The organism is Streptomyces sp. NPDC052036 (assembly GCF_040680495.1).
Classification (GTDB): Bacteria; Actinomycetota; Actinomycetes; order Streptomycetales; family Streptomycetaceae; genus Streptomyces.
The window spans coordinates 1-57,671 of sequence record NZ_JBFAWW010000004.1 but is presented as its reverse complement, the minus strand read 5'-3'; the positions used below and the strand labels follow the sequence as shown (position 1 = coordinate 57,671).

General features: G+C 71.1%; 52 protein-coding genes (1 of these 52 running past the window's edge). 13 read left to right on the top strand and 39 right to left on the bottom strand.

The annotated features are described in order from the left end of the window. The 3 genes from AB0L95_RS08540 to hisI all read right to left on the bottom strand — a co-directional run. Nucleotides 1–575: the 5' portion of a TIGR02234 family membrane protein gene (locus AB0L95_RS08540; protein WP_365158918.1), read on the bottom strand. Its footprint begins 64 nt before the window's first position; the window shows 575 of its 639 coding nt (coding positions 1–575); the start codon lies at nt 573–575; its stop codon lies beyond the left edge, outside the window. Nucleotides 576–738: 163 nt separating this feature from the next. Then, nucleotides 739–2,241: an anthranilate synthase component I gene (locus AB0L95_RS08535; RefSeq protein WP_365158915.1), complete on the bottom strand. Its 1,503-nt coding sequence runs from the start codon at nt 2,239–2,241 to the stop codon at nt 739–741. 11 nt (nt 2,242–2,252) lie between these two features. Continuing rightward, nucleotides 2,253–2,657, bottom strand: a complete 405-nt coding sequence (gene hisI, locus AB0L95_RS08530; protein WP_365158913.1) for a phosphoribosyl-AMP cyclohydrolase — start codon at nt 2,655–2,657, stop codon at nt 2,253–2,255. A gap of 82 nt (nt 2,658–2,739) precedes the next feature. Between hisI and AB0L95_RS08525 the strand changes: the two genes are divergently transcribed. Continuing rightward, complete coding sequence (locus AB0L95_RS08525; RefSeq protein ID WP_365158910.1) at nt 2,740–3,375, top strand: TIGR03085 family metal-binding protein; 636 nt, start codon at nt 2,740–2,742, stop codon at nt 3,373–3,375. 9 nt (nt 3,376–3,384) lie between these two features. On the opposite strand, the gene AB0L95_RS08520 is transcribed toward AB0L95_RS08525, so the two are convergent. From AB0L95_RS08520 to hisD, 10 genes are all read right to left on the bottom strand, one after another. Continuing rightward, a complete protein-coding gene (locus tag AB0L95_RS08520) occupies nt 3,385–4,635 on the bottom strand; it encodes an MFS transporter (protein ID WP_365158907.1) in 1,251 nt (416 codons plus the stop codon). Between the two features lie 12 nt (nt 4,636–4,647). Further along, the gene (locus AB0L95_RS08515; RefSeq protein ID WP_365158904.1) at nt 4,648–5,238 is read right to left on the bottom strand and encodes a helix-turn-helix domain-containing protein; all 591 of its coding nucleotides are present in this window, start codon (nt 5,236–5,238) and stop codon (nt 4,648–4,650) included. Nucleotides 5,239–5,360: 122 nt separating this feature from the next. Further along, nucleotides 5,361–6,116 (bottom strand): imidazole glycerol phosphate synthase subunit HisF, encoded by a 756-nt coding sequence (gene hisF, locus AB0L95_RS08510; protein ID WP_311690945.1) that lies wholly within the window; start codon nt 6,114–6,116, stop codon nt 5,361–5,363. A 45-nt stretch (nt 6,117–6,161) separates the two neighbouring features. Next, a complete protein-coding gene (locus AB0L95_RS08505) occupies nt 6,162–6,554 on the bottom strand; it encodes a RidA family protein (RefSeq protein ID WP_365158901.1) in 393 nt (130 codons plus the stop codon). A gap of 16 nt (nt 6,555–6,570) precedes the next feature. Further along, nucleotides 6,571–7,293 (bottom strand): bifunctional 1-(5-phosphoribosyl)-5-((5-phosphoribosylamino)methylideneamino)imidazole-4-carboxamide isomerase/phosphoribosylanthranilate isomerase PriA, encoded by a 723-nt coding sequence (gene priA, locus AB0L95_RS08500; protein ID WP_365158898.1) that lies wholly within the window; start codon nt 7,291–7,293, stop codon nt 6,571–6,573. Nucleotides 7,294–7,296: 3 nt separating this feature from the next. Then, nucleotides 7,297–7,938 (bottom strand): imidazole glycerol phosphate synthase subunit HisH, encoded by a 642-nt coding sequence (gene hisH / locus AB0L95_RS08495; protein ID WP_365158896.1) that lies wholly within the window; start codon nt 7,936–7,938, stop codon nt 7,297–7,299. Continuing rightward, nucleotides 7,935–8,099 (bottom strand): hypothetical protein, encoded by a 165-nt coding sequence (locus tag AB0L95_RS08490; protein WP_365158893.1) that lies wholly within the window; start codon nt 8,097–8,099, stop codon nt 7,935–7,937. The genes hisH and AB0L95_RS08490 overlap by 4 nt, the downstream gene beginning before the upstream one ends. Nucleotides 8,100–8,102: 3 nt before the next feature. Then, nucleotides 8,103–8,696 (bottom strand): imidazoleglycerol-phosphate dehydratase HisB, encoded by a 594-nt coding sequence (gene hisB / locus AB0L95_RS08485; protein WP_355903856.1) that lies wholly within the window; start codon nt 8,694–8,696, stop codon nt 8,103–8,105. Continuing rightward, complete coding sequence (locus tag AB0L95_RS08480; protein WP_365158890.1) at nt 8,693–9,802, bottom strand: histidinol-phosphate transaminase; 1,110 nt, start codon at nt 9,800–9,802, stop codon at nt 8,693–8,695. Before AB0L95_RS08480 ends, hisB begins: the two co-directional genes overlap by 4 nt. Beyond that, the gene (gene hisD, locus AB0L95_RS08475; RefSeq protein ID WP_365158887.1) at nt 9,799–11,124 is read right to left on the bottom strand and encodes a histidinol dehydrogenase; all 1,326 of its coding nucleotides are present in this window, start codon (nt 11,122–11,124) and stop codon (nt 9,799–9,801) included. The genes AB0L95_RS08480 and hisD overlap by 4 nt, the downstream gene beginning before the upstream one ends. Before the next feature lie 614 nt (nt 11,125–11,738). On the opposite strand from hisD, the gene AB0L95_RS08470 reads away from it, so the two are divergent. The 4 genes from AB0L95_RS08470 (at nt 11,739) to ybaK (ending at nt 15,894) form a co-directional block, all read left to right on the top strand. Continuing rightward, nucleotides 11,739–13,319 carry an oxidoreductase gene (locus tag AB0L95_RS08470; RefSeq protein ID WP_365158884.1) on the top strand — a complete coding sequence of 527 codons (1,581 nt, stop codon included), beginning with the start codon at nt 11,739–11,741 and terminating at the stop codon, nt 13,317–13,319. A gap of 183 nt (nt 13,320–13,502) precedes the next feature. Beyond that, entirely contained in the window at nt 13,503–14,540 is a 1,038-nt protein-coding gene (locus AB0L95_RS08465; RefSeq protein ID WP_365158882.1) for a hypothetical protein, read from the top strand. Nucleotides 14,541–14,551: 11 nt separating this feature from the next. After that, on the top strand, nt 14,552–15,292 hold the full coding sequence (locus AB0L95_RS08460; RefSeq protein WP_365158879.1) for an LON peptidase substrate-binding domain-containing protein: 741 nt from the start codon (nt 14,552–14,554) through the stop codon (nt 15,290–15,292). Between the two features lie 89 nt (nt 15,293–15,381). Further along, on the top strand, nt 15,382–15,894 hold the full coding sequence (gene ybaK, locus AB0L95_RS08455) for a Cys-tRNA(Pro) deacylase (protein ID WP_365159615.1): 513 nt from the start codon (nt 15,382–15,384) through the stop codon (nt 15,892–15,894). A gap of 217 nt (nt 15,895–16,111) precedes the next feature. Here ybaK and AB0L95_RS08450 read toward each other — a convergent pair whose 3' ends face one another. The 4 genes from AB0L95_RS08450 to AB0L95_RS08435 all read right to left on the bottom strand — a co-directional run bounded on the left by AB0L95_RS08450 (nt 16,112) and on the right by AB0L95_RS08435 (nt 20,043). Beyond that, nucleotides 16,112–16,801 (bottom strand): AAA family ATPase, encoded by a 690-nt coding sequence (locus tag AB0L95_RS08450; RefSeq protein ID WP_365158877.1) that lies wholly within the window; start codon nt 16,799–16,801, stop codon nt 16,112–16,114. A gap of 34 nt (nt 16,802–16,835) precedes the next feature. Next, nucleotides 16,836–17,654, bottom strand: a complete 819-nt coding sequence (locus tag AB0L95_RS08445; protein ID WP_365158874.1) for an ABC transporter permease — start codon at nt 17,652–17,654, stop codon at nt 16,836–16,838. Between the two features lie 91 nt (nt 17,655–17,745). Next, the gene (locus AB0L95_RS08440) at nt 17,746–18,717 is read right to left on the bottom strand and encodes an ABC transporter ATP-binding protein (RefSeq protein WP_365159613.1); all 972 of its coding nucleotides are present in this window, start codon (nt 18,715–18,717) and stop codon (nt 17,746–17,748) included. Between the two features lie 111 nt (nt 18,718–18,828). Further along, on the bottom strand, nt 18,829–20,043 hold the full coding sequence (locus tag AB0L95_RS08435; protein WP_365158871.1) for an NYN domain-containing protein: 1,215 nt from the start codon (nt 20,041–20,043) through the stop codon (nt 18,829–18,831). Nucleotides 20,044–20,268: 225 nt separating this feature from the next. Here AB0L95_RS08435 and AB0L95_RS08430 point away from each other — a divergent pair, with 225 nt between their 5' ends. Then, nucleotides 20,269–20,451 (top strand): hypothetical protein, encoded by a 183-nt coding sequence (locus AB0L95_RS08430; RefSeq protein WP_365158868.1) that lies wholly within the window; start codon nt 20,269–20,271, stop codon nt 20,449–20,451. Between the two features lie 124 nt (nt 20,452–20,575). Here AB0L95_RS08430 and dnaE read toward each other — a convergent pair whose 3' ends face one another. After that, entirely contained in the window at nt 20,576–24,115 is a 3,540-nt protein-coding gene (gene dnaE, locus AB0L95_RS08425; protein ID WP_365158865.1) for a DNA polymerase III subunit alpha, read from the bottom strand. A 367-nt stretch (nt 24,116–24,482) separates the two neighbouring features. Here dnaE and AB0L95_RS08420 point away from each other — a divergent pair, with 367 nt between their 5' ends. The 4 genes from AB0L95_RS08420 to AB0L95_RS08405 all read left to right on the top strand — a co-directional run bounded on the left by AB0L95_RS08420 (nt 24,483) and on the right by AB0L95_RS08405 (nt 29,224). Then, nucleotides 24,483–25,808 (top strand): DUF2252 domain-containing protein, encoded by a 1,326-nt coding sequence (locus AB0L95_RS08420; RefSeq protein WP_365158863.1) that lies wholly within the window; start codon nt 24,483–24,485, stop codon nt 25,806–25,808. Nucleotides 25,809–25,876: 68 nt separating this feature from the next. After that, nucleotides 25,877–26,569: a hypothetical protein gene (locus AB0L95_RS08415; RefSeq protein WP_365158860.1), complete on the top strand. Its 693-nt coding sequence runs from the start codon at nt 25,877–25,879 to the stop codon at nt 26,567–26,569. A gap of 91 nt (nt 26,570–26,660) precedes the next feature. Further along, nucleotides 26,661–27,470 carry a thioredoxin domain-containing protein gene (locus AB0L95_RS08410; RefSeq protein WP_365158857.1) on the top strand — a complete coding sequence of 270 codons (810 nt, stop codon included), beginning with the start codon at nt 26,661–26,663 and terminating at the stop codon, nt 27,468–27,470. A gap of 92 nt (nt 27,471–27,562) precedes the next feature. Then, nucleotides 27,563–29,224, top strand: coding sequence for an alkaline phosphatase D family protein (locus AB0L95_RS08405; protein WP_365158854.1), 1,662 nt, complete (start codon nt 27,563–27,565; stop codon nt 29,222–29,224). Between the two features lie 17 nt (nt 29,225–29,241). Here the strand turns inward: AB0L95_RS08405 and AB0L95_RS08400 are convergent, their stop codons facing one another. Next, nucleotides 29,242–29,811, bottom strand: coding sequence for a dienelactone hydrolase family protein (locus AB0L95_RS08400; protein ID WP_365158851.1), 570 nt, complete (start codon nt 29,809–29,811; stop codon nt 29,242–29,244). 104 nt (nt 29,812–29,915) lie between these two features. On the opposite strand from AB0L95_RS08400, the gene AB0L95_RS08395 reads away from it, so the two are divergent. Then, a complete protein-coding gene (locus AB0L95_RS08395) occupies nt 29,916–31,058 on the top strand; it encodes a mechanosensitive ion channel domain-containing protein (RefSeq protein WP_365158848.1) in 1,143 nt (380 codons plus the stop codon). 12 nt (nt 31,059–31,070) lie between these two features. Here AB0L95_RS08395 and AB0L95_RS08390 read toward each other — a convergent pair whose 3' ends face one another. The 6 genes from AB0L95_RS08390 to AB0L95_RS08365 form a co-directional block, all read right to left on the bottom strand. Beyond that, a complete protein-coding gene (locus AB0L95_RS08390) occupies nt 31,071–31,811 on the bottom strand; it encodes an SDR family oxidoreductase (RefSeq protein ID WP_365158845.1) in 741 nt (246 codons plus the stop codon). Between the two features lie 36 nt (nt 31,812–31,847). Continuing rightward, nucleotides 31,848–33,434 (bottom strand): Na+/H+ antiporter, encoded by a 1,587-nt coding sequence (locus AB0L95_RS08385; RefSeq protein ID WP_365159610.1) that lies wholly within the window; start codon nt 33,432–33,434, stop codon nt 31,848–31,850. 86 nt (nt 33,435–33,520) lie between these two features. Further along, on the bottom strand, nt 33,521–33,988 hold the full coding sequence (locus AB0L95_RS08380) for a GNAT family N-acetyltransferase (RefSeq protein WP_365158842.1): 468 nt from the start codon (nt 33,986–33,988) through the stop codon (nt 33,521–33,523). Beyond that, nucleotides 33,985–34,929 (bottom strand): RluA family pseudouridine synthase, encoded by a 945-nt coding sequence (locus AB0L95_RS08375; protein WP_365158839.1) that lies wholly within the window; start codon nt 34,927–34,929, stop codon nt 33,985–33,987. Before AB0L95_RS08375 ends, AB0L95_RS08380 begins: the two co-directional genes overlap by 4 nt. Nucleotides 34,930–34,981: 52 nt before the next feature. Then, a complete protein-coding gene (gene lspA, locus AB0L95_RS08370) occupies nt 34,982–35,602 on the bottom strand; it encodes a signal peptidase II (RefSeq protein WP_365158836.1) in 621 nt (206 codons plus the stop codon). Between the two features lie 80 nt (nt 35,603–35,682). Next, nucleotides 35,683–36,930 carry a TraR/DksA family transcriptional regulator gene (locus AB0L95_RS08365; RefSeq protein WP_365158833.1) on the bottom strand — a complete coding sequence of 416 codons (1,248 nt, stop codon included), beginning with the start codon at nt 36,928–36,930 and terminating at the stop codon, nt 35,683–35,685. Between the two features lie 184 nt (nt 36,931–37,114). Here AB0L95_RS08365 and AB0L95_RS08360 point away from each other — a divergent pair, with 184 nt between their 5' ends. Both AB0L95_RS08360 and ileS read left to right on the top strand, forming a co-directional pair. Further along, entirely contained in the window at nt 37,115–37,432 is a 318-nt protein-coding gene (locus tag AB0L95_RS08360; RefSeq protein WP_365158830.1) for a hypothetical protein, read from the top strand. Between the two features lie 523 nt (nt 37,433–37,955). Then, nucleotides 37,956–41,093 carry an isoleucine--tRNA ligase gene (gene ileS / locus AB0L95_RS08355; RefSeq protein WP_365158828.1) on the top strand — a complete coding sequence of 1,046 codons (3,138 nt, stop codon included), beginning with the start codon at nt 37,956–37,958 and terminating at the stop codon, nt 41,091–41,093. 204 nt (nt 41,094–41,297) lie between these two features. On the opposite strand, the gene AB0L95_RS08350 is transcribed toward ileS, so the two are convergent. The 14 genes from AB0L95_RS08350 to AB0L95_RS08285 form a co-directional block, all read right to left on the bottom strand. Beyond that, nucleotides 41,298–42,554, bottom strand: a complete 1,257-nt coding sequence (locus AB0L95_RS08350; protein ID WP_365158825.1) for a DivIVA domain-containing protein — start codon at nt 42,552–42,554, stop codon at nt 41,298–41,300. Nucleotides 42,555–42,606: 52 nt separating this feature from the next. Further along, nucleotides 42,607–42,897: a YggT family protein gene (locus tag AB0L95_RS08345; protein WP_234515022.1), complete on the bottom strand. Its 291-nt coding sequence runs from the start codon at nt 42,895–42,897 to the stop codon at nt 42,607–42,609. 49 nt (nt 42,898–42,946) lie between these two features. Then, nucleotides 42,947–43,588: a cell division protein SepF gene (gene sepF, locus AB0L95_RS08340; RefSeq protein WP_365158822.1), complete on the bottom strand. Its 642-nt coding sequence runs from the start codon at nt 43,586–43,588 to the stop codon at nt 42,947–42,949. Between the two features lie 129 nt (nt 43,589–43,717). Then, nucleotides 43,718–44,437: a YggS family pyridoxal phosphate-dependent enzyme gene (locus AB0L95_RS08335; RefSeq protein ID WP_365158819.1), complete on the bottom strand. Its 720-nt coding sequence runs from the start codon at nt 44,435–44,437 to the stop codon at nt 43,718–43,720. Between the two features lie 6 nt (nt 44,438–44,443). After that, nucleotides 44,444–45,172 carry a peptidoglycan editing factor PgeF gene (gene pgeF / locus AB0L95_RS08330; RefSeq protein ID WP_365158816.1) on the bottom strand — a complete coding sequence of 243 codons (729 nt, stop codon included), beginning with the start codon at nt 45,170–45,172 and terminating at the stop codon, nt 44,444–44,446. After that, on the bottom strand, nt 45,169–46,362 hold the full coding sequence (ftsZ, locus tag AB0L95_RS08325) for a cell division protein FtsZ (protein ID WP_365158813.1): 1,194 nt from the start codon (nt 46,360–46,362) through the stop codon (nt 45,169–45,171). Before ftsZ ends, pgeF begins: the two co-directional genes overlap by 4 nt. A 279-nt stretch (nt 46,363–46,641) precedes the next feature. After that, a complete protein-coding gene (locus tag AB0L95_RS08320) occupies nt 46,642–47,427 on the bottom strand; it encodes an FtsQ-type POTRA domain-containing protein (RefSeq protein ID WP_365158810.1) in 786 nt (261 codons plus the stop codon). A gap of 107 nt (nt 47,428–47,534) precedes the next feature. Beyond that, nucleotides 47,535–48,632 carry an undecaprenyldiphospho-muramoylpentapeptide beta-N-acetylglucosaminyltransferase gene (gene murG / locus AB0L95_RS08315; RefSeq protein ID WP_365158807.1) on the bottom strand — a complete coding sequence of 366 codons (1,098 nt, stop codon included), beginning with the start codon at nt 48,630–48,632 and terminating at the stop codon, nt 47,535–47,537. A 6-nt stretch (nt 48,633–48,638) separates the two neighbouring features. Continuing rightward, entirely contained in the window at nt 48,639–49,997 is a 1,359-nt protein-coding gene (gene ftsW / locus AB0L95_RS08310) for a putative lipid II flippase FtsW (protein ID WP_365158804.1), read from the bottom strand. 144 nt (nt 49,998–50,141) lie between these two features. After that, complete coding sequence (gene murD, locus AB0L95_RS08305; protein WP_365158802.1) at nt 50,142–51,581, bottom strand: UDP-N-acetylmuramoyl-L-alanine--D-glutamate ligase; 1,440 nt, start codon at nt 51,579–51,581, stop codon at nt 50,142–50,144. After that, nucleotides 51,563–52,636, bottom strand: a complete 1,074-nt coding sequence (mraY, locus tag AB0L95_RS08300) for a phospho-N-acetylmuramoyl-pentapeptide-transferase (protein WP_311690864.1) — start codon at nt 52,634–52,636, stop codon at nt 51,563–51,565. Before mraY ends, murD begins: the two co-directional genes overlap by 19 nt. After that, complete coding sequence (gene murF, locus AB0L95_RS08295; protein WP_365158799.1) at nt 52,633–54,048, bottom strand: UDP-N-acetylmuramoyl-tripeptide--D-alanyl-D-alanine ligase; 1,416 nt, start codon at nt 54,046–54,048, stop codon at nt 52,633–52,635. Before murF ends, mraY begins: the two co-directional genes overlap by 4 nt. Nucleotides 54,049–54,052: 4 nt before the next feature. Beyond that, nucleotides 54,053–55,582 carry a UDP-N-acetylmuramoyl-L-alanyl-D-glutamate--2,6-diaminopimelate ligase gene (locus tag AB0L95_RS08290; protein WP_365158797.1) on the bottom strand — a complete coding sequence of 510 codons (1,530 nt, stop codon included), beginning with the start codon at nt 55,580–55,582 and terminating at the stop codon, nt 54,053–54,055. A 204-nt stretch (nt 55,583–55,786) separates the two neighbouring features. Continuing rightward, nucleotides 55,787–57,671 (bottom strand): penicillin-binding protein 2 (locus tag AB0L95_RS08285; RefSeq protein ID WP_365158794.1); only part of this gene is annotated, 1,885 nt, incomplete at its 5' end.

The window sequence follows — 57,671 nt, the reverse complement described above, 5'->3', positions numbered from 1 at the left end:
TCCAGGGGCTTCGCCTGGCGGGGCCGGGGCGTGCCGTCGCGCTCGTAGCGGCCGGACATGGCGGGCCACAAGCGGCCGTAGCGCAGGGCGAGCAGTCCGGCCAGGAGCAGGAGCGCGCCGCCGGCCGCGGCCACGTACGGCCATGCCGTATGGGAGAGCGCGAAGGCGGTCGCGGAGGTGTCGCCGGCCGCCTGGGCCGCCTTCTCGTCCAGCGCGGAGCTGTCCGTGGCGCCGAGGAGCGCCGCCGCGACGACGCCGGCGCCGGAGAGCGCGAGCAGTCCGGCGACGAGGAAACGTCCGGCTCTGCGGACGGCGAAGACGGCGACGAGCGCGGCGAGGCCCACTATGGCGAGCGCGGCGGGCACGCCCGTGACGTCGCTGCCCTTGGCGGTCAGCGGGAAGTCTCCGCCGGCCACCGTCACGGTCCCCGCCGACCAGCCCTGTCTGGAGGCGAGCAGCGCCACCGCCGCGCCGAGGGCCCCGGACAGCAGGGCGAGGGCGAGGCTGCGGCGGCCGGACCGGACGGGTGCGGCGGCCTCGGTTCGGGGGTGAGGTACGGCAGTCACGTACTCCACTATCGCCTGAACCTCGGGCGAACCGTCACCCGGGCCCCTTTATCGGATGATCGACACGCCCGGAACCGGCGGGCGGCTCCGCCGCCCAGCCCGCCGGGAACAGGCTCGGAGACCCGCCCGGAACGGGTTCCCGGCCCCGCCTCCCGGGTTCGCCCGGCCCCGCTCATCGCCCCAGCCGATTGGCGGTATGGACCGCCCGCAGTACCGCCGCCGCCTTGTTGCGGCACTCGTCGTCCTCGGCGACCGGGTCGGAGTCGGCCACGATGCCCGCGCCCGCCTGGACGTACGCCGTGCCGTCCCGCAGCAGTGCCGTGCGGATGGCGATGGCCGTGTCGGAGTCGCCCGCGAAGTCCAGGTAGCCGACGCAGCCGCCGTACAACCCCCGCCGCGACGGCTCCAGTTCGTCGATGATCTGCATCGCGCGGGGCTTGGGCGCGCCGGACAGCGTGCCCGCCGGGAAACAGGCGGTCAGGACGTCGAAGGCCGTGCGCCCCTGCGCGACCCGGCCCGTCACGGTCGAGACGATGTGCATCACGTGCGAGTACCGCTCGACGGACATGAAGTCGACGACCTCGACCGAGCCGGGCTCGCAGACCCGCCCCAGGTCGTTGCGGCCCAGGTCGACGAGCATCAGGTGCTCGGCCCGCTCCTTGGGGTCGGCCAGCAGTTCCTCGGCGAGGGCCTGGTCCTCCTGCGGGGTCGCGCCCCGGTGCCGGGTGCCCGCGATGGGGTGCACCATGGCCCGGCCGTCCTCCACCTTCACCAGCGCTTCCGGGCTGGACCCGACGACGTCGAAGGCATCTCCGTCCCCGTAGGGGAACCGGAACAGGTACATGTACGGGGACGGGTTGGTGGCCCGCAGCACCCGGTAGACGTCCAACGCGCTTGCCGTGCACGCGGTTTCGAAGCGCTGCGACGGCACGACCTGGAAGGCCTCACCCGCGCGGATGCGCTCCTTGATGTCCTCGACGGCCGCCCGGAAGTCCGCGCCGCCCCATCGGGCGGTGTACTCGGGCAGTTCGGAGGGCGGGAGGGCGGCGGCCGGCTGCGGGACCGCGCGGGAGAGGTCGGCCTCCATCGCGTCGAGGCGGGCCACGGCGTCCGCGTAGGCCTCGTCGACGCCGGTGTCGAGGTCGTTGTGGTTGATCGCGTTGGCGATCAGCAGAACGGAGCCCTCCCAGTGGTCCATCACCGCGAGGTCGCTGCTGAGGAGCATGGTCAGCTCGGGCAGCCGCAGCTCGTCCCGCTCGCCCGGGCCGATCTTCTCCAGCCGGCGCACGATGTCGTAGCCCAGATAGCCGACCATGCCTCCGGTGAACGGCGGCAGACCCTCCTGGTGAGGCGTGTGCAGGGCCTCGATGGTGGCCCGGAGGGCGGCCAGCGGGTCGCCGTCGACCGGGACGCCGACCGGCGGGGTGCCGAGCCAGTGGACCTCGCCGTCCCGCTCGGTCAGGGTGGCGGCACTGCGGACGCCGACGAAGGAGTAGCGAGACCACTTGTACGCGGCGCGGCCGTTCTCCGCCGACTCCAGCAGGAAGGTGCCGGGGCGCTCCCCGGCGAGTTTGCGGTACAGCGCGACGGGGGTGTCGCCGTCGGCGAGGAGCTTGCGGGTGACCGGGATGACGCGGCGGTCGGTGGCCAGCTTGCGGAACGTCTCGAGGTCCATGGCGGCCGACCCTACTGATCCAGGGCCGACGCGGCGCCGGTCACGGCGTCCCCGAGCAGCACATCGGCGTCGAAGCACGTACGGTCCCCGGTGTGGCAGGCGGCGCCCACCTGGTCGACCTTGACGAGCAGGGTGTCCGCGTCGCAGTCCAGGGCGACCGACCTGACGTGCTGGACATGGCCCGAGGTGTCGCCCTTGACCCAGTACTCCTGGCGGCTGCGCGACCAGTAGGTGCAGCGGCCGGTGGTCAGCGTGCGGTGCAGCGCCTCGTCGTCCATCCAGCCGAGCATCAGCACCTCGCCGGTGTCGTACTGCTGGGCGATCGCGGGGAGCAGCCCGTCGGCGCTGCGCTTGAGGCGCGCGGCGATCTTCGGGTCCAGGCCGCTGGGCCTGGCGGGGTCAGACGTACTGGTCATGACGACCATTGTGCCGCGCCCCACCGTCATCACCGGTCACCGTCCGCTGGGCGGACCGTGCTCCCGGCCGTACGCTGACTGCATGTCGACCCATGCGAAGCGTGAACGCCTTCTTCTCGCCGATCTGTTGGAGGCCACGGGTCCGGACGCGCCCACGCTGTGCGAGGGCTGGAACACCCGGGACCTGGCCGCGCACGTCGTGGTCCGCGAACGCCGCCCCGACGCGGCCGGCGGCGTGCTGGTCAAGCAGCTCGCGCCGCGGCTGGAGAGGGTGATGGAGGAGTACACCGCGAAGCCCTACGAGGAGCTGATCCAGCTGATCCGCACCGGGCCGCCGCGTTTCTCGCCCTTCCAGCTCAAGCAGCTCGACGAGGCGGCGAACACGGTCGAGTTCTACGTCCATACGGAGGACGTCCGCCGCGCCCAGCCCGACTGGACCCCGCGCGAGCTCGACCCCGTCTTCCAGGACGCCCTGTGGGCGCGCCTGGAGCGCACGGCGCGGCTGACCGGCCGCAAGGCGCCGACGGGGCTGGTGCTGCGCCGTCCGGACGGGCAGACGGCGGTCGCGCACCGGGGCACGCCGGTCGTGACGGTGACCGGCCGGCCCTCGGAACTGCTGATGTTCGCGCTCGGGCGGCAACAGGTGGCGGACGTGGAGCTGACGGGCGACAAGGAGGCGGTCGCGAAGGTGCAGGACGCCAAGGAGCTCGGCATCTGAGGGGGGCGCTCAGCGGGGGAGCTCGGCGCGGCGCAGATCGCGGGCGCCGAGGGCGACGACCCCGCTGAGCCCGCAGACCGCCGCGCTCACGACGAACACCGGGCCGGTGCCCCAGAGGCCGATCGCGGCGGCGGACAGCGGCATGCTGAGCGGGGCGAAGCCGAGGCTGACCAGGCTGGAGACGGCGGTGACACGCCCCAGGTAGGCGGGGTCGGACTGGGTCTGCAGCAGCGCGCCGCACATCACGCCGCTCAGGCCGGTGAGCAGACCGATGAGGACGGCCACTCCGGCGGCGGCGGCGACCGTCGGGACGTAGGCGAGGGCCCCGATCGCGACGGAGCCCGCGATGATCGCGAACGCGATCATCCGCCCGGCGTGCGGCAGCCGTCCGCGCATCGTGAGCAGCAGCGAGACGGCCCCCGCCCCGGTCCCGAAGCCGGCCAGCACCCAGCCCATCCCCGCGGCTCCCCAGCCGCGCTCGTCGGCCAGCAGGGTCAGGCCCAGGTTGAGCGGGCCGACGAAGCCGAGGTCGCCCAGGGCTATGGTCAGCACCAGCGGGGCGAGGACGCGGTGGCGGCGGATGTAGCGCAGGCCCGCCACCAGGTCGCTCCAGGCGGTCGTGGCGGGTGTGCCGGGGGCGTCGTCCGGGGGCAGCTCCCGTATCCGTACGAGGACGAGCAGCGGTACCGACACGGCGATCAGCAGCCCGGCGAGCCCGAACGCCGCCGCCGCGCCGCCGAGCGCCACACCGAGGCCGCCGAGCGGCGCGCCCACGACGCTCGCGAACCGGATCGCGAGGGCCCGCATGCCCTGCACCCGTGCGAGCTGGTCCCGGCTCGTCACCCGGGCCGGCAGGGCACCCACCGCGGGCATGAACACGGCGTCCACGGTGCCGAAGACCAGGGAGACCAGGAACAACGGCCACAGCCCCGGCCGGGTCGCGCACAGCAGTCCCGCCACTCCCAGGACGGCGACGCAGCGCACGGCGTCGCTGCCGATGACGACCTTCCGCGGCCCGAACCGGTCGGCCACCACTCCCCCGCCCAGCATCAGCAGGGCCCTGGGCAGGGCGCTGGCCGCCGTCACCATTCCGGCCTGCGCGGGCGACCCGGCCTGCACCGCGGCCCAGGAGAGCGCGAGGTAGTAGACGTTGTCGCCGACCATCGACGAGGTGTAGGCGGCGAGCCAGCGCAGGACGTTGCCGTCGCGGTGGGCGGGGCGTTCGGCGACGGGAGCCGGACGCAGGGCGGTGGAGGTCACGCGGAGGTCCTCTCAGACGCGGAAGGGGAAGGCGTACGTGTGCACGGCGACGTTCTCGCGGCCCTGGGTGTCGCCCGCCGCTTCGGCGGCCCGGCCGCGCTCCTCGTACCTGCGGACCAGGGCGAGCATGTCCACGGCCAGCTCGGCCAGTTCGCCGGCGGTGAGCCGCAGCACCGACTCGGCGGATTCGGCGGCGGAGGTCCACTCGGGGCTCCAGTGCGCCCGCTCGTCCAGATAGCGCCGGTACATCTCGTTCCGCTGCTCGAGGAAGAGACGGCTGGCCGCCGTGTGCGCCGCCGCCTTCTCCGGGGCGTCCCGGAAGTCCTCGTCGCGGATGCGCACGCCGTCGGACGCCGGCTGCCACCAGCGCTCCCGGCTGTCCGTACTGCGGGGCTCGGCCTCCTCGATCAGCCCGTACTCGGCGAGTTTGCGCAGGTGGTAGCTGACCAGTGAGACGGCCTCGTCGACCTGCTCGGCCAGCTGCGAGGCGGTTGCGGCCCGCGCGATGGTCAGCCCCCGGTACACCTTGATCCGCAGCGGGTGGGCCAGCGCCTTGAGCGTGCCCAGATCACTGATGCGGCGGTCCCGCTCTCTGTCGGTCATGCCCTCACCGTAGATACGAAAGAAAAATTGCACAACAGATTTTGCGCAACTTCTCTTTCGTATCTGCCCGAAAAGAAACCCCGGCCTCCGCGAGGCGACCGGGGCTCAGGCCGAAGACGGTGTCACCGGACCGGGTGTCCGGCCTCCCGCAGCGTCGCCTTCACCTCGCCGATGCGCAGGTCCCCGAAGTGGAACACGGAGGCCGCGAGCACCGCGTCCGCGCCCGCCGCGACGGCCGGCGGGAAGTGGGCCGCCCGGCCTGCGCCGCCCGACGCGATCACGGGCACCGTCACATGCTTGCGCACGGCCGCGATCATCTCCAGGTCGTAGCCGTCCTTGGTGCCGTCCGCGTCCATCGAGTTGAGCAGGATCTCGCCCGCGCCCAGCTCGGCGGCCCGGTGCGCCCACTCGATCGCGTCGATGCCGGTGCCCTGGCGGCCGCCGTGGGTGGTCACCTCGAACGCGCCGGTCTCGGTGCGGCGCGCGTCGACCGACAGCACCAGCACCTGCCGTCCGAACCGCTCGGCGATCTCCCGGATCAGGTCCGGGCGGGCGATCGCGGCCGTGTTCACGCCCACCTTGTCGGCGCCCGCCCGCAGCAGCTTGTCCACGTCCTCAGCCGTGCGGACCCCGCCGCCGACCGTCAGCGGGATGAAGACCTGCTCGGCGGTGCGGCGCACCACGTCGTACGTCGTCTCACGGTTGCCGGAGGACGCGGTGATGTCCAGGAACGTCAACTCGTCGGCGCCCTCGGCGTCGTACACCTTGGCCATCTCGACGGGGTCGCCCGCGTCGCGCAGGTTCTGGAAGTTGACACCCTTGACGACCCGGCCGTTGTCCACGTCCAGGCAGGGGATGACTCGGACCGCCAGGGTCATGAATCCACGGCTCCTCTTGCTGCTTCCAGCCTCGGAAGGCTGCCTCTAGCCTCGGAAGGCTTCCAGTTCCACTTCGACCAGGATGCGCGGGTCGACGAACCCCTCCACGACCAGCAGGGTCGCGGCCGGGCGGACGGAGTCGAAGATCTCCTTGTGGGCCCGGCCCACCTCGTCGACGTCCCGCAGATGGGTCAGATACATCCGGGTCCGGAGCACCGACTCGGGACCGAGCCCGAACTCCGCGATCGCTTCCAGCGCGCCGGCGAACGCCACCTTCGCCTGCTCGTACGGGTCGCCCTCCCCGTACAGCACCGTTCCCCGGAAGGAGGTGGTGCCGGCCACCAGCACACGGTCGCCCACCGCGACGGCGCGTGCGAAGCCGAAACTCTCTTCCCAGGGACTTCCGCTCTGCACCCGCCGCACGGATTCCGACGTCATGACAACCTGTCCTTTTTCACGACGTAGCCTCCAAGGCCTCTTCGAGCGTGAACGCCTTCGCGTACAGGGCCTTCCCGACGATCGCCCCTTCGACACCGAGGGGGACGAGGTCGGCGATCGCCCGCAGGTCGTCCAGCGACGAGACACCGCCGGAGGCCACGACCGGGCGGTCGGTGGCGGCGCAGACGTTCTTCAGCAGCTGGAGGTTGGGGCCCTGGAGGGTGCCGTCCTTGGCGATGTCGGTGACGACGTAGCGCGCGCAGCCCTCCTTGTTCAGCCGCTCCAGCGTCTCGTAGAGGTCGCCGCCGTCACGGGTCCAGCCGCGGCCGCGCAGGGTCGTGCCGCGTACGTCCAGACCGACCGCGATCTTGTCGCCGTGGTCCGCGATCACCCGGGCGACCCACTCCGGGGCCTCCAGGGCGGCCGTGCCGAGGTTCACCCGAGTGCAGCCGGTGGCCAGGGCGGCGGCCAGCGTGTCGTCGTCGCGGATACCGCCGGACAGCTCCACCTTGATGTCCATGGCCTGGGCGACCTCGGCGATCAGCGCGCGGTTGTCGCCGGTGCCGAACGCGGCGTCCAGGTCGACCAGATGCAGCCACTCGGCGCCCGCCCGCTGCCAGGCGAGGGCAGCCTCCAGCGGGGAGCCGTAGGAGGTCTCCGTGCCGGACTCGCCGTGGACGAGACGCACGGCCTGGCCGTCGCGGACGTCGACGGCGGGGAGGAGTTCGAGCTTGGGCATGGTCTACAGGGTTCCGATCCAGTTGATGAGCAGCTGCGCTCCGGCGTCGCCGGACTTCTCGGGGTGGAACTGGGTGGCCCACAGGGCCCCGTTCTCCACGGCCGCCACGAACGGCTTGCCGTGCGTCGACCAGCTCACCTTGGGGGCGAGCAGTGTCGGGTTGTGCGTCTCCAGCTGCCAGTCGTGGACGGCGTAGGAGTGCACGAAGTAGTACCGCGTGTCCGCGTCCAGCCCGGCGAACAGCTCGGAGTCGGCGGGTGCGTCGACCGTGTTCCAGCCCATGTGGGGCACGACGTCGGCCTGGAGCGGCCCGACCGTGCCGGACCACTCGTCGAGGCCCTCGGCCTCCACACCGTGCTCGATGCCGCGGGTGAACAGGACCTGCATGCCGACGCAGATGCCCATCACGGGGCGTCCGCCGGACAGCCGGCGGCCGATGATCCAGTCGCCGCGCGCCCCGCGCAGACCCTGCATACAGGCGGCGAAGGCGCCGACGCCCGGCACCAGCAGGCCGTCGGCGTTCATGGCCCGGTCGTAGTCGCGGGTGATCTCGACGTCCGCGCCCACGCGCGCGAGGGCGCGCTCGGCGGAACGGACGTTGCCGAAGCCGTAGTCGAAGACGACTACCTTCTTCGGGTCGCTCAACTCCACACCCCCAGTCGCATGACGCCGGCCACCAGGCACATGCCGGCGCCGATCGAGAGCAGCACGATGAGGCTCCTCGGCATCTGCTGCTTGGCGAAGGAGATGATCCCGCCGACGAGGAAGAGCCCGACGACGATGAGGACGGTCGAGGTGCTGTTCATGGCTTACAGCGCACCCTTCGTGGACGGGAGGATGCCGGCCGCGCGCGGGTCGCGCTCGCTGGCGTAACGCAGAGCCCGGGCCAGTGCCTTGAACTGGCACTCCACGATGTGGTGGGCGTTGCGCCCGTAGGGCACGTGCACATGCAGCGCGATCTGGGCCTGGGCGACGAAGGACTCCAGGATGTGCCGGGTCATCGTGGTGTCGTACTCGCCGATCATGGGCGCCATGTTCTCGGGCTCGGTGTGCACGAGGTACGGGCGCCCGGACAGGTCGACGGTGACCTGGGCGAGGGACTCGTCCAGCGGGACCGTGCAGTTGCCGAAGCGGTAGATCCCGACCTTGTCGCCGAGCGCCTGCTTGAAGGCGGCGCCGAGGGCGAGGGCGGTGTCCTCGATGGTGTGGTGCGAGTCGATGTGCAGATCGCCCTCGGTCTTCACGGTCAGGTCGAACAGACCGTGCCGGCCGAGCTGGTCGAGCATGTGGTCGTAGAAGCCGACCCCGGTCGAGATGTCGGTCCGGCCGGTGCCGTCGAGATCGATCTCGACGACCACCGAGGTCTCCTTGGTGGTGCGCTCCACGCGCCCAACGCGGTTCATGCGCTCTGCTCCTTCTTCAGTTCACGTACCGCGTCGAGGAACGCGTCGTTCTCTTCGGGGGTTCCGGCGGTGACCCGCAGCCATCCCGGCACGCCGTTGTCGCGGACCAGGACGCCCCGTTCGAGGATCTCCCGCCAGGCGGCGTGGGCGTCCTCGAACCGCCCGAACTGCACGAAGTTCGCGTCGGACGCGGTGACCTCGAAGCCGATCGCGCGCAGCTCGGCAACCAGCCGGTCCCGCTCCGACTTCAGCTGCTCGACGTACTTCAGCAGCGTGTCCGTGTGCTCCAGAGCGGCCAGGGCGGTCGCCTGGGTGATCGCGGAGAGGTGGTACGGCAGCCGGACGAGCTGGACGGCGTCCACGACCGCCGGGTGCGCGGCGAGATAACCGAGGCGGAGGCCGGCGGCCCCGAACGCCTTCGACATCGTCCGTGAGACGACGAGATTCGGCCGACCTTCGAGGAGGGGCAGCAGCGAGTCGCCGTGGCTGAACTCGATGTACGCCTCGTCCACGACGACCATGGACGGCCGCGCGGCCTGCGCCGCCTCGTACAGGGCGAGGACGGTCCGCGCCGGGACCGCGTTGCCCGTGGGGTTGTTCGGGGTCGTGATGAAGACGACGTCGGGCCGGTGCTCGGCGATCACCTTCCCGGCGGCACCGGCGTCGATCGTGAAGTCCTCGTTGCGCGGTCCCGAGATCCAGCCGGTGCCCGTGCCGCGCGAGATGAGCGCATGCATCGAGTACGACGGCTCGAAGCCCATCGCCGTGCGGCCGGGCCCGCCGAAGGTCTGCAGCAGCTGCTGGATGACCTCGTTGGAGCCGTTGGCCGCCCACACGTTCTCGACGCCGACCCGGTGGCCGCCGCTCTTCGTCAGATACTCGGCGAGCCTGGTGCGCAGCTCGACCGCGTCACGGTCCGGGTAGCGGTTCAGGCCGCGGGCGGCCTCGCGCACCCGCTCGGCGATCCGTTCGACCAGCGGCTCGGGCAGCGGATAGGGGTTCTCATTGGTGTTCAGGCGTACGGGGACGTCCAGTTGGGGCGCGCCGTAGGGGGACTTGCCGCGCAGCTCGTCCCGTACGGGAAGATCGTCGATTTCGAAGCTCACTTGCTCGTCGGTACCTTCCAGCCGAACCTGGCCTTGATCGCCGCACCGTGCGCGGGCAGGTCCTCCGCCTCCGCCAGCGTCACCACGTGGTGCGCGACCTCGGCCAGCGCGTCCTCGGTGTAGTCGACGACATGGATGCCGCGCAGGAAGGACTGGACGGACAGGCCCGAGGAGTGGCAGGCGCAGCCGCCGGTCGGGAGCACATGGTTGGAGCCGGCCGCGTAGTCGCCCAGGGACACCGGGGCCCAGGGGCCGACGAAGATAGCGCCCGCGTTGCGCACGCGGTCGGCGACCGCGGCGGCGTTCGCCGTCTGGATCTCCAGGTGCTCGGCGCCGTACGCGTCGACCACCCGCAGGCCCTCCTCGACGCCGTCGACCAGCACGATCGCGGACTGCTTGCCCGCGAGCGCCGGGCGGATCCGGTCCTCCACGTGCCGGGAGGCCTCCACCTGCGGCTTGAGTTCCTGCTCCACCGCGTCGGCCAGCTCCGCCGAGTCGGTGACCAGTACGGCTGCGGCCAGCGGGTCGTGCTCGGCCTGGCTGATCAGGTCGGAGGCCACATGCACCGGGTCGGCGGTCCCGTCCGCGAGGATCGCGATCTCGGTGGGGCCGGCCTCGGTGTCGATGCCGATCTTGCCCGTGAAGTAGCGCTTGGCGGCGGCGACCCAGATGTTGCCGGGGCCGGTGACCATGGTGGCGGGCGGGCAGGACTCGGTGCCGTACGCGAACATCGCGACGGCGGTCGCGCCGCCCGCCGCGTATACCTCGTCGACGCCCAGCAGGGCGCACGCGGCGAGGATCGTCGGGTGCGGCAGCCCGTCGAACTCGGCCTGCGCGGGGGACGCGAGCGCGATCGACTCGACGCCGGCCTCCTGGGCGGGCACCACGTTCATGATCACGGACGAGGGGTAGACGGAGCGTCCGCCGGGCGCGTACAGCCCGACGCGCTCGACCGGCACCCATTTCTCGGTCACCGAGCCGCCGGGCACCACCTGGGTGGTGTGCGTGGTGCGGCGCTGTGCGCGGTGGACGAGCCGGGCGCGGCGGATGGACTCCTCCAGGGCCGCGCGCACGGCCGGGTCGAGCTGCTCCAGGGCGTCCTTGAGGGCCTCGGCCGGCACCCGCACCGACGCCAGCCGCACCCCGTCGAACTTCTCGGCGAAGTCGATCAGCGCCGCGTCGCCACGATGATGCACGGCTTCGCAGATCGGACGCACCTTCTCCAGGGCGGCCTGAACGTCGAAGTCGGCTCGGGGCAGCAGGTCACGCAGGGCGGGACCCTCGGGGAGGGCATCGCCGCGCAGATCGATTCGGGAGATCACAGGGCCAATTCTCTCAGACGGCGCCGAGACGGCGGACGGCCGTATCAGTGGCTGATACGGAGCGTGGGCGGGCGAACGGGATCCGTGGCGAGGGTCGGGAGCGGGACCGGTTCCGCGCGGCGGAGGGGTGAGGGACCGCGGCCGGCCTGGGCCGGACGACGGCGGCCGGACCGGAGGCGGGGACCGGGCGCACCCGGGGGCCGGGCGGCGCGGGCCGCGGCCGAGCCCGTGGGGCGTCGGCGTGTCGGTGTCGCGACGCGGAGTGCGACGGCGTGTCGAGCGCCGTTGCGCGCCGCCGGTCCGCCCGTCGAGCGCCCGCCGGGCCCACGGTTTCCGGCGCGCGCCCGTCCGCCCCTTCGTGCGCCGCCCGTCCGTCCTGTCGTGCGCCGTCCGTCCGCTCGGCCCTCCCGGCTCTACCCCGGGGCGGTGGTCACCGGGCGGGTGATGGCCGGATCGAGTGGTTTGGAAGCCACCGAGGGCCGCCAGGGGTGGCCGGATCCGATGGCTGAGACGGGATCCGGAAGATCACCGTCACCCATGGCGTTCGGTCCGTCACACAACGGGCATGAACGGTCGTACGAAACTCGCGAGTAGCCGGGGAGGAAGGAAGCGCCGTGACCGAGGGTGCCGGCTTCCGCGCCGGGGACCTGCCGGACGATCTGACCGCCACCGAGGCGGGCATGTGGCAGGCCTTCCGCAACGGCAGCGCGTACGACCTGCGCAGCGGGGACGCCGACGTGGACGATCCGCACGGCGACCGTCCCTGGGGGCCCGAGCGCAGCGTCCGCGCGCGCATCGTGGCCTGGCTGCTGCTGGGCGGCCCGCCCGCGCTGGCGGGGCGCGTGTCCTCGCTCAAGCTGACCGGCGTGCGGATCACGGACACGCTGGATCTGGCGGGCGGCACGATCGTCCCCTTCGTGGAGCTGAAGGGCTGCCGGTTCGAGAACGAGGTCCTCCTGCCGGAGGCCCGCTTCACCACCCTGCGGCTGGTGAACTGCTCGGCGCCGCGCCTGGAGGCGGCTCGGGTGCACACGGAGGGTGATCTGCATCTGCCGCGCTGCCGCTTCGAGGGCGGCGTACGGCTCACCGACGCGCACATCGGCACCGATCTGCTGCTCAACCAGGCCGTCGTCCACCGGGACCGGCGGGGCCGCTCGATCACCGCGGACGGGCTGAGCGTCGGGCAGGACCTCCAGGCCGAGATGCTGGAGTCGTACGGCGAGCTGAGCCTGCGCAGCGCCACCGTCGGCGTCTCGCTGAGCCTGCGCGGCGCCCGGCTGGCCAACCCGTACTCCCGGCTGGCACTGAACGCCCCGCAGCTGACGGTCGAGCGGACGCTGTACCTGACCCCCGCGGGCGTCGGCAATCCACTGCTGACCAGCGGCACCACCCCCGCTCGCGGCACCCGGGTGCAGCCTTTCGAGTGCCGGGGCGGCATCCGGCTGGACGACGGGCGGTTCGGGGACGCGGTCGACCTGGACCGGGCCCGGTTCGTCCTCGACGACGGCCAGGAGCTGTCCCTGCTCCGGGTCCAGACGCCCGAGCTGCGCTTCCTGGGCGAGCTGCCGGGGCGCGGCAAGGTGGTCCTGTCGGGCGCGCGGATCGTGAACCTGGTCGACCGGTCGACCAGCTGGCCGGGCACCGGCGATCTGCACATGGGCGGCTTCGCCTACGAGAACCTCGTCCCGCAGGACGCCTTCCCGCTCGCCCGGCGCCTGGAGTGGGTGGCGGCGGCGACCGCCGAGTACAACCCCGAGCCCTACGAGCGGCTCGCGACGGTGCTGCGCAACTCCGGGGAGGACGAGGACGCGCGCGAGGTGCTCCTGGCGAAGCAGCGGCGGCGGCGCGAGACACTGCCGCCCGCGGCGAAGCTGTGGGGGTACGTACAGGACTGGACGGTCGCCTACGGCTACCGGCCGGGCCGAGCGGCGGTGTGGATGGCGGTGCTGTGGGCGGCGGCCTCAGTCGCCTTCTCGCACGCGAGCCATCCGCCGGTCAACAAGGACGGGCACCCGGCATGGAACCCCTCCCTGTTCGCCCTGGACCTGCTGCTGCCGGTCATCGACCTCGGCCAGGCGGGCCAGTGGCAGCTGAGCGGGGGATGGCAGTGGGCGTCGGCGGTGGTCATCCTGCTCGGCTGGATCCTGGCGACGACGGTCGCGGCGGGCGCGACCAGGCTGCTGCGGCGCGGCTGAGGCCGGCGCGCGGCACCACGGCGGACTCATGAAACCGCAGGACTTCGGCACAGCCGGCGCATAGCGACCCAACAGCCACGAACACGACCTTTACCGACTCTTGACTGTTGAGAGTACAACTAAATGTCGGTTACGGAAACGTGCTGGCGTGCCCCGACCTGCGCCTTTTCAATGGTCGACACCATGGCACTGCTGCGCGCGCTCCTCCGTACGACACGGATGGCAGGTAACTCCCCCCACCCCGCCGACGGGCTGCCCGCGGACGACGACGTCCTGCTCGACGCGCCCGACCCGCGACTGGCCCCCGCGCTGGTGGCCGCGGGACTCGGCGACCACGGTCCGGCGGCCGAACTGCTCGCGGCGACCCGGAAGGCCGGTGAGTGGGAGGACCGCGACCGGTATGTGACGCGGCTCGCCGCCTTCGCGCGCTCCCGGGACGAGTGGTTCACACGCTGGTGCGCCACCGCCCCCAACGATCCGGACGCGCTGCTGGTCAAGGCGGAGCTGGCGGTGGCCCGCGGCTGGGAGTCACCGGCCCGTGCCGAACTCCTGCGCGAGGTCGGCCCATTGGTCGCGGCGGCGACCGAGGGCGATCCCCGGGACCCGGTGCCGTGGCGGGTGGCGCTCGACCACGCACGCGGCGTCGACGCCGACCACATCGCGTTCGAGCGGCTGTGGGGGGAGGCGGTGCGCCGCTCCCCCCACCACTACGGCTGCCATGCCGCGGCCCTCGCGTATCTCTCGGCCGTCTGGCACGGCTCGCACGGCGAGTGCTTCGACTTCGCCGAGACCGCCGCGCACGACACGCCGCCCGGCTCCCTGATGCAGGCCCTGCCCCTGCGGGCCGCCTTCGCGTATCTGACGGACGGCGGCGGCGCGACGGTGTCCCGCGACCGGCTGCACGCCGCGACGGACCGCTCGATCGCGCTGTCGGCACGGTACGCGCCCGCCGATCCCCGGCTCGCGGAGGTCCGCAATCTCCTCGCGTACGTCCTGGTCACGCTGGAGCGCAGGCCGGACGCGCTGACCCAGCTGCGCCTGATCGGCCCGTACGCCACCTCCTTCCCCTGGGACCGGTTCTCGGACGATCCGCTGGGCCGTTTCCTGGACCTGCGCAGGGGCGTGTGCCGGGAACCGGCGGCGCTGCGAGCCGTCCCGTCGGCGGGCCCGGTTCTCCCACGGAGTGAACGCGCCGGACACGCACCCGCCCGCGACCATTAGGCTTTCCGGTCGTGACCACCGTCCGACTCCCACTCTTCCCGCTGAACTCGGTGCTGTTCCCGGGGCTCGTGCTCCCGCTGAACGTCTTCGAGGAGCGCTATCGCGCCCTGATGCGCGATCTGCTGAAGACCCCCGAGGACGAACCGCGCCGCTTCGCCGTCGTCGCCATCCGTGACGGCCACGAGGTGGCGCCGAGCGCGTCGGGCATGCCCGATCCCACCGCCCTGCCCGAGCGCGGACCGGCGGCAGGCTTCGGCTCCGAACCGGCCAAGGCGTTCCACGGGGTGGGCTGCATCGCGGACGCGGCGACGATCCGGGAGCGGGCCGACGGCACGTTCGAGGTGCTCGCGACGGGCACGACACGGGTCCGGCTGCTCTCGGTGGACGCGTCGGGTCCCTATCTGACGGCCGAGCTGGAGGAGTTGCCGGAGGAGCCGGGCGACGAGGCCGGTGCCCTTGCCGAGGGCGTGCTGCGGGCGTTCCGCCAGTACCAGAAGCGGCTCGCGGGCGCGCGGGAGAGGTCCCTGTCCACCGGCGCGGAACTGCCGGACGAACCGGCGGTGGTGTCCTACCTGGTGGCGGCCGCGGTGATGCTGGACACGCCGACGAAGCAGCGGCTGCTGCAGGCCCCGGACACCGCCTCGCGCCTGCGGGACGAGCTGAAACTCCTTCGCGCGGAGACCGCGCTCATCCGTAACCTGCCGTCCTTGCCGGCGTCGGACCTGACGCAGGCCCCGACGAGTCTGAACTGACGTACGACTTTCGAGGAACAGGCCAGATGGCGAAGAAGGCGAAGAAGCAGGAATCAGGGGCGCGCGATGGGGGCGCCCCCGGACGGAGTCTGGGGGCGCATTCGAGTGGAGCCGGTGGTGGGCGACGGGCGGGCGGAACTCCGGCGACGGTTGCGCTGACGGCCGCCGGCGTGGACTTCACGGTCCACTCCTACGACCATGACCCCTCCCACCCCTCCTACGGCGAGGAGGCCGCCGAGGCGACGGGGGTCTCCCCCAACCGGGTCTTCAAGACGCTGGTGGCCGACGTGGACGGCGCACTGGTGGTCGGGGTGGTCCCGGTGGCGGGCTCGCTGGACCTTAAGGCGCTGGCGGCGGCCGTGGGCGGCAAGCGGGCGGCGATGGCGGACCCGGCACTGGCGGAGCGCACCACGGGATATGTGCGCGGCGGCATCTCCCCGCTGGGCCAGCGCAAGAAGCTGCGCACGGTCCTGGACGCGTCGGCGTCGTCGCACGCCACGATCTGCGTGTCGGCGGGCCGCCGGGGACTGGAGGTCGAGGTGTCCCCCGAGGACCTGGCGGCCCTCACGGACGCGACCCTGGCCCCCATCGGCCGCGCCTGACGACTCGACGAACGGCCCGTCGTGAGCTAGTACGGAAATATGTCGAAGAGGACACGCAAGCGCAAATGGCGCACGAAGAAGGGCCACTCGAATCACGGCCACCGTCCGGCGTGACCACGCCACCGACCCGGCGCCGGGCCGCCTCACGGGACTGACCCGGCGCCCCACCAGTGGGGACTTCCCTCGCGCGGGCCGCCCGAGCGCCCGTGTGGGCAGCCTATGACGCCGGCGGGGCGGCCGGTTCGTAGGGCGTCGCGTAGGGGTCCGGGTCCCGGGGGCCGAACAGCGCCGTCAGACCGAGATGCACCACCAGCGCCGCCACCGACCAGGCCAGCAGCGCCCCCTTCGCGCCCAGCTTCAGTGGCGCGGAGAACGTCACACCCTTGCCCACGGCCTTGGCTTGCGCGAGCACGTTCTGCGGGGGCCCCAGCCAGATGCCCACCCGCCAGGCGAGCAGGGAGCCGAGCAGCCCGCCGAGGGCGAGCGCCGCGACCAGCGGCACCCCGCCCCGCTTGCGCAGCAGGAAGACGACGAGCGCGCTGATCGCCCCGAACCCGAGCGCGAGCAGCGTGAATGTCCCGTCCACCCCGATGGCCTGCTCCCCCTCGGTGTCCTTCAGATAGACGACCCAGGTGTTGTCGACGATGTCCCCCACCAGCGGCACATGCGGCGAGAGCCATGACCACAGCGCCCCCAGCAGCACCCCGGCGAGGGCGACGACCACCGTGATCACGGCGCCCTCCCGCAGTTCGGTCTTCATACCGGGTCCGTCCGCGCCGTACGCGGCCGTGGCACCATGCGGAGCGGGGCCCGCCCCGGGAGGGACGGACACGGCTTGCCACCCGTCGTGCGAAGCGTGCGGGGGCTGTTCATGCGGCGGCGGAGGCGGAGTCAACGGAGCGGTCACCTTCACATCCTGCCAGTCGTGTCTGTCAGCCGCGTCACCGGACGGCCGCCCGGCGGTACGCCCAGGTCGCCAGGGCCAGCGAGGCCGCTCCGACAGCGGCGCACACGGCCAGCTCACCCAGGACGAACGGCCAGTCCGGGTGCCCCCCGAAGGTCCGCGCAAACGCCTCGACCCCATAGGTGGACGGCAGCAGATCCCGTAGGACCTGGATGGCCTCCGGCATCCGATGGGCCGGCAGCACTCCCAGCAGCAGCGCCGCCGACATTCCCAACTGTCCGAGCAGGGTCGCCAGTTCGGGACGCGGCGCGAGCAGCCCGAGCGCGGCGCCGAGGCCGGACAGCGCGGCTCCGGAGAGCGGGATCACCGCGGCCAGCACCCACAGATGGGCGAGCGGCAGCCCGAACAGCACACATCCGAAGACGGCGGTCACCACGGTCCCGGGCACGGTGAAGGACGCATAGGCGCCCGCAGCCCCCAGGACCACCGCGGCGGCCGGCACCGGCAGCGTCGCGTAGTGGTCGAGGCCGCCGCTGGCCCGCAGCTGCCCGAAGTACTGCGCGAGCAGATTGAGACCGACGTACGCGACCACCAGCACCGACGACCCGGCGACCACGGAGCGGGCGTCGCCCCCGTTGTCCACGACCCCGCGCATCATGATCATGATGCCGATCGACTGGAAGGTCGCCACGAACAGCAGCGGGATCCGCGCGACCCGCGCCCGGGAGAGCTGCGCCCGGTACACGGCGGCGAGCGACGGCCACAACCGTGCCCGCGGCCCCAGGCCGGCCGCGGGTCGGCCGCCGTCCTCCGCCACCCGGGCGCCGGGCAGAACCTCGGCGGGTACGACACTCACGTCGCGCTGCTCCTCTTCGTTCCTGCCGCCGTCCCGTCCCCCGCGGACACGGCGCCCCTTCCGGTGCATACGGCTCCGGCGCCCCGGACGCTCATGCCTTCACCAGACCCTGGGTGCTGCCGCCGAGCGCCAGATAGACGTCCTCCAGGCTGGGCGTGGCCAGGGTGAAGTCGTCGAGCGCGACGAAGGCGGCACCGCCGGTGACCGTGGCGACGGCCGCACGTGCCTCCTCCGGGGCCATACGCAGCGACCAGCGGCGTCCGGACTCCACCGCGCGGGCGCGCAGCGCCGCGACCTCCGGGACCTCCAGCGGCGCCCGCTCGCGCCAAACGAGCTCGACCCGGACCTCGCCCGCGACCCGCTCCTTGAGCCCGGCCGGGGTGTCACAGGCGATGACCCGCCCCCGGTCGAGGACGGCGACCCGGTCGAGGACGGTCTCGGCCTCGATGACGTTGTGGGTGACCAGCACCACGGTCGTGCCGCGCTCGGCCCTGCGCCGGTCCACGGCCGCCCACACGGCGCGCCGCGCGACGGGGTCCATCCCGGTGGTCGGCTCGTCGAGCACGAGCAGCGGCCGCTGTCCCATCAGGGCGGCGGCCAGGCAGGCGAGCCGGCGCTGACCGCCGGAGAGCTTCTTCAGCGGGCGTCCGGCGATCGGGGTGAGCCCGAGCTCGTCGAGCACCGCGTCCCGCTCCGCGCGGGCCTTGCGCAGTTCGAGACCGCGCAGCCGCCCGGTCGTCTCGGCGGCGAGGGAGACGGTCAGCTCGTCGAGGGCGGTGGACTCCTGCCCGAGGTAGGCGAGGATCCGCGCGGCCCGCTCGGGGTGGCGCACGATGTCATGGCCGAGGATCTCGACGCTGCCTCGATCGGGCCGCAGCAGCCCGGTCAGCTGGCGTACGAGGGTGGACTTGCCGGCGCCGTTCGGTCCGAGCAACCCGAAGACCTCCCCGCGCCGGACGTCCAGCCGTACGCCGTCGGTGGCCCGCACCTCGGGCGTCCCGGGCGCGCCGCGCCGGCCTCGTACCGCCGGATAGGTCTTGGTCAGCCCGCGCACGGCGCACACGACATCGTCATCCTGCCGTGGTGCCTGTGCGGTGCGCGTGTTCACAAAGGACGAGGGTAAGGGGTGGCGGACGCCGGGCGGGCCCCGGGGCCCGCCCGAGCCGTCCGTGCGCTACTCGCCGCCGGACGCGTGTTCCGTCGTGGTGCGCTGGTCGATCTCCCGCCAGAATCCCGCCCGGATCGCGTACCGGTCGTTCTCGTCGATCTGGTCGTCCTTGTGGGCGAGCAGGCCGAAGCGGGCCGCGTAACGCAGCAGTTCCCCGTCGATGCGGTGCGGCACCCGCGGATACATGCCGGAGAGCCTGTGCAGACAGGAGCTGTCGGCAAGCCGTTCGGTCCACCGCCGGGCGAACACCTGTCCTACCTCGTAGGGATCGCCGCCGACCGTGGTGATGTCCTCCTCCCGGTCGGCCCACCGCTGCTCCGCGGTCGTCAGCTGGGCCAGCGTGGGCAGGGCGGCGGCCTCCGACGACTCCGCCGCGACCGGCCGGTCCACCCACCCCTTGTCGGAGGACCAGCGCAGCGTCGCCCCGGCGGGCTGCTGCGCGGTCTGCGGGCCGGGCGCCCGCAGCGCGGCCAGGTCCTTCGGCGTCGGCACCCCCTTGGCCGCCGGTACGCGCTCCTGGGTGCCGTTGCGCGACGCGGTCGCCGCGGTGTGCTCCGGCTCCGGGGCGGGCCGGTCCGTCGTGCTCCTGAGCCCCGACTCGGGCAGGGGCGCGGAAAGGATCGCGGCGATCTCCGGACGGGGGTCCGGCTGGGACGCACACACCCCGCCCGGTTCCCTGGCGCGTACGGCCTGGGTGATCCAGGCGCGGTCGAGCACCCGCCGCTCGTCGGCCTCGGCGACCAGGTCCTCGGACTGGTTGTAGTCGCCGTCCGCGGCCTGCACGGCCCACAGGTGCACGGCGACCCCGTGCTCCTTGGCGGCCATCATGCCCGGCAGCAGATCCCCGTCACCGGTGACGAGCACGACGTCCGAGCAGGCGCGGTTGCGGGCCAGCTCGGTCAGCTCGGCGTGCATCGCGGCGTCGACGCCCTTCTGCGCCCAGCGCCCGTCGCTGCGGGTCAGTGCGCCCAGCCGCACGGTCACCCGGGGCATCACGCGCAGCCTGCGGTGTTCGGGCTGTGGGACCCGGTCGGGGGCGCCGTCGAACCAGTAGATGCGCAGCAGGGGCCGTTCGGTGTCGGACTCGGCACGCTCGCGCAGCCCCTGGATGAGGGCGGCGTGGTCGACCGTGATCCGGGACCTCGACGGCTCCCCGGCGAGCAGGCTCGCGGCAGCCCCGAGCAGATACCCGGCGTCCACCAGGACAATGCAGCGGTCCACGCGATCCACCCTCTTTCCGGGAGGTTTGCTTCGGGCTTCCTTCGAGTCTGCCCGACCACGGGGAGGTTAACGGCCCGAACTCGATCTTCGGCGTGGCGGATCGGGACGACTCCGCACGAACAGGCGTTGTCACACACGGTAATTATCCGACATGCGACTGTTGTCAGGCTATGTGAATCTGGTCCCGGCTCTGGCCCTCAGATCCCCCACAGGAGGCAGATCACCATGGCCAAGAACAAGAACCGCAAGCAGGCGGGCCCGCAGAACCGCTCCTCCCAGGCCGAGCAGCCCCAGGAGAAGGGGCAGAGGTCCTCCGCCACGGAGCCCCACGAGTCCCCGATACCGCAGGTGCAGGGCAGCCCTGCGGATGTTGCCCGTAAGAAGCAGAAGAGCTTCGGCCACAACTGAAGCCCGCGCCAGGGCACCTGAAGCCCCGCGTGGCCAGGGAGCCTGGATATGCACAGAGGGGCGCACCCTTTGATGGGTGCGCCCCTCGTGTACGCCGTCGTTGCGAACGGGCCGTCGTGAGCGGTCAGCCCGCCAGACAGGAGGGTCCGAGCAGGACCTTCAGATCGCCGTAGAGCGCGGGATCCGGCTTGACGCGGTGGCGGTCCAGCCTGAGGACGGTCGTCTTGCTCGGCCCCTGAAGCTTGATCCGCACCTCGCTGTCGCCCTTGTGGTGGCTGAGGATCTCACCGAGGCGGCTCACCATCGGCGGGGTGACCTTCATCGCGGGGATGGTGAGCACCACGGGCGCGTTGGTGCCGGCGTTCGACAGGTCCGGGACCATGAGTTCCATCGCGACCAGCCGCGGTACGTCCTCACGCTTGTCGAGGCGGCCCTTGACGAACACCACGGCGTCCTCGACGAGTTGGGTCGACACCAGCTGGTAGGTCGCCGGGAAGAACATGCACTCGATGGAGCCGGCGAGGTCCTCGACCGTGGCGATCGCCCATGCGTTGCCCTGCTTGGTCATCTTGCGCTGCAGACCCGAGATGATGCCGCCGATGGTGACGACCGCGCCGTCCGCGTGCTCGCCTCCGGTGAGTTGCGAGATGCCCGCGTCGGCCTTGTCGGACAGCACGTGCTCCAGGCCGAAGAGCGGGTGATCGGAGACGTAGAGACCGAGCATCTCCCGCTCCTGGGCGAGCAGATAGGTCTTGTCCCACTCCTCGTCGGTGAAGGTGACGTCCAGACCGAAGCCGGGCTCCTCGCTCTGCTCCTCCCCCATACCGCCGAAGAGGTCGAACTGGCCCTCGGCCTCCTTGCGCTTGACCGCGACCACGTTGTCGATCATCGGCTCGTACTGCGCGGTGAGGCCCTTGCGGGTGTGCCCCATCGTGTCGAAGGCGCCCGCCTTGATCAGCGACTCCGTGGTGCGCTTGTTGCAGACGACCGCCTCGACCTTGTCGAGGTAGTCCGGGAAGGACGCGTACTTCCCCTTGGCCTTGCGGCACTTGATGATCGACTCCACGACGTTCGTACCGACGTTGCGCACGGCGGAGAGGCCGAAGAGGATCACGTCGTCACCCTGGGCGGCGAAGTTCGCCTCCGACTCGTTGACGTTCGGCGGGAGCACCTTGATGCCCATGCGGCGGCACTCGTTCAGATAGACGGCCGACTTGTCCTTGTCGTCCTTGACCGAGGTGAGGAGCGCGGCCATGTACTCGGCGGGGTGGTTCGCCTTCAGATAGGCGGTCCAGTACGACACCAGGCCGTACGCCGCGGAGTGGGCCTTGTTGAAGGCGTAGCCGGCGAACGGGACCAGCACGTCCCACAGGGCCTGGATGGCCTCGTCGCTGTAACCGTTCTTGCGGGCGCCCGTCTGGAAGATGGTGAAGTTCTTCGCCAGCTCGTCGGGCTTCTTCTTGCCCATCACACGGCGAAGGATGTCGGCCTCGCCGAGCGAGTACCCGGCGATGATCTGGGCGGCCTTCTGCACCTGCTCCTGGTAGACGATCAGGCCGTAGGTGACCGCGAGGACCTCCTCGAGGGGCTCCTCCAGCTCCTTGTGGATCGGCGTGATCTCCTGCTGCTTGTTCTTGCGCAGCGCGTAGTTCGTGTGGGAGTTCATGCCCATCGGGCCCGGGCGGTACAGGGCCGAGACGGCGGAGATGTCTTCGAAGTTGTCCGGCTTCATCAGGCGCAGCAGGGAGCGCATGGGGCCGCCGTCGAACTGGAAGACACCGAGCGTGTCGCCGCGCTGGAGCAGGTCGAAGGTCGTGGGGTCGTCCAGCGGGAGACCCAGCAGGTCGATGTCGATGCCCTTGTTGGACTTCACCATCTTGACGGCGTCGTCCATGATCGTCAGGTTGCGCAGACCGAGGAAGTCCATCTTCAGCAGGCCGAGCGACTCACAGCTCGGGTAGTCCCACTGGGTGATGGTCACGCCGTCGGTGTGCCGGACCCAGACGGGCACGTGCTCGGTGATGGTCTCGCTGGACATGATCACGCCGGCCGCGTGCACACCCATCTGGCGCACCAGCCCCTCGACACCCTTGGCGGTGTCGATGACCTTCTTCACGTCCGGCTCGTTCTCGTACATCCCGCGCACCTCGCCCGCCTCCGAGTAGCGGGGGTGGTTCGGGTCGGTGATGCCGGACAGCGGGATGCCCTTGCCGAGGACGTCGGCGGGCATGGCCTTGGTGATGCGGTCGCCCATCGCGTACGGGTAGCCCAGCACGCGCGCGGAGTCCTTGATCGCGTTCTTGGCCTTGATGGTGCCGTACGTGCCGATCATGGCGACCTTGTCGGCGCCGTACTTCTCCGTCACATAGCGGATCACCTCGACGCGCCGGCGCTCGTCGAAGTCGATGTCGACGTCGGGCATGGAGATGCGTTCGGGGTTGAGGAACCGCTCGAAGATCAGACCGTGCGGGATGGGGTCGAGGTCGGTGATGCCCATGGCGTAAGCGACGATCGAGCCCGCCGCGGAGCCTCGGCCGGGGCCGACCGCGATGCCGTTGTTCTTGGCCCACATGATGAAGTCGGCGACCACGAGGAAGTAGCCGGGGAAGCCCATCGAGATGATGACGTCCATCTCGTAGTCGGCCTGCTTCTGGCGGTCCTCGGGGACGCCGCCCGGGAAGCGGCGCTCCATGCCGCGGCGGACCTCCTCCTTGAACCAGGTCACCTCGGTGTAGCCCTCGGGGATGTCGAACTTGGGCATGAGGTCGCGCTTCTCGAACATGCCGCTGGTGTCCACCATCTCGGCGACGAGGAGCGTGTTGGCGCAGCCCTCCTGCCAGGCGTCCGAGGAGTCGATGGCGTACATCTCGTCCGTGGACTTCAGGTAGTAGCCGGTGCCGTCGAACTTGAAGCGGTCCGGGTCGGAGAGGTTCTTGCCGGTCTGGATGCACAGCAGGGCGTCGTGGGCGCCCGCCTCGTGCGCGTAGGTGTAGTGCGAGTCGTTGGTGACCAGCGGCGGGATGCCGAGCTTCTTGCCGATCTCCAGCAGGCCGTCGCGGACCCGGCGCTCGATCTCGATGCCGTGGTCCATCAGCTCCAGGAAGTACTTGTCCTTGCCGAAGATGTCCTGGTACTCGGCGGCGGCCTTCAGGGCCTCGTCGAAGTGACCGAGGCGCAGCCGGGTCTGCACCTCGCCGGAGGGGCAGCCGGTGGAGGCCACGATCCCCTCGGACCACTGCGCGATGGTCTCCTTGTCCATCCGGGGCCACTTCTGCAGCCAGCCCTCGGCGTACGCGTCCGAGGACAGCCGGAAGAGGTTGTGCAGGCCCGTCCTGTTCACCGCCCACATCGTCTTGTGGGTGTAACCACCGGAACCGGAGATGTCGTCCCGCTTCTGGTGCGGCTGGCCCCAGAGGATCTTGCGCTTGTTGCGCCGGGACTCGGGGGCGACATATGCCTCGATGCCGATGATCGGGGTGATTCCGGCCTTCGTCGCAGTATGGAAGAAGTCGTACGCCCCGTGGAGGTTGCCGTGGTCGGACATGGCGATGTGCGTCATGCCCATCTCGTTGCACGCGTTGAACATGTCCTTCAGCCGCGCGGCACCGTCCAGCAGCGAGTACTGGGTGTGGACGTGCAGGTGCGTGAACGGCGGCTTGGACACGGTTTCGGCCTCCAATTGAGGGCGGGGATCGGGTGGCGGGCGGGCCCCCGGTGACGGATGTCCGACCGGCTGCGGACAGTCTGGGGGGACAGCGTTGAAGTCTATGCCTCGGGACTGACACCCGACGGGCTTCCCCACGTACCTTCATCCGGAGGGACCGGAGAACCCGAGGAACCTCAGGAATCCGAGGGACGCAGAACGCGGCGGACCGCGCATCCGTATCTTCGTGCGATGGACACGGGCCCTTCCGTCCGTGCCCTCGTGCGGGGGACACGGGCACTTTCCGCGTACCGTCGTCCGTTGGAAGGGAACGGACGATCCGGTCCCCCACACGTCACGCACCACCTGCACCTGGAGGCATCCCGCGATGTCGGTCACGCAGCTCAGCGCTGAGCAACGCGGCGAGGAGATCCTCGCCGTCTTCGACACCGCCTTCGGCGAGCTGCTCGCCGCCGACCCGGCCGCGTTCCGCGTGAAGTTCCGCAAGATGGCGGCTTCCGCCTTCGCGTTCTACCGGGGCACGGCGTGCCTCTTCTACCACGACCTGGACGCCGAGAAGCGCGGCGGCCCGTACCTGGACGACCGCACCTCGCGCGTGTGGATCCACGGCGATCTGCACGCCGAGAACTTCGGCACCTACATGGACTCCACGGGCCGCCTGATCTTCAACGTGAACGACTTCGACGAGGCGTACGTCGGCCCCTTCACCTGGGACCTGAAGCGCTTCGCCGCCTCCGTGGCGCTGATCGGGTACGCGAAGGCGCTCAGCGACGAGCAGATCACCGAGCTGGTCAGGGTCTACGCGGCGGCCTACCGCGAGCGCGTCCACGCCCTGGCGACCGGGGCCAAGAGCGACGAGGTCCCGCCCTTCACCCTGGACACCGCCCAGGGTCCGCTGCTGGACGCGCTGCGTGACGCCCGCTCGCTGACCCGCTTCGGGCTGCTGGACTCGATGACCGAGATCCGCGACTTCGAGCGCCGCTTCGCGCCCGGCGGCGGCTCCATCGAGCTGGACGCGGCCACGCGCTACAAGGTGCTGGCGGCCTTCGACGGCTATCTGGAGACCCTCCCGGAGTCGTCCCTGGCCCGCCCGGACTCCTACCGCGTGAAGGACGTGGTGGGCCGCCGCGGCATCGGCATCGGCTCCGCGGGCCTGCCGTCGTACAACATCCTCCTCGAGGGCAACAGCGACGCCCTGGAGAACGACGTGGTGATCTACATCAAGCAGGCCCAGACCCCGGCCGTCTCCCGTCACATCACCGACCCGGCGATCCGCGGCTACTTCCAGCACGAGGGCCACCGCACGGTGATCTCCCAGCGTGCCCTGCAGGCGCACGCGGACCCCTGGCTGGGCTGGACGGAGCTGGACGGCGCGGGCCAGCTGGTCGCCGAGGTGTCGCCGTACGCCGTGGACCTGGACTGGGGCGACATCGACGACCCGGAGGAGATCGCCGCGGTCGTCGCCGACCTCGGCCGTGCCACGGCCACGATGCACGCGGCGGCGGACGACCAGTCCGGCGAGTCCCTCGTGCCCTTCTCGACGGAGCGGGCCATCGACGCGGCGATCGCCGCCGACGAGCCTGGCTTCCCGGAGCTGCTGGTGGACTTCGCCCACACGTACGGCGCACGCGCGCGTGCCGACCACCAGGTCTTCGTGGACCTGTTCCGCAACGGCCGGATTCCAGGTCTGTGACGGAAGGACCGGGCACAGCAAACCTTTAGTGCTCCCTTACCGGAGCACATGACACACTCTCCTCTGCTATGGACATATCCGGGACCCGCCTCAGAGCCGTACGCGCGGCGCTGTTCACGGCACTTGTCGTGACGCTCAGCACCGCGTCGCACGTGCTGCTGTCCGAGGTCCCCCTGCCGATGGGGACGGTGGCCGTGACAGCCGCCGCCGTCTTCGTCGTCGCGTACGCGCTGGCCGGCTGCGAGCGCGGCTTCGGGAAGATCGCCGCCCTGCTGGTGCCGTTGGAGCTGACCGCCGACACGGTGTTCACCACCGGCCAGCACGCCTGCTACGGCAGGGCGGGCGGCCCGGTCACCGGCCCGCTGCACTCGGTCGGCCTGGACGTGCTGTGCAACGGCGGCAGCGTGGGCACCCCGCTCATGCGGGCCGCGGGCACCGGTACGGGTACCGACCGGATCACCGCGCTCCTCGCGCACGCCGACCCCGCGACCGCCTGGCTGCTGCTCGCCGCCCATGTGAGCGTGGGGCTCCTCGCCGCCGCCTGGCTGCGCCGCGGCGAGCGGGCACTGGTGCAGCTGCTCGGCGCGATCGCGGTGAACACCTTCCGGCCGCTGCTGATCGCGACGGCCGCGGTGCGGGTTCAGCTCACCCCGGCCCGCCGGGCGCAGCGCCCCGCACCCCGGATCGCCGCCCTGCGCACCCTCCTCTTCGTGCACTCCCTGGGACGGCGTGGACCGCCGTGCTCGGTCGCCCTGATCTGAGCGACATCCCGAGATCTGAGCGACATCCCGAGCACGACCACCCCCCACCCGTATCCCGCGCACGAGCGTGCGCGTCCCACAGGAGAACACCATGAGCAAGCGGAACAGCCAGACCGAGAAGACGGCGGCCCGTGAGCGGCTGCGCGTCGAGCGCGAGCGGCAGGCCAAGCGTGACAAGGCGAAGCGGCAGATCATCGTGGCCGCCTCGGTCGTGGCCGTGCTGGCCGCGGCGGGCGGCATAGGTTACGCCGTCGTCCAGGGCAACAAGCCCACCCACTGGGAGGCCGCGAAGAGCGCCAAGGTCGTCGCCCCGGCCAACACGACGGGCACGAACGGCACCACGGTCGTCATCGGCAAGGACACCGCCCCGAAGACCCTCAAGGTCTACGAGGACCCGCGCTGCCCCGTGTGCGCCCAGTTCGAGCAGACCGTCGGCACGACCGTGAAGCAGGACATCGACAGCGGCAAGTTCAAGTTCCAGTACGTCGGCGCCACGTTCATCGACGGCCATGACAACGGCGAGGGCTCGAAGAACGCGCTGAGCGCCCTGGGCGCCGCGCTGAACGTCAGCCCCGAGGCGTTCCTGGAGTACAAGTCCGCGCTGTACTCGACGAAGTGGCACCCGGACGAGACGACCGACAAGTTCAAGGACGACAGCTACCTCATCAAGGTCGCCGACACGGTCCCCGCGCTGAAGAACAACACGAAGTTCCAGGACGCGGTCAAGAAGGGCACCTACGACGCCTGGGCGATGGCCATGTCGAAGACCTTCGACGACAACAAGGACGGCGTGACCGGCACCCCGGGCTTCGTCATGGACGGCAAGCAGCTCAACGGCGGCACCCCGCTCCTGACGGTGGCCGACTTCAACAGGGTGGTGGACGCGGCCCTCAAGGGCTGACGCCAAGGGGGAATCCAGCCCTCAAGTGAAGAGCGGGCGAACTTTCGGAGTTCGCCCGCTCTTGCGCGTACCGATCAGTAACCTGATCGGCCGTGACCAGTCGATACAGAGCATCCGAGAGCTCCGGCTCCTTCTCCCCGCGCCGCCGTACGGTCGTCAAGGCCGCCGCCGCGACGGCCGTGATCGGCGTCCCGCTCGCCGCCGCCCTCCCGGCCCGGGCCGCCTCCGACGCCCCCGCGTTCCTGCACGGCGTGGCCTCCGGCGACCCGCTGCCCGACGGCGTTCTGCTGTGGACCCGCGTGACCCCCACCCCTCAGGCGATACCCGGCTCCGGGGTCGGCCCGGACACTCGGGTGGAGTGGGTCATCGCCAAGGACAAGGCGCTCACGAACATCGTCGCCAAGGGGTCCGTCACCGCGACCGCCGCCGCCGACCACACCGTCAAGGCGGACGTGCGCGGTCTGCAGCCCGCCACCGACTACTGGTTCCGTTTCTCGGCCGGCGGCACCGACTCCCCCGTGGCCCGTACCCGCACCGCGCCGGCGGCGAACGCGGACGTGTCCGGCCTGCGCTTCGGCGTCGTCACCTGCGCCAACTGGGAGGCCGGATACTTCGCCGCCTACCGCCACCTCGCGGCCCGCAACGACCTGGACGCCTGGCTGCACCTCGGCGACTACATCTACGAGTACAAGTCCGGCGAGTACGCGGCCCGGGGCACGGTCGTCCGCCCGCACGCGCCGGCGAACGAGATCATCACGCTCGCCGACTACCGGATCCGGCACGCCAAGTACAAGACCGACCCCGACCTGCAGGCCCTGCATCTGAAGGCGCCGGTCGTCGCGATCTGGGACGACCACGAGTTCGCCGACAACGCCTGGTCGGGCGGCGCGGTCAACCACACGGAGGGCGCCGAGGGCACCTGGACCGCCCGCAAGGCGGCCGCCCGGCAGGCGTACTTCGAGTGGATGCCGGTGCGCCAGGCGATCGAGGGCACCACCTACCGGCGGCTGCGCTTCGGCAAGCTCGCCGACCTGTCCCTGCTGGACCTGCGCTCCTTCCGCTCCCAGCAGGCGTCCACGGGCAGCGGCTCGGTGGACGACCCGAACCGCACGATCACCGGCCGCGCCCAGCTCGACTGGCTGAAGGCGGGGCTGAAGGCCTCCGACACCAAGTGGCGGCTGGTCGGCAACTCGGTGATGATCGCGCCGTTCGTCATCGGCTCGCTCACCGCCGACCTGCTCAAGCCGCTCGCCAAGCTGCTCGACCTGCCGCAGGACGGGATCGGCGTCAACACCGACCAGTGGGACGGCTACACCCACGACCGCCGGGAACTCCTCGACCATCTGCGCTCGAACGCCATCGGCAACACCGTCTTCCTGACCGGTGACATCCACATGTCGTGGGCCAACGACGTGCCCGTGGACGCGGGCACCTACCCGCTGTCGCCGTCGGCCGCCACCGAGTTCGTCATCACCTCGGTGACCTCGGACAACCTCGACGACATCGTGAAGGTCCCCGAGGGCCTGGTCTCCGTGGTCGCCGCGCCGCTCATCGAGGCCGCCAACCGGCATGTCCACTGGGTGGACACCGACCGGCACGGCTTCGGCGTGCTGGACATCACCGCCGCCCGCGCCCAGATGGACTACTACGTCCTGTCCGACCGCACGGACGCGAACGCCACCGCCAAGTGGGAACGCTCGTACCGCACTCTCAGTGGCACGCAGAAGATCGAGCGGACCTACGACCCGGTCTGACCCCGGGGACCGGACGACTACAGGCTGTCGAGGAAGCCGAGCGCCACCCGCCAGGTGGCCTCGGCGGCCTCCTCGTCGTAGTCCGGCAGCTCGGGGTCGGTGTAGAGGTGGCCGGCGCCCGCGTAGCGGTAGATCTCGACGTCCGCGCCCGCTCTGCCCATCTGCAGATACCAGGCGCTGAGCCAGTCGTCCGTCTCGAACGGGTCCGGCTCGGCCACATGCAGCTGGACCGGCAGCTCGTCCGCCGAGGCGCTCGGCGCGATGTCCGACGTGCCGTGCAGCAGCAGAAGGCCGCGCGCGTTCTTGTCGCCGAGCGCCAGGGTCTGCGCGATGGACGCGCCGAGCGAGAAGCCCGCGTACACCACGCCCCGCTCCGAGTACGGCGCCGCGGCCAGGACGGCCCGCTTCAGCAGCTCTTCCTTGCCGATCTCGTCCTTGAAGGCCATGCCCTCCTCGACCGTCTCGAAGGTGCGGCCCTCGAACAGATCGGGGGTCCACACCTCGTGCCCGGCGGCCCGGAGCCGGTCGGCGGCGGCCCGGACCGCGGGCCGCGGTCCGTACGTCGAGTGGAAGAGGATGATGTTCATGAGCCCATGGTGCCAGCAGGGACGGACAACGCTGTGAACAGCGGGTTCGCAGGGAGATCCGGGACACAGGTTCATGACGCCGTCTGCCGGTTACGTTCGAAGGCATGGAGAACGTACTGCGCCCGGTGATCGTCGTCGGTGGCTCGGTCGTGCTCACGGTGCTTGTCGGGTGGGCCACGGACCTCCTGCTGCGCAAGGCGAACGCCGGACGCCCCGAGACGCCCCTGTGGGGCCTGCTCCGCCGCGCCCGCATCCCCTACCAGCTCGTCCTGTGCGCGGCCCTGCTGAGAGGCTCCTACGACCAGGCGAAGCTGCTGGAGGCCCATCGGGTCGCCGTCGGACGGACGCTGACGCTCATCCTCATCGGTTCCGCCGCCTGGCTGGTGATCCGTATCGCGGGCGCGGTCGTCGAGACGTCGTACTCCCGCTACGCCCGCGCCCACCGCGACCCGGCCCGGGTCCGGCGCGTGCGCACCCAGGTGTCGCTGATCATGCGGGTGGTGGCGGCGGTCGTCGGGGTGGTGGCCGCCAGCGCGATGCTGCTGACGTTCCCGGCGATGCGGACGGCCGGCACCTCGCTGCTGGCCTCGGCCGGCATCCTCGGCATCGTCGCCGGTGTCGCCGCGCAGTCCACGCTCGCCAACCTCTTCGCGGGGCTCCAGATTGCGTTCGGCGACATGGTCCGGATCGGCGACACGGTCGTGGTGAACAGCGAGTGGGGCACCGTCGAGGACATCACCCTGACGTTTCTGACGGTACGGACGTGGGACGAGCGCCGGATCACCATGCCGGTGTCGTACTTCACCTCGCAGCCGTTCGAGAACTGGTCCCGCGGCGGCGCCCAGATGACCGGGATCGTCTACTTCCACGTCGACCACTCCGCGCCCGTGGAGGCGATGCGCGACAGGCTCCGCGACATCCTGCGCGAGTGCCCGGCCTGGGACGGCCGTGCCTTCGGCCTCCAGGTCACCGACAGCACGCCCAACACCATGCAGGTGCGGGCGCTGATGACCGCGAAGGACTCGGACGACATCTGGACGGTGCGGGTCGCCGTGCGCGAGCGGATGATCCGCTGGCTGAACGAGGAGCATCCCTACGCGCTGCCCCGGGTCAACACGGCGAGCGCGGTGCCCCCGCCGAGCAGGAACGGCCACCCGGGGACCGAGGGCATGGCCACGGGGGCGCAGGGGTCGCCCGACGGCCGGTTCCACAAGGCCTACGGGTCCTCCCGGACCGGCCGGGGCTGAGTCCCGGGCCCTTCAGTGGCCCCGCTCGGCGCCGCCGTTGACCTGGATCACCTGCGCGGTGATGTGCCGGGCGCCGGGGGACGCCAGCCAATGCAGGGTCTGGGCGATGTCCCCCGGCGTCCCGGCGCGGCCGGTCGAGGTCTCGGCCACGAGCCGGTCCCGGCGCGCCGGCTCCATCGCGTCGCCGAAGAACCCGGTGTCCTCGACATAGCCGGGTGCGACCACGTTCACCGTGATGCCGCGCGGCCCCAACTGCCGGGCCAGATCGAAGGCGTACGGGTGCAGCGCGGCCTTGGACGCGGCGTACGCCCCGCTGCCGGAGCCCCGGTAGGCCGCGATGGAGCTGAGGAACAGCACGCGGCCGCCGGGCGAGGCGAGCCGGTCCCCGAGCGCCTCCGTGAGCAGCGCCGCGGTGAGCACGTTCAGCCGGAAGTTGACGGTCCAGGTGTGCGCGACCGCTCCGAGCGGGTCATGGACCTCCGCCTCGGGCTCCAGGTGCCCGGCACCGCCCGCGCTGTTGACGAGGACGTCCACGGTGCCCAACTCGTCCGCCACGTACCGGGCGACCCCGCGCACGGCGTGCGGATCGCTCAGATCGGCCGCGTAGGTGAGCGCCCCGGGCACGTCCGCCTGCTCCAGCACCTCCGCGCGCCGCCCGATGAGCAGCACCCGGTCCCCGTCCGCGGCGAAGGCCCGCGCCGCAGCGAGTCCGATTCCCGTGCCGCCGCCGCTGATCACCACATTGCGTGCCATGATCCGATCGTACAAAGCGAGAGCGGGCGGGCGGTGTCACCGCAGACTGCGCACGTCCAGGTGGCGCAGCACCCGGTCGACGATCTCGGGGTCCGCCCCCGGTTCGCTGCGGGCGGCGAGCACCTCGTGGCGCGCCGCGCTCAGCATCTCCCCCTGGATCCTGCGCAGCCTCCTGAGCCGCTGAGCACGCTGTACATGTGCCTCGCGCCGCTCCTCGTCGCCCAGATCGGGGCTGATGCGGGCACCGATGTCGAACGCCCGCCGCAGCAGCTGTTCGGACAGCTCCTCCGGCAACTCCTCGACCTCCTCGATCTCCTTCAGCCGTCGCTTCGCCGCCTTGGCCGCGCGGACCGCCAGCCTCCGTTCGAACTCCTTCTCGCTGACCGTGTCGGCGCGTACCCCCAGCCTCTTCACCAGCAGCGGCAGCGTCAGCCCCTGGAGCACCAGGGTCGCCATGATCACCCCGAAGGCGATGAAGACGATCTCGCCCCGGTCGGGGAAGGGCGCACCGTCGTCCATGGTCAGCGGGACGGCCAGGGCCAGCGCCACCGAGGCCACGCCGCGCATCCCGGACCACCACATCACCACGGTCTCCCGCCATGACGTGGGGATCTCCTCGTCGTAGTCCCGCCGGGCGTGCAGCCGCTTGGTGAGCCAGGTCGCGGGCAGCAGCCACAGCAGCCGTACGAGCACCACGACGGCCACGATCGCGGCGGCCCAGCCGAGCATCTGGCCCCACCGCCCGGCCGCGGTCCGGATCGCATGGTGCAGTTCGAGCCCGATGAGTCCGAAGGCGACCCCCGTGACCAAGGTGTCCACCACGTCCCAGAAGGTGTGTCCGGCCAGGCGCATCAGGACGTCGTCCGGGTCGCTCGCGTACTCCGCCAGGAACAGCGCGGTGACGAGCACGGCCAGCACACCGGAGCCGTGCAGTTCCTCGGCCAGCACATAGGACGCGTACGGCACCAGCAGCGTCAGGCCCACCTGCAGGGTGGCGTCCTCCAGCAGGCCGATCAGCTTGTTGGCGACCCAGCCGAGGGCCAGCCCGATGAGCAACGCGACGACCGCGGACAGCACCAGTTCCAGCAGGGCCCGCGGCAGCGAGAAGGTTCCGGTGACGGCGGCGGCGATCGCGACGTGGTAGAGCACGATCGCCGTGACGTCGTTGAACAGGCCCTCGCCCTCCAGGATCGACACCAGCCGGCGGGGCAGTCCGAGCTGTCCCGCGACGGCGGTCGCCGCGACCGGGTCGGGCGGCGCGACCACCGCGCCGAGCGCGACCGCGGCCGCGACCGGCAGCCCCGGCACGACGGTGTGTGCGACGGCGGCCACGCACACCGTGGTGACGAACACCAGCGCCACGGCCAGCAGGAAGATCGGCCGTTTGTTGGCCGCGAACTGCCGCCATGAGGTCCGGCGCACCGCCGCGTACAGCAGCGGCGGCAGCAGGGCGGGCAGGATCAGCTGCGGCGGGATGTTCACATTGGGCACGAAGTCGGGCAGCGCGAGTGCGATCCCGAGCAGGGTCATCAGCACCGGTGCGGGCAGCCCGAGCCGGTCGCCCACCGGGACGCTCACCACGGCCCCGAGCAGCAGCAGGAGCAACAGGGCCAACTGATCCACGGTCAGCGCTCCGGGAGGTTCGACGTTCACACGGCGGGGGTCCAGCCTGCCATCTCACCCCTGTCGGCTGCCCCCGGCGCCCCAGGTCACACGGGGTGTCGCATCGCCCGGTGGGGTATCTCGGCGTCGGGGAACTCCGGGCCGTACGCCGTGTAGCCGAGCCGTTCGTAGAAGCCCAGGGCGTGGGTCTGCGCGTGCAGGTCCACCGCGGTCAGGCCCCGCGCGCGTGCCGCGTCCTCGATCGCCCGCACCAGCGCGGCGCCGACGCCCAGACCGCGTGCCTCCCGGGTGACCGCGAGCCGCCCCAGGGAGCCCACGGACGGATCGCCGCCGTTCTTCGCCGCGGCCGCCTCTCCGTACAGCAGCCGGCCCGTGCCGAGCGGCACCCCGTCCTGCCGTATCGCGAGCACATGGACGGCGTCGGCGTCGTAGGCGTCGTACTCGATGTCCTCGGGGACGCCCTGCTCGCGGACGAAGACCTCCTTGCGGACCGCGAAGCACGCCTCGCGGTCGGCGGGGTCCTCGGCGAGGCGCACCTCGAACGCGGCGGTCATGCCCAGCTCTCCTCACGCACCTTGTCCAGTGCCTTCTGCAGGTCGGCGGGGTAGGCGCTCTCGAACTCCACCCACTGTCCGTCCGCCGGGTGCTCGAAGCCGAGACGCACCGCGTGCAGCCACTGCCGGGTCAGGCCGAGCCGCTTGGCGATCGTGGGGTCCGCGCCGTACGTCAGGTCGCCGACGCACGGGTGGCGGTGGGCGGCCATGTGGACGCGGATCTGGTGGGTGCGCCCGGTCTCCAGCTTGACGTCGAGCAGGGAGGCGGAGCGGAACGCCTCGATGAGGTCGTAGTGCGTGACGGAGGGCTTGCCCTCGGCCGTGACCGCCCACTTGTAGTCGTGGTTCGGGTGGCGGCCGATGGGTGCGTCGATGGTGCCGCTGGTCGGGTCGGGGTGGCCCTGGACGAGCGTGTGGTAGCGCTTGTCGACCGTGCGCTCCTTGAACTGGCGCTTGAGCGAGGTGTACGCGCGCTCCGACTTGGCCACGACCATCAGGCCGGACGTACCCACGTCGAGGCGGTGCACGATGCCCTGACGCTCGGAGGCGCCGGAGGTCGAGATGCGATAGCCGGCGGCGGCGAGACCGCCGATCACGGTGGGCCCCGACCAGCCGGGCGACGGGTGCGCGGCCACGCCGATCGGCTTGACGATCACGACCACGTCCTCGTCGTCGTGCACGATCTCCATGCCCTCGACCGGCTCGGCGACCACCTGCACCGGCGCGGGCGCCTGCGGCATCTCCACTTCAAGCCAGGCACCGCCTCGCACCCGCTCCGACTTGCCGACGACGGTGCCGTCGACCTGCACCTTGCCCGCCGCGGCCAGCTCCGCGGCCTTGGTACGGGAAAAGCCGAACATGCGGGAGATGGCGGCGTCGACGCGCTCGCCCTCCAGGCCGTCGGGCACGGGCAGGGTACGAAACTCGGGAAGGGTGCTCACCTCGTCGAGTATGCCGGACGGGTCCGACAACGCCGTACGAGAGTCCTGGTGGTCAGTCCTTGTGGACCGTTCCATCCGGGTCCAGACCCCGGAAGGACAGCAGCACGATCAGGATGCCGCCGCAGACGATCGCCGAGTCGGCCAGGTTGAAGACGGCGAAGCCCTTGGGCGCGATGAAGTCGACCACCGCGCCCTTGAAGACGCCCGGCGAACGGAAGATCCGGTCGGTGAGGTTGCCGAGGGCGCCGCCGAGCAGCAGGCCGAGCGCGATCGCCCAGGGCAGGCTGTAGAGCTTGCGGGCGAGACGGGCGATCACCACGATCACGGCGGCGGCGATCACCGTGAAGATCACGGTGAAGGCCTGGCCGAAGCCGAAGGCGGCGCCCGCGTTGCGGATCGCCTCCAGGCGCAGCCAGTCCCCGATGATCTGGATCGGCGCGTGGTGCTCCAGCTTCGCGACCACGAGCAGCTTGCTCACCAGGTCCAGGGCATACGCGATGGCGGCGACCGCGAACAGGGCCGCCATCCGGCGCCTGCCCTTCGGGGCCTCGGCGGTGTCGGCCCCCGGCGTCCGTGCCCCGGCATCCTGCGCCGGGGCGCCGGACTTCTCGGGCCCGGCCCCCGCCGCGTCTGGGATATCCGGCGTACCGATGATGCGCTCCGCCTCTGCCACGTGAGTCCCTCAACCTAGGTGCCTGACTGAGGACGAGACTACGGCACGACCCGGCCGGACCCGCCGTTCAGGAGGCACCACTACCGGCGTTCCTGTTTCTGCTTGCACTCCACGCACAGTGTGGCGCGGGGAAATGCCTGCATACGGGCCTTACCGATGGGATTGCCGCAGCTCTCGCACAGACCGTAGGTACCGGAGTCGAGACGGTCCAGGGCACGCTCGGTCTGTTCGAGCATCTCGCGCGCGTTGGCGGCGAGCGCCATCTCGTGCTCGCGCGTGATGTTCTTGGTGCCGGTGTCGGCCTGGTCGTCGCCGGCGCCGTCCCCGGAGTCGCGCATCAGGCCGACCAGCGCCTGCTCGGACGCGTCGATCTCGCCGCTCAGGCGCGCCGCGTCGGTCTCCAGCTCCGCGCGTGCCTCGGCGACCTCCTCGGGGGTCCACGGAGCCTCGCCGGGACGCACTGCCAGTTCGCCGGCCTCCGCCGCGGCGATCCGCGCCTTGGGGACCGCCGTGGGGGTCGTCGCCGTCGTGGCCGTGCCAGGAGTCTTCTTCGCAACCACCGTCGTGGCTCCCGTCTGCTCCGCGGCCTTGCCAGCGCCCGCCTTCTTGGCCGTGCTCTTTTTGGCCGCACTCTGTGTGGGGGTGCTCTTCCCGACCACCGCCCTCTTGGTGGCGGCGCCGGTCGCCGCCCTGTCGGCGACGGTCTTCCCTGCCGCCTTCTCGGTGACCGTGGCGGTCGCCGCCGCCTTCTTGCGGGCCGCGGCCCTCCGCGCCACCGGTCGCTCGGAACCGCCTTTCTCCCGGGCCGCCCGGGTCTCGGCCACGGCCTTCCCGGACGTCGCCTTCGACGAAGAGGCTTTCCCGGATCCGGGCTTCTTGCCCTCGGTCGCGGCCTTCCCGGCCCGCGCCTGTGGGGCACCGGTCTCCTTGACGGCCGCCTTCCCTGTCGTGGTCCTCCCGGCCACCGCCTGACGGGGCGCCGCCTTCTTGCCTGCCTGCGTCTTTGCGGCAGCCTTCTTGCCGGCGTCCTTCTCGGCGGCCGTCTTTCCGGCCTCCTTCCCGGCTGCCGTCCTCCCAGCCGCCGCCTTCTTCCCGGCCGACGCTTTCCCAGCGGCCGTCTTCTTCCCCGCCGCCTTCTTGACCACCGCTTTCCCGGTGGCCGCCGCCCGGACCGCCCCGTCCCTGGCGGCCGTCCTCTCGGGCGCCTTCCCGGAAGCGCCCCCGTCCGCGGGGGTCCCCCCGGTGGCCTTCCTCCGGGAGGCCGTCCCGCGCGCGGCCTCCCGGGCGTCCGGCTCGGTGGCTTCCGGCTTTGTCGTGCCCGTCCTCATGGCTGCGGTCTTCCCGGCGGCAGCCCCGTGGGCAAGAGCCTTCGCCGTGGCCGGCGTCCCGGCGGTTCCCGCCGAAGCCCTTTCCGCGAGGCCCGCCGCCTGTGTGCGAGCCGTTGTCCCGGCGGCCGTCTTGCCGGTCACCGGCCTTCCCGCGGCTGTCGCGCTCCCGGGGATCCCGGGGGTCGTGGCCGCCCTTGTGCGTCCGGCCCCGGCGGCGGCCGCACGCAGCGCCTTCACCGGTCTGGCCGTACGCCTCGCCGATGCGCTGTGGGTGTTGTCCGTGCCGTTCACATCCCTGGCGGCCGCCACCCCGCCGGAGGCGGTCGCAGCCGTGGTTCTGCCGAACGACGGCTGCTGTACGGCGGTCTTTTTCGCCACCATGGCCGCGGCCCCTTCACATATTGTGATCTCGCGCGCAAATCGTGCTGGGACGATAAATCGACTTCTGGCCCGCGGCAACGGGGCACGCCAGCGATTCGCCCGCCCCGCGCGTGCCGCGTGACGAGCCTGCATCCGTTGTGCCCAGCTCTCCGCCCGGTAATCCGCCGGGACCGCTGCCCCGGGGATCCGGATTCCCGCGCCTCGCCATTCGGGTCACCCCGGCGCCCCCGGGCTTCCCGGCCTGTGATGCCCCGGAAGCCCGGGAAGAAGGAAAATCGGTCGGCCGCCGTGGGTGCGGCGCCGTACACTGGGCGGAGCGAAAAGCGTGGATGGGGACGAGTAGCGGCGTACGCAGCCCAGAGCGACCCGGGGACGGTGGGAGCCCGGGGGTGAGCGCGACGTGAAGATCACCCCGGAGCCGCCGGAAGAAAGCCTTGGACAGCGGGCCCGCCCAGGGACCGCACGGGGCCGGTAGACCCGGCATCGCGACCCCAATGAGGGGGCTCACCGGAGCGCAGGGCGCACCGGGGAGCCAAGGAGGGTGGTACCGCGGGAGCGCGCCGCACAGGGCGTACGGAGAATTCACCGAATTCCCGGCTCTCGTCCCTCCGACGGAAGGCAGCACGTCCGCCGGAGGAAGATCCATGACGCAGTACCGCCAGGTGCCCGCCCAGGTCGACCTGCCCGCACTCGAGCACGCCGTGCTCGACTTCTGGCGCGAGCAGAAGATCTTTGCCAAGAGCCTGGAACAGTCCGAGGGCCGCCCCGAATGGGTGTTCTACGAGGGCCCGCCCACGGCGAACGGCATGCCGGGTGCCCACCACATCGAGGCCCGCGTCTTCAAGGACGTCTTCCCGCGCTTCCGCACGATGCGCGGGTACCACGTGGGCCGCAAGGCCGGCTGGGACTGCCACGGCCTCCCGGTGGAGCTCGCGGTCGAGAAGGAACTCGGCTTCAGCGGCAAGCAGGACATCGAGGCGTACGGCATCGCCGCGTTCAACGAGAAGTGCCGCGAGTCGGTGACCCGCCACACCGACGCCTTCGCCGAGCTGACGACCCGCATGGGCTACTGGGTCGACCTGGACGACGCCTACCGGACGATGGACCCCGAGTACGTGGAGTCGGTCTGGTGGTCCCTGAAGGAGATCTTCAACAAGGGGCTGCTGGTCCAGGACCACCGCGTCGCCCCCTGGTGCCCCCGCTGCGGCACCGGTCTGTCGGACCACGAGCTGGCACAGGGCTACGAGACGGTCGTCGACCCGTCGGTCTACGTCCGTTTCCCGCTCACCTCCGGTCCGCTGGCCGGGCAGGCCGCGCTCCTGGTCTGGACGACGACCCCGTGGACGCTGGTCTCCAACACCGCGGTCGCCGCACACCCCGAGGTCACCTATGTCGTCGTGACGGACGGCGAGGAGACACTCGTCGTCGCCGAGCCGCTCGTCGGCAAGGCGCTCGGCGAGGGCTGGGAGACCACCGGGCAGTCCTTCACCGGCGCCGAGATGGAGCGCTGGACGTACCAACGCCCGTTCGAGCTGGTGGAGTTCCCCGAGCCCGCCCACTACGTGGTCAACGCCGAGTACGTGACCACCGAGGACGGTACGGGTCTGGTCCACCAGTCCCCCGCCTTCGGTGAGGACGACCTCAAGGTCTGCCGCGCGTACGGCCTGCCGGTGGTCAACCCGGTCCGCCCCGACGGCACCTTCGAGGAGGACGTCCCGCTGGTCGGCGGCGTCTTCTTCAAGAAGGCGGACGAAAAGCTCACCGAGGACCTCCAGCAGCGCGGTCTGCTCTTCAAGCACATCCCGTACGAGCACAGCTACCCGCACTGCTGGCGCTGCCACACCGCGCTGCTCTACTACGCACAGCCCTCCTGGTACATCCGCACGACGGCGATCAAGGACCGCCTCATCCAGGAGAACGAGAAGACCAACTGGTTCCCGGAAACGGTCAAGCACGGCCGCTTCGGCGACTGGCTGAACAACAACGTCGACTGGGCGCTGTCCCGCAACCGCTACTGGGGCACCCCGCTGCCGATCTGGCGCTGCGAGGACAACCACCTCACCGTCGTCGGCTCCCGGGCGGAGCTGACCGACCTGACGGGCACCGAGCAGTCGGGCCTGGACCCGCACCGCCCGTTCATCGACGAGGTCACCTTCGCCTGCCGCCACGACGGCTGCGGCAAGACGGCCACGCGCGTGCCGGAGGTCATCGACGCCTGGTACGACTCGGGCTCGATGCCGTTCGCGCAGTGGGGCTACCCGTACAAGAACAAGGAACTGTTCGAGAGCCGCTACCCGGCGCAGTTCATCTCCGAGGCGATCGACCAGACCCGCGGCTGGTTCTACACGCTGATGGCGGTCGGCACGCTGGTCTTCGACCAGTCCTCGTACGAGAACGTGGTGTGCCTCGGCCACATCCTCGCCGAGGACGGCCGCAAGATGTCCAAGCACCTGGGCAACATCCTGCAGCCGATCCCGCTCATGGACCAGCACGGCGCGGACGCGGTCCGCTGGTTCATGGCCGCCGGCGGCTCCCCCTGGGCGGCCCGCCGCGTAGGCCACGGCACGATCCAGGAGGTCGTCCGCAAGACGCTGCTGACGTACTGGAACACGGTCGCCTTCCAGGCGCTGTACGCCCGTACGTCGGGCTGGGCGCCCAGCGGGACGGACCCGGCCCCGGCCGACCGCCCGGTCCTGGACCGCTGGCTGCTGTCCGAGTTGCACGCGCTCACCGACCAGGTGACCGAGGCCCTGGAGGGTTACGACACCCAGCGCGCCGGCAAGCTGCTGTCGGCGTTCGTCGACGACCTGTCGAACTGGTACGTCCGCCGCTCCCGCCGCCGCTTCTGGCAGGGCGACAAGGCCGCGCTGCGCACCCTGCACGAGGTCCTGGAGACGGTCACGAAGCTGATGGCCCCGATCACCCCCTTCCTCACCGAGCGGGTCTGGCAGGACCTGATCGTGCCGGTGACCCCGGGCGCCCCGGAGTCGGTGCACCTGGCCGCCTGGCCCGAGGCGGACCTGTCCGCGATCGACCCGGAGCTGTCGAAGCAGCTGGTGCTGGTGCGCCGGCTCGTCGAGCTGGGCCGGGCCACGCGCGCGGAGTCGGGCGTCAAGACGCGTCAGCCGCTGTCCCGCGCACTGGTCGCGGCGGCCGGCTTCGAGACGCTGGACCCGGAGCTGCACACGCAGATCACCGACGAGCTGAACGTCGAGGGCCTCGCCTCGCTGAGCGAGGTCGGCGGCAGCCTGGTCGACACGACGGCCAAGGCGAACTTCCGCGCGCTCGGCAAGCGGTTCGGCAAGCGCGTCCAGGACGTGGCCAAGGCGATCGCCGCCGCCGACGCTGCGGCGCTGTCCCTGGCGCTGCGCGAGGGCACGGCCGCGGTGGAGGTCGACGGTGAGACGATCACCCTCGCGCCCGACGAGGTGATCATCACGGAGACCCCGCGCGAGGGCTGGTCGGTGGCGTCCGACTCCGGTGCGACGGTCGCCCTCGACCTGGAGATCACCGAGAAGCTGCGCCAGGCCGGTCTCGCCCGGGACGCGATCCGGCTGATCCAGGAGGCCCGCAAGAACAGCGGCCTGGATGTCGCCGACCGCATCGCGCTCCGCTGGACCTCGACGGACCCGGCGGTCATCGCGGCCCTGACCGAGCACGCGGAACTGATCGCGGACGAGGTCCTCGCCCCGGAGTTCGCCCAGGGCGAGGCGGACGACACCTACGGCGAGCCGTTCACCGACGACTCCCTGAGCCTCGCCTTCCGCCTGCGCAAGGCCTGATGCCCGCATTAAAGGCCCGGGTCCGCCGGAGAAATCCGGTGGGCCCGGGCCTTCGGCGTTGCGTACGCACGCACAGCCGCTCCCACGGCCGAACAGACGGGGCAAAAACCCCGAACGCGCGTAGCACAAGGGCGGGGCCCCGGATCACTCGATCCGGGGCCCCGCCCTGAAACGCTGCCGACTCCTCTGGCTGACGCGAGGGCGTCAGTTGTCGTCCTCGTCGATGAGGAAACCGCGCATCGGCGAGGGCGCCTGGCCCATCGGCGAGGGGCCCTGCGGACGCACCGGCGCCATCGGCTGGGTCATCGCCGGGGACATCTGCTGCTGGCCGCCGTAGGACGGAGCGGAGGGAGCCGGAGCCCCACCCATCGTCTGGTTGCCGCCGTACGACGGGGCGCTCGCGCCCGCCGGAGCCATCGAGGGCGCCGACGGCGACGGCAGCGACGGCGCGGCCGGGGTGCGCGGCGGAGCCAGCGAGTCGTCGGCCTGGGTCTCCAGCTGTCGCAGCTGCGACTCCAGGTAGGACTTCAGACGCGTGCGGTACTCGCGCTCGAAGCCACGCAGGTCCTCGACCTTGCGCTCCAGCGTGGCGCGGGCGGACTCCAGGGAGCCCATCGCGACACGGTGCTTCTCCTGCGCGTCCCGCTCCAGGGCGTCGGCCTTGGCACGGGCGTCGCGCTCCAGACCCTCGGCGCGGCTGCGGGCCTCGCCGACGATCTTGTTGGCCTCGGAGCGGGCCTCGGCGATCGCCTGGTCGGCGGTCTGCTGGGCCAGCGAGAGGACACGCGCGGCGCTGTCGCCGCCGGGACCCTGACCGGGCATGCCCGGACCTCCCATGGGGCCGCCCATCGGACCGCCCATGGGGCCACCCATCTGCTGCTGCATCGGGGGCTGACCCCCCATCGGCCCCTGTCCCATCGGACCCTGGCCCATCGGACCCTGGCCCATCGGACCCTGGCCCATCGGACCCTGGCCCATGGGACCCTGCCCCATCGGACCCTGCCCCATCGGACCCTGCCCCATCGGGCCGGGCCCCTGGGGACCACCCTGACCGCCGCCGGGGCCGGCAGGCAGCTGCGGGGCACCGCTCGGCAGCTGGGGCGGGCCACCCATGGGGCCACCCATCTGCTGCTGCGGCGGACCCGATATGCCGGCGGGTACAGGAGCGCCAGGACCGCGCATCCCCTGCTGAGGCATCCCCTGCTGGGGCATGCCCTGCTGAGGCATCCCCTGCGACTGGTCCTGCGGCTCCGGAGGCTTCCGCATGTTCTGCTGGTTCTGCGCGGCGGCACGGGTCGCCGCGGCCAGCTTGGCACGCAGGTCCTCGTTCTCCCGGAGCAGGCGGGTCAGTTCGGCTTCGACCTCGTCGAGGAAGGCATCGACCTCGTCCTCGTCATAGCCTTCTCGGAGGCGGACGGTCGTGAACTGCTTGTTCCGCACGTCCTCGGGGGTCAACGGCATCTCTTCACCTCAACGTAGTCATCGGCAGTCGGCAAGACCGTATCGTCCACATTCACCTCGCGAGATTCCCCACGATGGAGATCAGGATGTAGACGATGATCATCAGTACGAAGAAGGACAGGTCGAGCGCCACGCCCCCGAGACGCAGCGGCGGGATGAACCGCCGCAAAAGCTTCAACGGTGGATCAGTGACAGTGTAGGTGGCCTCGAGAACGACCACCATCGCCTTGCCGGGTTGCCATGAGCGGGCGAACTGGAACACGTAGTCCATGACCAACCGGAAAATCAGCACGACGAGGAAGCACATCAGCGCGATGTAGACAACCTCCAGGAACACGCCCATGATCCGTGCTGCCCTCTCCCCTGTTCCTTGCTCTTTCCGGTCGTGCGTCTCAGCTCTGGTTGAAGAACCCGCCCTCTGCGATGCGGGCCTTGTCCTCCGCCGTGACATCGACGTTAGCAGGAGACAACAGGAACACCTTCTGCGTCACCCGCTCGATACTGCCGTGAAGACCAAACACCAAACCGGCCGCAAAGTCGACAAGTCGCTTCGCATCTGTGTCATCCATCTCAGTCAGATTCATGATCACCGGCGTGCCCTCACGGAAGTGTTCCCCGATGGTACGGGCCTCGTTGTAGGTCCGGGGGTGGAGCGTGGTGATCCGGTACGGCTCTCGTTCGGACACGACCTTGGGCATGATCACCGGTGCGCTCTTCTCCAGGCTCTGGCGTTCTTGTGTGATGGATGCCACGGGAGCGATCCGGGCAGGACGCCCGGATTCCGCGGGCAGCGAAGAGGAATGGGACACCGGATCGCGCTGCGCCGGCGGCTGAACCACTCGTACCGACTCATCCCGTTGAGGCTGAAGTGTCTGGTGTGACGGGTGGGACGGCTCGTGCCGCCTGTGGTCCCGCTCCGGTTCCGGGTCCAGTTCGGGCTCGAAGTCGTCGTCGGGATCGAATCCCCGGCCGTCGTACCCATCGTCCTCCACGAGGCCGAGGTAGACCGCCATCTTGCGCATCGCGCCGGCCATGCTCTGAGTCCTCCGCTCTGTGGTGGATCCGCTGACGACCGCCAAGTGCCCGCGATCCACAAGGTCGTTTCGCCCGCCTATCAGCGGTAATGACCATATTTTCTGCTGTGGTCCGACTTCTTGGCGACGTTACCCGAGCCCGGCGCGGACTCCGAGTACCGCAGTGCCGACGCGCACATGTGTCGCCCCGGCCGCCACGGCCTGTTCGAGGTCCGCACTCATTCCTGCCGAGACCATGGTTGCAGCCGGATGGGCTCGGCGCAGGTCGGTCGACAAATCCATCAACCGCCCGAACGCCGCCTGTTGACGCCCCGCGTACTCCCCGGTGAGCGGCGCGACGGTCATCAGTCCGTCCAGCCTCAGCCCCGGGGCCTCGGCGACGAGGTCGCCCAACTCTTCGATTCCCTCGGGCGCCACGCCTCCCCGCTCCCCCCGTCCGCCCTCGTCCGCGTCCAGGGCGACCTGGAGGAGGCAGCCGAGCTCGCGACCGGCGCGCACGGCCTCCTTCGACAGCGCCGTGACGAGCCGCGAACGATCGACGGACTGCACAAGGCCTGCGTAACCGACCACAGATCGCACCTTATTGGTCTGCAACTGACCGACAAAATGCCATGTAAGCGGTAGGTCCGAGCATGCGGCCGCCTTCGGCGCCGCGTCCTGGTCACGGTTCTCGGCGACGTCACGCACGCCGAGTTCCGACAGAATCCGCACATCGTCGGCGGGGTAGGTCTTGGTGACCACGATCAGGGTCACCTCCTCGCGCTTGCGCCCGGCGGCCCGGCAGGCGGCCGCGATGCGCTCCTCGACCTTGGCGAGGTTTGCGGAGATTTGCTGCTTACGGTCCGTCATGCCCCATCAGTCCAGCCAGACATATCCCGCGAGCCGGCCCGTGGTCCGGTCGCGGCGGTACGAGAAGTGGTCGCCCGACTCGCGCGTGCACACCGGCGACTGCGCCCGGTCGCACACCCCGAGCCTGTCGAGCTGCGCGTGCACGCCGGCGGCCACATCGACCGCGGGAGTGCCCCAGCTCGTCTCGGCGTGCGCCGCCGGCTCGACGGCGGCCACCTCGGTGCGCATCGGCTCCGGCACCTCGTAGCACCGGCCGCAGACCGTGGGTCCCGTACGGGCGACGATCCGGGACGGCTCGGCGCCCAGTTCCATCATCGCGCGGACGGCGGCGGGGACCACCCCCGACACCATGCCGGGCCGGCCCGCGTGGGCGGCGGCCACGACCCCGGCCACGGGGTCGGCCAGCAGGACGGGTGTGCAGTCGGCCACGAGCACGGCGAGCGCGAGGTCACGCCGGGTGGTGACGATGGCGTCGACCTCGGGCACCGGCCGCGCGCCCCACGGCTCGTCGACCACGGCCACGTCCCGGCCGTGCACCTGGTTCATCCAGACCACCCGCTCGGGGTCCAGGCCCAGCGACTTCGCGGCCAGTTCCCGGTTGGTGCGCACGGCTTCGGAGTCGTCGCCGACCGCACCGCCGAGATTGAGCTCCTCGTACGGAGCGGCGCTCACCCCACCCCACCGGTCGGTGAAGGCGAAGTGCGCGCCGCTCGCGTTGTCGCGCTGTCCTATCACTTGAGGAAGTCCGGTACGTCCAGTTCCTCGGCCGCGCTGTCCGAGTAGGTCCGGGACGGCGGGATCGGAGGCGGAGTGACCGGCAGCTCGCTCACCGGCTCCGGGGCGGGCTCCGGCGCCTCCTTCGGCGTGACGCTGCCCAGCGAGCCGAAGGACGGGCGGCTCTCGGCGGGACGGGACGGGGCGGGCTCCTCGCGGCGTGCCGAGGACGAGCCGAGGACGTTCTCCCGCTTGGCGGGCGGCTGGCCGCCGTCGAAGCCGGCGGCGATCACGGTGACCCGCACCTCGTCGCCGAGGGCGTCGTCGATCACGGCACCGAAGATGATGTTGGCCTCGGGGTGCGCGGCCTCGCTCACCAGCTGGGCGGCCTCGTTGATCTCGAAGAGGCCGAGGTCGGAGCCGCCGGAGATGGACAGCAGCACACCGCGCGCACCGTCGATGGATGCCTCCAGCAGCGGCGAGGAGATCGCCATCTCGGCCGCGGCCACCGCGCGGTCGTCGCCGCGGGCCGAGCCGATGCCCATGAGGGCCGAACCGGCCTCCGACATGACGGACTTGACGTCGGCGAAGTCCAGGTTGATCAGGCCGGGGGTGGTGATCAGGTCGGTGATGCCCTGGACACCGGAGAGCAGCACCTGGTCCGCCGACTTGAACGCGTCGAGCACGGAGACCTGGCGGTCCGAGATGGACAGCAGCCGGTCGTTCGGGATGACGATGAGGGTGTCGACCTCTTCGCGCAGTTCGGCGATGCCGTCCTCGGCCTGGTTGGCGCGGCGGCGTCCCTCGAAGGTGAACGGGCGCGTGACCACACCGATGGTGAGGGCGCCGAGGGAGCGCGCGATGTTGGCCACGACGGGCGCGCCGCCGGTGCCGGTGCCGCCGCCTTCACCGGCCGTCACGAAGACCATGTCGGCCCCCTTGAGGACCTCCTCGATCTCCTCGCGGTGGTCCTCGGCGGCCTTGCGGCCGACGGCCGGGTTGGCGCCGGCGCCGAGTCCGCGGGTGAGTTCCCGGCCGACGTCGAGCTTGACGTCGGCGTCGCTCATCAACAGAGCTTGCGCGTCGGTGTTGATGGCGATGAACTCGACGCCCTTGAGACCGACCTCGATCATCCGGTTGATGGCATTGACACCACCGCCGCCGACACCGATGACCTTGATGACTGCGAGGTAGTTCTGCGGTGCTGCCACGTCGAAGGCCTCTCGCCTCGAATTACGTTGCCGGCGCCCCGCGGGTGTCCCGCGGTCCGACGGCAGATGCCGAATGGGACGGTCCGAACGCCGACCCGAACCCTCACCCTGAAGTTTAGGGTTACCAGTGTGTCTGTTCCTTGGACTCTTCCGAACAGGACACTAAGTCGACAAGTGGCGCGCGTACAACGAACACGCCGAACCTCCCGTTTTTCTTTTCACCCTATGTGATCAGCCGTAGCAGTGCCCAACCAGGGTGCTGGCCTGCGCAGATGTGCGTCAACTGCCCGATGACGCAGGGGCGGTGGGGACACTGACGTCGAAGTGCCGTGCGTGGGGCGCGGCTTTCATCAGTGCGGTCAGCGTCACCGCTTTCGCGCGGCCCTTGTCCCCGCTGCCCCACAGCACGGTCCGGCCGTCACCCAACTCCAATGAGATGGAGTCGTAGGTACGGACCTTGACGGCACGGGTACCGCGGGCGACGGCGGCCGGAACGGCCTGGGCCACCCGGACCGCCTCACGCACCAACCGGTCGGTGCCGAAGCGCTGGGGGCCGGACGCCGGGGACGGCGCGAGTTCCAGCGCGGGGACCCCCTTCGGGGCCTGCGCGACCGTGGCGAACCGCATGCCTTCCCGGTCCACTTCGACATACTTCGCACCGTCCCGGATGAGCAGGACCGGGGTGCGTTCGGTCACGTTCAGTGCGATTCCGTGGGGCCAGGCGCGGACGGCGTCCACGGTGTCGATCCGGGGCAGCCTCCGGCGCAGCCGCGCCTCGATGGCACCGGTGTCGAGGGAGACGAGCGGCGTACCGCGCCGCACACCGGCCGCGTCGCGCACCTGCGCCGGGGTCAGCACACGGGTGCCGGAGACGGAGACCCGCTGCACGCGCAGCCAGGAGGAGCCGTACAGCAGCCAGATGGAGCCGCCGCTCACCAACACCAGCAGAATCAAAAGGACGATGAGCATACGAAGGCGACGAAGCCGCCCGAGACGGGGCGGCAAGGGCGGGCCGGACTCCCGTTGCTGCCGCCTGTCCCGCTCGGCGGTCGTCGGTCCGGCCACGCGCCCTCCGTTTCCTGGCCCGGTCCTCCCCCGGCCGTCGGCCGGGGAGCCCCCCACCGGGGCGCTCAGGCGCCCCTTCGACTCGCTCGCCCCACCCGTGCTCCGGGTCAGCCGGCGGCCCGTGCCGAGGCGATCGCCTCGTACACCATGCCGACGAGCAGCTCGTCGGCGTCCCGGCGGCCGAACTCGCTGGCGGCGCGGGACATCTGGTACAGCCGGTGCGGATCGGCGAGCACGGGGAGCACATTCTGCTGGACCCAGTCGGGCGTCAGCTCCGCGTCGTCGACCAGCAGTCCGCCACCGGCCTTGACCACCGGCTGGGCGTTCAGCCGCTGTTCACCGTTGCCGATCGGCAGCGGGACATAGGCGGCCGGAAGCCCGACGGCGGACAACTCGGCGACGGTCATCGCGCCCGCGCGGCAGAGCATCATGTCGGCCGCGGCGTACGCGAGGTCCATCCGGTCCACATACGGTACCGGGATGTAGGGGGGCATCCCCGGCATCTGGTGCACCTGCGGCAATTCGTTCTTCGGGCCGACCGCGTGCAGGATCTGGATACCGGACTGCTGAAGGTACGGGGCGACCTGCTGGACCACCTCGTTGAGCCGGCGGGCGCCCTGCGAACCGCCGGAGACCAGCAGGGTCGGCAGGTTCGGGTCGAGTCCGAAGGCGGCGCGGGCCTCGGGGCGCACGGCGGCGCGGTCCAGGGTGGCGATGGAGCGGCGCAGCGGGATGCCGATGTAGCGTGCGCCGCGCAGCTTGCTGTCCGGCGAGGAGACGGCGACCCGGGCCGCGTAGCGCGAGCCGATCTTGTTGGCCAGGCCGGGCCGCGCGTTGGCCTCGTGGATCACGATCGGCACACCGAGGCGCTTGGCGGCCAGGTAGCCGGGCAGCGCCACGTAGCCGCCGAAGCCGACGACGACGTCCGCCTTGGTGCGCTCCAGGATCTGCTCGGCCGCCTTGATCGTGCCGCGCAGCCGCCCGGGGACGGTGATCAGCTCGGGGGTCGGCTTGCGCGGCAGGGGGACCGCGGGGATCAACGCGAGTTCATAGCCCCGCTCGGGAACGAGCCGGGTCTCCAGGCCGCGCTCCGTGCCCAGGGCCGTGACCCCCACCGTCGGGTCCTGCCTGCGCAGGGCGTCCGCGAGGGCGAGCGCGGGCTCGATGTGGCCGGCGGTCCCCCCACCGGCGAGTACGACATGCACCGAAATTCACCGCTCTCCGGACGAGCGCGCCGCCGAGGCACGCCGTCGCATCGTGTTCCATCTCCGAGGCCCCCGGTCAGACCCGGAGCCTCCCGCCCGCTTTCTACCAAAGCGAGGTTGCCGCAACGCAAGCGCCGCCCGTGCACCGGGTTCGTCGCGCGCGAAGGCGATCAGCAGCCCGATGGCGAACATGGTCGGCAGCAGGGCGGACCCTCCGTAGGAGAACAGCGGGAGCGGGACGCCGGCGATCGGCAGCAGACCGAGCACCGCACCGATGTTGATCACCGCCTGTGCGGTGATCCAGGTCGTCACGCCTCCCGCGGCATACCTCACGAAGGGGTCCTCCGTGCGTCCGGCCACGCGGATACCCGCATAGCCTAGAGCCGCGAAGAGGGCGAGCACCGACAGTGTCCCCGCGAGGCCCAGTTCCTCACCGGTGACGGCGAAGATGAAGTCGGTGTGCGCTTCGGGTAGTTGGCCCCATTTTTCCACACTGGCACCCAGGCCGGAGCCGAAGATTCCGCCGGACGCGAGCGCATAGATGCCGTGCACGCCCTGCCAGCAGATGTCGTTCGGTCCGGGGTCGGTGGCGCCGATGCAGGCGAGCCGGTTCAGGCGGTGCGGACTGGTCTCGATGGCGATGGCGGCGAGCACCGCGGCGACGGCCAGCACCCCGGCGAACAGCCGGGTGGGCGCTCCGGCCAGCCACAGCAGCCCGAACAGGATCGCGGTCAGGATGATCGTCGTACCCATGTCCCCGCCCAGCATGATCAGCCCGAGCAGCATGAAGGTCACGGGGACCAGCGGCACCAGCATGTGCTTCCACTGGGTGAGCAGGCGCTTGTCCTGTTTGCGGGCGATCAGATCGGCTCCCCACAGCACCAGGGCGAGCTTGCCGAACTCACTGGGCTGGATCTGGAAGGAGCCGCCGAGCGAGATCCAGTTCTGGTTGCCGTTGACCGCCACTCCTATCCCCGGCACCTGCACCAGGACCAGCAGGAAGACGGCTCCGGCCAGGATCGGATAGGCCAGCGCGCGGTGCAGCTTCACCGGCATCCGCGACGCGAGGAGCAGCAGCAGGGCGCCGAGGGAGGCCGCGAGGAACTGCTTGCGGAAGAAGTACGACCCGGGCAGCGACATCTGCAACGCGGTGATCTGCGAGGCCGAGTAGACCATCACCAGGCCCAGCACCGTGATCAGCAGGCTGCCGCCGAGGATCAGGTAGTAGGCGGTGAGCGGCCGGTCCCAGGCGCGCCGCGCCCGTGTGACGAACCGGGTGAGGGGGTTCTCGCGCGAGGAACGGGCCGCGGGGGGCCGCTTGGGGGCGCGCTGGGCGGGCGGACGGCTCGTACGGCTGCCTGGCATCGATGCTCACTTCCCTGCCGTGGGAGCGCGTCCCGCACACGGTCCCGTGCCACCGGCGGAGAGCCGCGGGCGACGCCCCGGCCGCTTCCGAGTCACGCGTCCCTCCAAGGGTCCCGAAGCACCCGCCGTGGCCGAGCCCCGCCGTCAGGCGCCGGTGGCGCCGAGTTCGCGAACCGCCTCCGCGAAGGCGTCGCCGCGCTTGTTGTAGTTGGCGAACATGTCCATGGAGGCACAGGCCGGTGCCAGCAGCACCGTGTCGCCGGGGCCGGCCAGCCGCCGCGCCTCCCGCACAGCCGCACGCATCGCCCCAGTGTCGGTCTGTTCGAGGTCGACGACGGGTACTTCCGGCGCGTGTCGCGCGAGGGCTTCACGGATCAGCGCGCGGTCCGCGCCGATGAGCACGACCCCCCGGAGCCGCTTCGCCGCACCCGCGACCAGTTCGTCGAAGGTGGCGCCCTTGGCGAGCCCGCCCGCGATCCACACGATCGACTCGTACGCCGCCAACGAGGCTTCCGCTGCATGCGTGTTGGTGGCCTTGGAGTCGTCGATGTACGCGACCCCGTCCACGTCCGCCACATGCGCGATGCGGTGCGCGTCCGGGGTGAACGACCGCAGTCCGTCCCGTACGGCATGGGCGGGCACCCCGAAGGCGCGCGCGAGGGCCGCCGCGGCAAGGGCGTTGGCGACGTTGTGCGGGGCCGGCGGGTTCACGTCGGAGACCTCGGCGAGCTCCTGGGCGTTCTTGTGCCGGTCCTCGACGAAGGCGCGGTCGACCAGGATGCCGTCCACCACGCCGAGTTGGGACGGACCGGGCGTGCCCAGCGTGAAGCCGATGGCCCGGCAGCCCTCCTCGACATCCGCCTCGCGCACCAGGTCCTCGGTCGCCTTGTCGGCGACGTTGTAGACGCAGGCGACCCGATTGCCCTCGTAGATACGGCCCTTGTCGGCGGCGTACGCCTCCATGGAGCCGTGCCAGTCGAGGTGGTCGGGCGCCAGGTTGAGCACCACGGCGGAGTGGGCGCGCAGCGAGGGCGCCCAGTGGAGCTGGTAGCTCGACAACTCCACGGCCAGGACGTCGTACTGCTCCTCGCCGAGGACGGCGTCCAGCAGCGAGACCCCGATGTTGCCGACGGCGGCCGTGCGCAGGCCCGCGGCCTTGAGGATCGAGGCGAGCATCTGCACGGTCGTGGTCTTGCCGTTGGTGCCCGTGACCGCGAGCCAGGGCACGGCCGGTCTTCCCGAGGGGGTCTCGCGCAGCTGCCAGGCCAGCTCGACGTCGCCCCAGACCGGGACGCCCGCCTCGGCGGCGGCGGTGAACAGCGGCTTGTCGGGCTTCCAGCCCGGCGCGGTGACGATCAGCTCGGTGCCTTCCGGCAGGGTCGCTCCGTCGCCCAGGCGCACGGTGATGCCGAGCGCCCGCAGCTCCGCGGCCTGCGCCCGGGCCTGCTCGTCGTCGCCGTCGTTGACGACGGTCACGCGAGCGCCGAGCCCGTGCAGCACCTTGGCCGCCGGGACGCCGGAGACGCCGAGCCCCGCGACGGTGACGTGCTTCCCCTGCCAGTCGGTCACTTTTCCGCTGCCCATCCCGCGTAGAAGATGCCGAGTCCCACGATGACGCAGATGCCCTGAATGATCCAGAAACGGACCACGACGAGGACTTCGGACCAGCCCTTGAGTTCGAAGTGGTGCTGGAGTGGCGCCATCCGGAAGACCCGCTTACCGGTCAGCCGGAACGAGCCGACCTGGATGACCACCGACATGGTGATCAGGACGAACAGACCGCCGAGCAGCGCGAGCAGCAGCTCGGTGCGGGAGCAGATCGCGAGACCGGCGAGCGCGCCGCCCAGGGCCAGCGATCCGGTGTCGCCCATGAAGATCTTGGCGGGCGAGGTGTTCCACCACAGGAAGCCGAGGCAGGCGCCCATCAGCGCGGAGGAGACCACCGCCAGGTCGAGCGGATCTCGTACCTCGTAGCAGGCGGCCGGGTTGGTCAGGGTCTGCGCGTTGGCGCAGGACTCCTGGAACTGCCAGACGCCGATGAACGTGTAGGCGCCGAAGACGAGCACCGAGGCGCCGGTGGCCAGGCCGTCGAGACCGTCGGTGAGGTTCACGCCGTTCGACATGGCGAGGATCATGAAGATCGCCCAGACCACGAAGAGCACCGGGCCGATGGTCCAGCCGAAGTCCTGCACGAAGGACAGCTTGGTGGAGGCCGGGGTGTTGCCGCGGGCGTCGGCGAACTGCAGGGCCAGCACGGCGAAGGCGATACCGACGATCAGCTGGCCGGCCATCTTCGCCTTGGCCCGCAGACCGAGCGAGCGCCGCTTGACGATCTTGATGTAGTCGTCGAGGAACCCGACGAGGCCCATGCCGCCCATCAGGCCGAGCACCAGCAGACCGGAGAAGGTCGGCGGCTTGCCCGTGATCACCTTGGACAGGAAGTACGCTGCGATCGTCGCCAGGATGAACGCGATGCCACCCATGGTCGGCGTACCGCGCTTGCTGGCGTGCTCGCGCGGCCCGTCGTCACGGATGTACTGACCGTAGCCCTTGCGGGCGAGCAGCTTGATCAGCAACGGAGTGCCGATCAGGGTGAGGAACAGACCAATGACTCCTGCGAACAGGATCTGCTTCATCATCGGACGGCAACCTCACCCTCGGCACCGGTCTCGAGCAGCGCCTGCGCCACGCTCTCGAGCCCGACCGACCGGGACGCCTTCACGAGTACGACGTCTCCCGGGCGCAACTCGCTGCGCAACAGGTCGACCGCCGCCTGTGCGTCGGACACGTGCACCGACTCCTCACCCCACGAACCCTCGTTGTATGCGCCCAGTTGCAGCCAGGACGCTTCCCTGCCCCCGACCGCGACGAGCTTGCTGACGTTGAGCCGGACGGCGAGCCGTCCGACCGCGTCGTGCTCGGCGAGCGCCTCGTCCCCGAGCTCGGCCATCTTGCCGAGCACCGCCCACGTCCGTCGTCCCTTGCCCATGGCTGCCAGGGCGCGCAGGGCGGCCCGCATGGACTCGGGATTCGCGTTGTAGGCGTCGTTGACGATCGTCACGCCGTCCGGGCGCTCGGTGACCTCCATACGCCAGCGGGAGAGGGAGCCCGCCTCGGAGAGCGCGGTGGCGATCTCTTGCGCAGACATGCCCAGCTCATGGGCGACGGCGGCCGCGGCGAGCGCGTTCGACACGTGGTGCTCACCGTACAGGCGCATGGTCACATCGCTGCACCCGGAGGGTGTGCGAAGGCTGAAGGCCGGCTGTCCACTGTCCGTGAGTCGCACATTCTCGGCGCGTACGTCCGCTTCGTCGGACTCTCCGAAAAGCGTCACCTTCGCCTTCGTACGGGACGCCATGGCGCGTACGAGCGGATCGTCGGCGTTGAGGACGGCGATGCCGCCCTCGTCCTCGGAGGGCAGGCTCTCGACCAGTTCGCCCTTGGCCTGGGCGATCTGCTCCCGGCCGCCGAACTCGCCGATGTGGGCGGTGCCCACGTTGAGCACCAGGCCGATCCTCGGCGGGGTCAGGTCGGTGAGGTAGCGGATGTGGCCGATTCCGCGCGCGCCCATCTCCAGGACGAGGAACCTGGTCTCCTCGGTGGCGCTGAGCGCGGTCAGCGGCAGCCCGATCTCGTTGTTGAGCGAGCCGGGCGTCCACACGGTCGGCGCCTTGTGCTGGAGCACCTGGGCGATGAGGTCCTTGGTGCTGGTCTTGCCCGCGGAGCCGGTCAGCGCCACGAGGGTCGCCCCGAGCCGCTGGACGACATGGCGGGCGAGGGCGCCGAGGGCGGCCTGGACGTCGTCCACGACGATCGCGGGCACGCCGACGGGGCGGGACGCCAGCACGGCGACGGCTCCCGCCCGGACGACCGCGTCCGCGAAGTCGTGCCCGTCCACGCGCTCGCCGACGAAGGCGACGAAGAGGGCGCCGGGCTCCACCTCGCGGGAGTCCCGGACGACGGGTCCGGTGACCTGGACGGACGGATCCGGTATGTCATGCGTCTGCCCGCCGACGACTTCTGCGATCTCGGCGAGGGAGAGGGCGATCACAAGTTCATCCCTGGGTCTTCTGGATAGCTTCGCGAAGCACCTGGCGGTCGTCGAACGGACGGACCACCCCGGCGATGTCCTGGCCCTGCTCATGGCCCTTGCCCGCGACCAGCACGGTGTCCCCGGGCCGCGCGCGGGCCACGGCGGCGGCGATGGCGGCGGCCCGGTCCTCGAAGACCTGCACCTCGCCGCGTTCGTGTGCGGGTACGGACGCCGCTCCCTGGAGCATGGTGGCGAGGATCGCCAGGGGATCCTCGGAGCGAGGGTTGTCGGAGGTCAGGACCGCCGTGTCCGCGAGCCGGGCGGCGGCGGCCCCCATCGGGGCGCGCTTGGTGGTGTCCCGGTCGCCGCCGCAGCCGAGCACCACGTGCAGCCTGCCCTCGGTGACCTTGCGCAGGGCGCGCAGCACGGACTCGACGGCGTCGGTCTTGTGGGCGTAGTCCACGACCGCGAGATAGGGCTGCCCGGCGTCCACGCGCTCCAGGCGCCCCGGGACGCCCGGCACGGCGGCGACGCCGTCGGCGGCGGTCTGCGGGTCCAGACCGGCCGCGGCGAGGGCGACGATCGCGGCGAGGGCGTTCGCCACGTTGAAGGGACCGGCCAACGGCGACCGCGCGGTGATCCGCTGCCCCTCGGGGCCGACCGCGGTGAACAGGGCGTCCATCGGGCCGATCCGTACGTCCTCGGCGCGCCAGTCGGCGTCCGGGTGGCCCTCGGCCGAGAAGGTGACGACCGGCACGCCGGCCTCCTTCGCCAGCCGGCGGCCGTACTCGTCGTCGAGGTTCACCACGCCGCGCCGGCTGCGCCGCTCGGTGAACAACTGCGCCTTGGCCCGGTAGTAGTCCTCCATGTCGGAGTGGAACTCCATGTGTTCCGGGCTGAGGTTGGTGAAGACGGCGATGTCGAAGACACAGCCGTCGACGCGGCCGAGGACCAGCGCGTGGCTGGAGACCTCCATGGCGACCGCCTCGACCCCGCGCTCGCGCATGACCGCGAACAGGGCCTGCAGATCGGTGGCCTCGGGCGTGGTGCGCTCGGACTTGATGCGCTCGTCGCCGATGCGCATCTCGACGGTGCCGATCAGTCCGGTGGAGCGGACCGTTCGCAGACCGCCCTCGACGAGGTACGCGGTCGTGGTCTTGCCGGAGGTGCCGGTGATGCCGATCTGGAGCAGATGGCGGCCCGGGTGGCCGTAGATCGTGGCCGCCAGCTCGCCCATCCGGGCGCGCGGGTCGTCGGCCACCAGGACCGGCAGCCCGGTGGCGGCGGCACGCTCGGCGCCCGTCGGGTCGGTCAGCACGGCCACCGCGCCGAGGCTCGCGGCCTGGGTGACGAAGTCGGCGCCGTGCAGGCGCGCCCCGGGCAGGGCGGCGTACAGGTCACCGGGGCGGACGGCACGTGAGTCATGGGTGATGCCCGTGACCTCGACGGCGCCGGCCGGCGGCTCCGGGGCGGTGGCGCCCAGCTGATCGGCCAGCTCCGCGAGGGGTACGGCGGAGACGTGAACCGGTCGCGGCGGTCCCGGATATGTCACGGAAGCGGCCTTCTGGGTGGTTTGGGACTGATCAGCGTGTGGCACGGCGGTGAGCGTACCGGGCGTACCCCCGCCGGAGCTAAAAAGGAGCCCGCGCTCAGCGCGGTCCGGCGAGGACGGGGGCGTCGGCGGGGTGTGGTTCCGGGGGTCGGGAGTGATCGTTGTCACGAGCTGGTTCCTGGTCGGTCTCTTCCGTGGTGCTGATCACGGGGTGAACGTGACGGGGAGGTTCGCGGCCTCGGCCCCGGTGGGCGGGACCTGGAGGGTCTTCAGGGAGAACTCCATGACCTGCTTGAAGATGGGGCCGCAGATCTGGCCGCCGAAGTAGCTGCCCTTGGTGGCGTTCTGGATGGCGCAGTAGACGGTCACACGGGGGTTGTCCGCGGGCGCGAACCCGGCGAAGGAAGACGTGTATCCGCGGTATTTGCCGGTGGCCGGATCCACGCGGTTGGCCGTACCCGTCTTGCCCGCGACCCGGTACCCGGGGATGCGCGCCTTGATGCCCGTGCCCTGCTCGTCGTCCACGACGGACTCCAGCATCTGGGCGAGGGTCTTCGCCGTCTTCGCGCTGACGACCCTGTTCTCCTCGGGTTTCGGTGCCGGTGTGAAGCGGCCGTCCGGACCCTTCGTGCCACGCACCAGGGTGGGTTCGACGCGGACCCCGCCGTTGGCGATGGTCGAGTAGACCGACGCGGCCTGCACCGCGTTGATCGACACGCCCTGGCCGAAAGGAATCGTGTACTGCTGGGACGTCGACCACTTGCCGGGCGGCGCCAGGATGCCGTTGGTCTCGCCCGGGAACCCGAGTCCGGTGGGTTCCCCGATGCCGAACTTGCGCAGATACGAGTAGAGGACCCGGTTGGCCGCCTCCTGGGTCTTGCCGAGCTGGCCGGCCGCCAGGATGGTGCCGATGTTGCTGGACTTGGCCAGCACGCCGTTGAGCGTGAGGTACCAGGTCGCATGGTCGACGTCGTCCGCGAACAGCCGGTCGCCGCGGTGCAGCCGGTTGGGCACCGTGACACGGGTCATGGGGGTGGCGGCGTTCTCCTGGAGCACGGCGGCCATCGTCATGACCTTGGCGGTGGAGCCGGGTTCGTAGGCGTCCTGGAGGGCCGCGTTGCCGAGCGCCGCCGGACTGGCCTTGGAGAGGTCGTTGGGATCGAAGCCGGGTGAGTTCGCCATGGCCAGGATCTGGCCGGTGCGGGTGTCCTGCACCACCACATAGCCGCGGTCCGCCTTGGACTTCTTCACCTGTTCGGTGATGGCGTTCTGGGCGGCCCACTGGATGTCGCGGTCGATGGTGAGTTCCACGTCGGTGCCGGCCACAGCGGGCGTCTCGGCCGAGCCCGCGGTCGGCACCAGCCGGCCGCCGGACTGGGCGTAGCGGATCTTGCCGTCCTTGCCGGCCAGCTCCTTGTTCAGCTGCTGTTCGACGCCGCCCCCGCCCTTGCCCTCGGCGTTGACCCAGCCCAGTATCCCGGCGGCGAGGTCGCCGTTGGGATAGACGCGCTTGCTGGTGGGCGTGGCGAGGACACCGGCGAGCACGTTGACCGTGTTGCGGTCGGTCCCGGCCTTGACCGCGAGCGTGTTCTTCAGGTCCTTGATCTGGTTCCAGACCTGGGGGGTCTGGCGGTGGGCCAGCAGGACATAGCGGGTGTGGGGGGTCTTCAGCTTCGCGGTGACCTCGGCGGTGTCCTGGCCGATGATCGGGGCGAGGAGCGCGGCGGCCTGCCCGGGCGCGTCCGGCGTCCTGGTGGCCTCAGGGGTGAACAGCGTGGGGTCCGCGATGATGTCGTACGCGTCCACGCTGGTCGCCAGCTCGACCCCGCCGCGGTCGGTGACCTCACCGCGCACGGCGGCCAGGGTGCGGCCCACATAGCGGTTCTGGTCGGCCTTGGCGGCGTACGCGCTCGCGTCCACGGCCTGCACCTGGAGCAGTCGTACGACGAAGGCGAGCATCACCAGGGTCAGGGCGAGTCCGACCAGGCGCAGCCGGGGGCGGGGGCTGCCGAGCCGGATGCCGCGGGGGGCGCGGGAGGCGGGGCCACGGGCCGGGGCCGGGCGGCGCGCGGGGCGGGCCCCGGGGCCG

What these genes read in the sequence shown, in the direction of transcription:
- AB0L95_RS08535 (WP_365158915.1), bottom strand. Translation starts at nt 2,241, where the DNA reads ATGGACCTCGAGACGTTCCGCAAGCTGGCCACCGACCGCCGCGTCATC.
- hisI (WP_365158913.1), bottom strand. Translation starts at nt 2,657, where the DNA reads ATGACCAGTACGTCTGACCCCGCCAGGCCCAGCGGCCTGGACCCGAAG.
- AB0L95_RS08525 (WP_365158910.1), top strand. Translation starts at nt 2,740, where the DNA reads ATGTCGACCCATGCGAAGCGTGAACGCCTTCTTCTCGCCGATCTGTTG.
- AB0L95_RS08515 (WP_365158904.1), bottom strand. Translation starts at nt 5,238, where the DNA reads ATGACCGACAGAGAGCGGGACCGCCGCATCAGTGATCTGGGCACGCTC.
- hisF (WP_311690945.1), bottom strand. Translation starts at nt 6,116, where the DNA reads ATGACCCTGGCGGTCCGAGTCATCCCCTGCCTGGACGTGGACAACGGC.
- AB0L95_RS08505 (WP_365158901.1), bottom strand. Translation starts at nt 6,554, where the DNA reads ATGACGTCGGAATCCGTGCGGCGGGTGCAGAGCGGAAGTCCCTGGGAA.
- priA (WP_365158898.1), bottom strand. Translation starts at nt 7,293, where the DNA reads ATGCCCAAGCTCGAACTCCTCCCCGCCGTCGACGTCCGCGACGGCCAG.
- AB0L95_RS08490 (WP_365158893.1), bottom strand. Translation starts at nt 8,099, where the DNA reads ATGAACAGCACCTCGACCGTCCTCATCGTCGTCGGGCTCTTCCTCGTC.
- hisB (WP_355903856.1), bottom strand. Translation starts at nt 8,696, where the DNA reads ATGAACCGCGTTGGGCGCGTGGAGCGCACCACCAAGGAGACCTCGGTG.
- AB0L95_RS08465 (WP_365158882.1), top strand. Translation starts at nt 13,503, where the DNA reads ATGGCACTGCTGCGCGCGCTCCTCCGTACGACACGGATGGCAGGTAAC.
- AB0L95_RS08430 (WP_365158868.1), top strand. Translation starts at nt 20,269, where the DNA reads ATGGCCAAGAACAAGAACCGCAAGCAGGCGGGCCCGCAGAACCGCTCC.
- AB0L95_RS08420 (WP_365158863.1), top strand. Translation starts at nt 24,483, where the DNA reads ATGTCGGTCACGCAGCTCAGCGCTGAGCAACGCGGCGAGGAGATCCTC.
- AB0L95_RS08415 (WP_365158860.1), top strand. Translation starts at nt 25,877, where the DNA reads ATGGACATATCCGGGACCCGCCTCAGAGCCGTACGCGCGGCGCTGTTC.
- AB0L95_RS08410 (WP_365158857.1), top strand. Translation starts at nt 26,661, where the DNA reads ATGAGCAAGCGGAACAGCCAGACCGAGAAGACGGCGGCCCGTGAGCGG.
- AB0L95_RS08400 (WP_365158851.1), bottom strand. Translation starts at nt 29,811, where the DNA reads ATGAACATCATCCTCTTCCACTCGACGTACGGACCGCGGCCCGCGGTC.
- AB0L95_RS08395 (WP_365158848.1), top strand. Translation starts at nt 29,916, where the DNA reads ATGGAGAACGTACTGCGCCCGGTGATCGTCGTCGGTGGCTCGGTCGTG.
- AB0L95_RS08390 (WP_365158845.1), bottom strand. Translation starts at nt 31,811, where the DNA reads ATGGCACGCAATGTGGTGATCAGCGGCGGCGGCACGGGAATCGGACTC.
- AB0L95_RS08380 (WP_365158842.1), bottom strand. Translation starts at nt 33,988, where the DNA reads ATGACCGCCGCGTTCGAGGTGCGCCTCGCCGAGGACCCCGCCGACCGC.
- AB0L95_RS08365 (WP_365158833.1), bottom strand. Translation starts at nt 36,930, where the DNA reads ATGAGGACGGGCACGACAAAGCCGGAAGCCACCGAGCCGGACGCCCGG.
- ileS (WP_365158828.1), top strand. Translation starts at nt 37,956, where the DNA reads ATGACGCAGTACCGCCAGGTGCCCGCCCAGGTCGACCTGCCCGCACTC.
- AB0L95_RS08350 (WP_365158825.1), bottom strand. Translation starts at nt 42,554, where the DNA reads ATGCCGTTGACCCCCGAGGACGTGCGGAACAAGCAGTTCACGACCGTC.
- AB0L95_RS08345 (WP_234515022.1), bottom strand. Translation starts at nt 42,897, where the DNA reads ATGGGCGTGTTCCTGGAGGTTGTCTACATCGCGCTGATGTGCTTCCTC.
- sepF (WP_365158822.1), bottom strand. Translation starts at nt 43,588, where the DNA reads ATGGCCGGCGCGATGCGCAAGATGGCGGTCTACCTCGGCCTCGTGGAG.
- AB0L95_RS08335 (WP_365158819.1), bottom strand. Translation starts at nt 44,437, where the DNA reads ATGACGGACCGTAAGCAGCAAATCTCCGCAAACCTCGCCAAGGTCGAG.
- ftsW (WP_365158804.1), bottom strand. Translation starts at nt 49,997, where the DNA reads ATGCCAGGCAGCCGTACGAGCCGTCCGCCCGCCCAGCGCGCCCCCAAG.
- murD (WP_365158802.1), bottom strand. Translation starts at nt 51,581, where the DNA reads ATGGGCAGCGGAAAAGTGACCGACTGGCAGGGGAAGCACGTCACCGTC.
- mraY (WP_311690864.1), bottom strand. Translation starts at nt 52,636, where the DNA reads ATGATGAAGCAGATCCTGTTCGCAGGAGTCATTGGTCTGTTCCTCACC.